This window comes from Actinomadura kijaniata NBRC 14229 (assembly GCF_001552175.1).
GTDB classification, from domain to species: Bacteria; Actinomycetota; Actinomycetes; order Streptosporangiales; family Streptosporangiaceae; genus Spirillospora; species Spirillospora kijaniata.
Map to the genome: position 1 here is coordinate 1 of NZ_BCQR01000068.1, position 55,599 is coordinate 55,599.

49 protein-coding genes are annotated in these 55,599 nt (G+C 74.6%); 23 read left to right on the plus strand and 26 right to left on the minus strand.

Features of this window, described 5'->3' with window-relative positions; all coding sequences use genetic code 11:
• From AKI01S_RS21810 to AKI01S_RS21820, 3 genes are all read right to left on the minus strand, one after another.
• Positions 1–1,070: hypothetical protein (locus tag AKI01S_RS21810; protein ID WP_157419999.1), on the minus strand; the 1,070-nt coding region annotated here is incomplete at its 3' end.
• Positions 1,067–4,366 carry an FtsX-like permease family protein gene (locus AKI01S_RS21815; RefSeq protein ID WP_067820928.1) on the minus strand — a complete coding sequence of 1,100 codons (3,300 nt, stop codon included), beginning with the start codon at positions 4,364–4,366 and terminating at the stop codon, positions 1,067–1,069. The genes AKI01S_RS21810 and AKI01S_RS21815, both read right to left, overlap by 4 nt.
• Before the next feature lie 66 nt (positions 4,367–4,432).
• Positions 4,433–7,630 carry an AfsR/SARP family transcriptional regulator gene (locus AKI01S_RS21820; RefSeq protein WP_067820932.1) on the minus strand — a complete coding sequence of 1,066 codons (3,198 nt, stop codon included), beginning with the start codon at positions 7,628–7,630 and terminating at the stop codon, positions 4,433–4,435.
• A 154-nt stretch (positions 7,631–7,784) separates the two neighbouring features.
• Between AKI01S_RS21820 and AKI01S_RS21825 the strand changes: the two genes are divergently transcribed.
• Positions 7,785–8,378: an NADPH-dependent FMN reductase gene (locus AKI01S_RS21825; RefSeq protein WP_067820934.1), complete on the plus strand. Its 594-nt coding sequence runs from the start codon at positions 7,785–7,787 to the stop codon at positions 8,376–8,378.
• 28 nt (positions 8,379–8,406) lie between these two features.
• A complete protein-coding gene (locus AKI01S_RS21830) occupies positions 8,407–8,964 on the plus strand; it encodes a dihydrofolate reductase family protein (RefSeq protein ID WP_067820937.1) in 558 nt (185 codons plus the stop codon).
• A gap of 54 nt (positions 8,965–9,018) precedes the next feature.
• Here the strand turns inward: AKI01S_RS21830 and AKI01S_RS21835 are convergent, their stop codons facing one another.
• Both AKI01S_RS21835 and AKI01S_RS50770 read right to left on the minus strand, forming a co-directional pair.
• Entirely contained in the window at positions 9,019–9,219 is a 201-nt protein-coding gene (locus tag AKI01S_RS21835; protein WP_067820940.1) for a DUF397 domain-containing protein, read from the minus strand.
• A gap of 163 nt (positions 9,220–9,382) precedes the next feature.
• Positions 9,383–9,556, minus strand: coding sequence for a hypothetical protein (locus AKI01S_RS50770; RefSeq protein ID WP_157420000.1), 174 nt, complete (start codon positions 9,554–9,556; stop codon positions 9,383–9,385).
• Between the two features lie 568 nt (positions 9,557–10,124).
• On the opposite strand from AKI01S_RS50770, the gene AKI01S_RS21845 reads away from it, so the two are divergent.
• The gene (locus AKI01S_RS21845) at positions 10,125–11,357 is read left to right on the plus strand and encodes a hypothetical protein (protein ID WP_084000018.1); all 1,233 of its coding nucleotides are present in this window, start codon (positions 10,125–10,127) and stop codon (positions 11,355–11,357) included.
• Here the strand turns inward: AKI01S_RS21845 and AKI01S_RS21850 are convergent.
• Both AKI01S_RS21850 and AKI01S_RS21855 read right to left on the minus strand, forming a co-directional pair.
• Positions 11,311–11,652 (minus strand): DUF6204 family protein, encoded by a 342-nt coding sequence (locus AKI01S_RS21850; RefSeq protein WP_067820946.1) that lies wholly within the window; start codon positions 11,650–11,652, stop codon positions 11,311–11,313. The two genes, AKI01S_RS21845 and AKI01S_RS21850, sit on opposite strands and share 47 nt — an antisense overlap.
• 2 nt (positions 11,653–11,654) lie before the next feature.
• The gene (locus AKI01S_RS21855) at positions 11,655–12,293 is read right to left on the minus strand and encodes a TetR/AcrR family transcriptional regulator (protein WP_067820949.1); all 639 of its coding nucleotides are present in this window, start codon (positions 12,291–12,293) and stop codon (positions 11,655–11,657) included.
• A gap of 73 nt (positions 12,294–12,366) precedes the next feature.
• On the opposite strand from AKI01S_RS21855, the gene AKI01S_RS21860 reads away from it, so the two are divergent.
• Positions 12,367–13,140, plus strand: coding sequence for an ABC transporter ATP-binding protein (locus AKI01S_RS21860; RefSeq protein ID WP_067820952.1), 774 nt, complete (start codon positions 12,367–12,369; stop codon positions 13,138–13,140).
• Between the two features lie 17 nt (positions 13,141–13,157).
• Complete coding sequence (locus AKI01S_RS21865) at positions 13,158–13,907, plus strand: ABC transporter permease (protein WP_067820955.1); 750 nt, start codon at positions 13,158–13,160, stop codon at positions 13,905–13,907.
• A gap of 49 nt (positions 13,908–13,956) precedes the next feature.
• On the opposite strand, the gene AKI01S_RS21870 is transcribed toward AKI01S_RS21865, so the two are convergent.
• On the minus strand, positions 13,957–14,838 hold the full coding sequence (locus AKI01S_RS21870) for a Sco1979 family transcriptional regulator (protein WP_067820958.1): 882 nt from the start codon (positions 14,836–14,838) through the stop codon (positions 13,957–13,959).
• A complete protein-coding gene (locus AKI01S_RS21875; RefSeq protein WP_067820961.1) occupies positions 14,835–15,650 on the minus strand; it encodes an SAM-dependent methyltransferase in 816 nt (271 codons plus the stop codon). Before AKI01S_RS21875 ends, AKI01S_RS21870 begins: the two co-directional genes overlap by 4 nt.
• A 154-nt stretch (positions 15,651–15,804) precedes the next feature.
• Between AKI01S_RS21875 and AKI01S_RS21880 the strand changes: the two genes are divergently transcribed.
• The 3 genes from AKI01S_RS21880 to AKI01S_RS21890 all read left to right on the plus strand — a co-directional run bounded on the left by AKI01S_RS21880 (position 15,805) and on the right by AKI01S_RS21890 (position 17,988).
• Positions 15,805–16,149, plus strand: a complete 345-nt coding sequence (locus AKI01S_RS21880; protein WP_067820964.1) for a YciI family protein — start codon at positions 15,805–15,807, stop codon at positions 16,147–16,149.
• A gap of 45 nt (positions 16,150–16,194) precedes the next feature.
• Positions 16,195–17,445, plus strand: coding sequence for an RNA polymerase sigma factor (locus AKI01S_RS21885; RefSeq protein WP_067820967.1), 1,251 nt, complete (start codon positions 16,195–16,197; stop codon positions 17,443–17,445).
• A gap of 99 nt (positions 17,446–17,544) precedes the next feature.
• The gene (locus AKI01S_RS21890; protein WP_067820970.1) at positions 17,545–17,988 is read left to right on the plus strand and encodes a DoxX family protein; all 444 of its coding nucleotides are present in this window, start codon (positions 17,545–17,547) and stop codon (positions 17,986–17,988) included.
• Positions 17,989–18,054: 66 nt separating this feature from the next.
• Here the strand turns inward: AKI01S_RS21890 and AKI01S_RS21895 are convergent, their stop codons facing one another.
• Together AKI01S_RS21895 and AKI01S_RS21900 are read right to left on the minus strand one after the other, a co-directional pair.
• Complete coding sequence (locus AKI01S_RS21895; RefSeq protein WP_067820973.1) at positions 18,055–18,999, minus strand: hypothetical protein; 945 nt, start codon at positions 18,997–18,999, stop codon at positions 18,055–18,057.
• Positions 19,000–19,005: 6 nt separating this feature from the next.
• A complete protein-coding gene (locus AKI01S_RS21900; RefSeq protein WP_067820976.1) occupies positions 19,006–20,235 on the minus strand; it encodes a hypothetical protein in 1,230 nt (409 codons plus the stop codon).
• A gap of 168 nt (positions 20,236–20,403) precedes the next feature.
• Here AKI01S_RS21900 and AKI01S_RS21905 point away from each other — a divergent pair, with 168 nt between their 5' ends.
• Positions 20,404–20,733, plus strand: a complete 330-nt coding sequence (locus tag AKI01S_RS21905; RefSeq protein WP_157420001.1) for a hypothetical protein — start codon at positions 20,404–20,406, stop codon at positions 20,731–20,733.
• A 123-nt stretch (positions 20,734–20,856) separates the two neighbouring features.
• Here the strand turns inward: AKI01S_RS21905 and AKI01S_RS21910 are convergent, their stop codons facing one another.
• Positions 20,857–21,417, minus strand: a complete 561-nt coding sequence (locus AKI01S_RS21910) for a TetR/AcrR family transcriptional regulator (protein ID WP_067820981.1) — start codon at positions 21,415–21,417, stop codon at positions 20,857–20,859.
• Between the two features lie 130 nt (positions 21,418–21,547).
• Between AKI01S_RS21910 and AKI01S_RS21915 the strand changes: the two genes are divergently transcribed.
• Positions 21,548–23,092: an MDR family MFS transporter gene (locus AKI01S_RS21915; RefSeq protein ID WP_067820983.1), complete on the plus strand. Its 1,545-nt coding sequence runs from the start codon at positions 21,548–21,550 to the stop codon at positions 23,090–23,092.
• On the opposite strand, the gene AKI01S_RS21920 is transcribed toward AKI01S_RS21915, so the two are convergent.
• A complete protein-coding gene (locus AKI01S_RS21920) occupies positions 23,089–24,507 on the minus strand; it encodes an amidase (RefSeq protein WP_067820986.1) in 1,419 nt (472 codons plus the stop codon). The two genes, AKI01S_RS21915 and AKI01S_RS21920, sit on opposite strands and share 4 nt — an antisense overlap.
• 85 nt (positions 24,508–24,592) lie before the next feature.
• Here AKI01S_RS21920 and AKI01S_RS21925 point away from each other — a divergent pair, with 85 nt between their 5' ends.
• Together AKI01S_RS21925 and AKI01S_RS21930 are read left to right on the plus strand one after the other, a co-directional pair.
• Positions 24,593–25,360, plus strand: coding sequence for an SDR family NAD(P)-dependent oxidoreductase (locus tag AKI01S_RS21925; RefSeq protein WP_067820989.1), 768 nt, complete (start codon positions 24,593–24,595; stop codon positions 25,358–25,360).
• Positions 25,361–25,721: 361 nt separating this feature from the next.
• A complete protein-coding gene (locus AKI01S_RS21930) occupies positions 25,722–26,201 on the plus strand; it encodes an RICIN domain-containing protein (RefSeq protein WP_157420002.1) in 480 nt (159 codons plus the stop codon).
• Between the two features lie 194 nt (positions 26,202–26,395).
• Here AKI01S_RS21930 and AKI01S_RS21935 read toward each other — a convergent pair whose 3' ends face one another.
• The 5 genes from AKI01S_RS21935 to AKI01S_RS21955 form a co-directional block, all read right to left on the minus strand.
• Complete coding sequence (locus AKI01S_RS21935; RefSeq protein WP_067820994.1) at positions 26,396–28,966, minus strand: DUF7824 domain-containing protein; 2,571 nt, start codon at positions 28,964–28,966, stop codon at positions 26,396–26,398.
• Complete coding sequence (locus tag AKI01S_RS21940) at positions 28,963–30,279, minus strand: hypothetical protein (protein ID WP_084000022.1); 1,317 nt, start codon at positions 30,277–30,279, stop codon at positions 28,963–28,965. The genes AKI01S_RS21935 and AKI01S_RS21940 overlap by 4 nt, the downstream gene beginning before the upstream one ends.
• A gap of 71 nt (positions 30,280–30,350) precedes the next feature.
• Positions 30,351–31,649 (minus strand): serine hydrolase domain-containing protein, encoded by a 1,299-nt coding sequence (locus AKI01S_RS21945; protein ID WP_218009768.1) that lies wholly within the window; start codon positions 31,647–31,649, stop codon positions 30,351–30,353.
• A gap of 161 nt (positions 31,650–31,810) precedes the next feature.
• Positions 31,811–32,740 carry a sigma-70 family RNA polymerase sigma factor gene (locus tag AKI01S_RS21950; protein ID WP_245681726.1) on the minus strand — a complete coding sequence of 310 codons (930 nt, stop codon included), beginning with the start codon at positions 32,738–32,740 and terminating at the stop codon, positions 31,811–31,813.
• Positions 32,741–32,780: 40 nt separating this feature from the next.
• Complete coding sequence (locus AKI01S_RS21955) at positions 32,781–32,996, minus strand: hypothetical protein (protein WP_067821002.1); 216 nt, start codon at positions 32,994–32,996, stop codon at positions 32,781–32,783.
• Between the two features lie 96 nt (positions 32,997–33,092).
• Between AKI01S_RS21955 and AKI01S_RS21960 the strand changes: the two genes are divergently transcribed.
• Both AKI01S_RS21960 and AKI01S_RS21965 read left to right on the plus strand, forming a co-directional pair.
• Positions 33,093–33,728, plus strand: a complete 636-nt coding sequence (locus tag AKI01S_RS21960; protein ID WP_067821005.1) for a TetR/AcrR family transcriptional regulator — start codon at positions 33,093–33,095, stop codon at positions 33,726–33,728.
• Positions 33,729–33,796: 68 nt separating this feature from the next.
• Positions 33,797–34,204 (plus strand): RidA family protein, encoded by a 408-nt coding sequence (locus AKI01S_RS21965; RefSeq protein ID WP_067821008.1) that lies wholly within the window; start codon positions 33,797–33,799, stop codon positions 34,202–34,204.
• Between the two features lie 48 nt (positions 34,205–34,252).
• Here the strand turns inward: AKI01S_RS21965 and AKI01S_RS21970 are convergent, their stop codons facing one another.
• Positions 34,253–37,648, minus strand: coding sequence for a pyruvate carboxylase (locus tag AKI01S_RS21970; protein ID WP_157420003.1), 3,396 nt, complete (start codon positions 37,646–37,648; stop codon positions 34,253–34,255).
• A 433-nt stretch (positions 37,649–38,081) separates the two neighbouring features.
• Between AKI01S_RS21970 and AKI01S_RS21975 the strand changes: the two genes are divergently transcribed.
• Entirely contained in the window at positions 38,082–41,555 is a 3,474-nt protein-coding gene (locus tag AKI01S_RS21975; protein ID WP_157420004.1) for an AAA family ATPase, read from the plus strand.
• 11 nt (positions 41,556–41,566) lie between these two features.
• Here the strand turns inward: AKI01S_RS21975 and AKI01S_RS21980 are convergent, their stop codons facing one another.
• On the minus strand, positions 41,567–42,649 hold the full coding sequence (locus tag AKI01S_RS21980; protein ID WP_067821017.1) for a hypothetical protein: 1,083 nt from the start codon (positions 42,647–42,649) through the stop codon (positions 41,567–41,569).
• 73 nt (positions 42,650–42,722) lie between these two features.
• Positions 42,723–43,232, minus strand: a complete 510-nt coding sequence (locus AKI01S_RS21985) for a hypothetical protein (RefSeq protein ID WP_157420005.1) — start codon at positions 43,230–43,232, stop codon at positions 42,723–42,725.
• A gap of 145 nt (positions 43,233–43,377) precedes the next feature.
• Between AKI01S_RS21985 and AKI01S_RS21990 the strand changes: the two genes are divergently transcribed.
• Positions 43,378–45,033: a PQQ-like beta-propeller repeat protein gene (locus tag AKI01S_RS21990; protein WP_067821023.1), complete on the plus strand. Its 1,656-nt coding sequence runs from the start codon at positions 43,378–43,380 to the stop codon at positions 45,031–45,033.
• An 11-nt stretch (positions 45,034–45,044) separates the two neighbouring features.
• Here the strand turns inward: AKI01S_RS21990 and AKI01S_RS21995 are convergent, their stop codons facing one another.
• The 3 genes from AKI01S_RS21995 to AKI01S_RS22005 are packed head-to-tail and all read right to left on the minus strand — an operon-like array spanning position 45,045 to position 46,838.
• Positions 45,045–45,749, minus strand: a complete 705-nt coding sequence (locus AKI01S_RS21995; protein WP_067821026.1) for a hypothetical protein — start codon at positions 45,747–45,749, stop codon at positions 45,045–45,047.
• Entirely contained in the window at positions 45,746–46,084 is a 339-nt protein-coding gene (locus tag AKI01S_RS22000; RefSeq protein WP_067821029.1) for a PadR family transcriptional regulator, read from the minus strand. Before AKI01S_RS22000 ends, AKI01S_RS21995 begins: the two co-directional genes overlap by 4 nt.
• Before the next feature lie 10 nt (positions 46,085–46,094).
• On the minus strand, positions 46,095–46,838 hold the full coding sequence (locus AKI01S_RS22005) for a CPBP family intramembrane glutamic endopeptidase (RefSeq protein ID WP_067821032.1): 744 nt from the start codon (positions 46,836–46,838) through the stop codon (positions 46,095–46,097).
• Positions 46,839–47,077: 239 nt separating this feature from the next.
• Between AKI01S_RS22005 and AKI01S_RS22010 the strand changes: the two genes are divergently transcribed.
• Positions 47,078–47,257, plus strand: coding sequence for a hypothetical protein (locus tag AKI01S_RS22010; RefSeq protein ID WP_067821035.1), 180 nt, complete (start codon positions 47,078–47,080; stop codon positions 47,255–47,257).
• A 202-nt stretch (positions 47,258–47,459) separates the two neighbouring features.
• On the plus strand, positions 47,460–49,226 hold the full coding sequence (locus tag AKI01S_RS54310; RefSeq protein WP_067821038.1) for a serine/threonine protein kinase: 1,767 nt from the start codon (positions 47,460–47,462) through the stop codon (positions 49,224–49,226).
• An 87-nt stretch (positions 49,227–49,313) separates the two neighbouring features.
• On the opposite strand, the gene AKI01S_RS22020 is transcribed toward AKI01S_RS54310, so the two are convergent.
• Positions 49,314–49,571 (minus strand): DUF397 domain-containing protein, encoded by a 258-nt coding sequence (locus AKI01S_RS22020; RefSeq protein WP_067821041.1) that lies wholly within the window; start codon positions 49,569–49,571, stop codon positions 49,314–49,316.
• Positions 49,571–50,437: a Sco1979 family transcriptional regulator gene (locus tag AKI01S_RS22025; protein ID WP_169813994.1), complete on the minus strand. Its 867-nt coding sequence runs from the start codon at positions 50,435–50,437 to the stop codon at positions 49,571–49,573. The genes AKI01S_RS22020 and AKI01S_RS22025 overlap by 1 nt, the downstream gene beginning before the upstream one ends.
• A gap of 318 nt (positions 50,438–50,755) precedes the next feature.
• Here AKI01S_RS22025 and AKI01S_RS22030 point away from each other — a divergent pair, with 318 nt between their 5' ends.
• From AKI01S_RS22030 to AKI01S_RS22050, 5 genes are all read left to right on the plus strand, one after another.
• Positions 50,756–51,313, plus strand: coding sequence for an ATP-binding protein (locus tag AKI01S_RS22030; protein WP_157420007.1), 558 nt, complete (start codon positions 50,756–50,758; stop codon positions 51,311–51,313).
• Between the two features lie 57 nt (positions 51,314–51,370).
• On the plus strand, positions 51,371–51,736 hold the full coding sequence (locus AKI01S_RS22035) for an STAS domain-containing protein (protein ID WP_067821044.1): 366 nt from the start codon (positions 51,371–51,373) through the stop codon (positions 51,734–51,736).
• A gap of 197 nt (positions 51,737–51,933) precedes the next feature.
• Positions 51,934–53,190 (plus strand): M16 family metallopeptidase, encoded by a 1,257-nt coding sequence (locus tag AKI01S_RS22040; RefSeq protein WP_067821048.1) that lies wholly within the window; start codon positions 51,934–51,936, stop codon positions 53,188–53,190.
• Positions 53,187–54,557 carry a M16 family metallopeptidase gene (locus tag AKI01S_RS22045; protein WP_067821052.1) on the plus strand — a complete coding sequence of 457 codons (1,371 nt, stop codon included), beginning with the start codon at positions 53,187–53,189 and terminating at the stop codon, positions 54,555–54,557. Before AKI01S_RS22040 ends, AKI01S_RS22045 begins: the two co-directional genes overlap by 4 nt.
• 199 nt (positions 54,558–54,756) lie before the next feature.
• A partial coding sequence (locus AKI01S_RS22050) for a sporulation protein (RefSeq protein WP_067821056.1) occupies positions 54,757–55,599 on the plus strand: 843 nt, incomplete at its 3' end.

Consider the following 55,599-nt stretch of genomic DNA (forward strand, 5'->3'; position numbering starts at 1 on the left):
GTGCGCGCCAGCTGGGGCAGGCTCGCGCCGCGCGCCCGCATCAGCGCCAGCGCGGGCCGCAGCCGCTCGGTGAACAGCCCGGCGGTCAGCAGCAGCGCCCCCGCCATGACCGCGACCAGTCCGCTGAACGCCAGCCCGAGCAGCACCTCGGCGGTGCGTGCGCGTGCGGTGTACCCGCCCAGCAGGGCGCCGAGGCCGCTGTCGAGCCGCCATGTGCCGCCGATCCCGGCGGCGGGCAGCCGCCCGCCGAGGGCCTGGAGGTCGGCCGGGACGCGGGCGGCGCGCTCGGCGGTGACGCGGTCGGCCACGACCGGGTACCGCCAGGTGTAGGTGAAGGCGCGCGTCCCATCCGCGGCCAGGCGCGCGAGCGCGGCCTCGTCGAACAGGACCTCCGCGGCCTCCCAGATCATGCCGGTCCGGTTGTCGGTGCGGCGCTCGGTCCGCAGCGCCATCCGGTGGGCCCGCCAGAACGGGTCGGCGGGGTCCGCCGCCTCGTACAGGCCGCTGATCCGCGCCTGGATCCGCGGCTCCTCCCCCGCGACCAGGGCGAAGCGGCTGCCCACGGTGTAGCCGAGCCGGTCGGCGACGGCCTTGGACAGGCCGATGGCGACCGTGCCGTCGTCCCCGGTGGCGGGGGCGGTCCCGGCGACGTAGCGGACGCGCGTCTCGACCTCCGGGGACCAGGTCGGGAGAAGCCTCGCGGAGTGCGGGGCCTTCGGGTCGGGCCTCGACTCGGCGAGGGCGACGACGGTCTCGGGCCGGTCCACGATGTCGCGGACGGCGGGCGGCATGAGGGTCCGCCAGACCCGGGTGCGCTGGTCGAGCGCGGCCCGGTCCAGGGCGAGGGCGCTCCTCTCGGAGGCGGGCACCCGCGCCGACAGCCGGATGTCGGAGTCGCCGCCGGCGGCCGCGGCCGCCGCCGCCCGGTCCAGGTTCGCGGCCGTCGCGGCCGGAAGGACCACCGTCAGCACCGCGGTGACCAGCGTCAGCGCCGCCAGCGCCAGCAGCGGGGCCGTCTGGGCGCGCAGCAGCCGGAGCCCCGGCCCGCCGGAGAGGGGTCCCATGGTCACCGGTCCTCCCCCGCGCGCAGGTCGCCGCCGAGCCCCCGGCGGCGCAGTGTCCGCAGCAGCACCGCCAGCACCAGCGCGAGGACCGCCGCGATCCCGGCGGCCATGCCCAGCACCGGGGGCCACGGCACGGCCGGTTCGGCGGCCGGGAACGCGGGCACCGCCTGCGCGGCCCGCACCGACTGCACGGTCTCGCCGACCACCAGCCACGCCACCAGCAGGCCGAGGCCGAGCCCGCCCAGCAGGCCCAGCGCGACCAGGAACGCCTGCTCGATCGCCAGCATCCCGGCGACCTTCCCGGGCGGCACACCGAGCGCCCGCAGCACCGTGAACTCGCGGGACCGCTCGTGGGCGGCGACGACGCCGTTGACGACGAACGCGATCACCGCGAACGCCAGCGCCGCGCCGAACCCGAGCACCAGCGCGCCCTGGAGCGCCGCGCCGAGCGGGGCGTCCAGCAGGGCGCGGCGCAGCGCGGGCCGGTCGCCCGCCACGGTCCCGAGGCCCGGTTCGGCCCGCACCTCCCGCACCGCCGGTCCGGTGCGGGCGCGGTCGGCCGCGGCCCACCACTCGCGGGGCTGGAGGCTCTCGGCGGGCGTGCCGTGGAACGCCAGGTGCCGTTCGGCGAGGGTCGGCAGGTCGAACAGCGCGGCGGGCCGGTCGGGCGGCAGCGTCGGCAGCGCCCGCGCGATCCCGACCACCTCGGCGCGCACGTCGCCGTCGGGGGCGCGCAGCACCAGGGTGCCGCCGACGCCGACCCGCGCGCGGGACGCCAGATCGTCGGTGATCACGGCGGGGACGGCGGGGCGGCGGTCGGGGGCGGCCGTGTGGTCGGGCGCGTTCGGGGCGCTCAGCAGCCCGTGGACCGCGGTGCGGAGCAGGCCCCGCCCCTCGGTGCGCGGCGCGGGCCCGATCCGCATCGTCAGCAGCGGGCGGTCGCCGGTCCCGGCCGTGCCGCCGCCGACCGTGCGGTTGTCCTCCAGGTCCTCGGTGGTGAGGAACGTGTCGACGCGGGCCCAGGAGGGGGCGGTCGCCGCGCCGGCGTCGCCGCGCGCCCTCTCCAGGGAGAGTTCGAGGCCGTCGGGCGGGGGGTTGCCGTCGTAGGGGAACGTCATGCCGCGCACTCCCAGCGGGTAGGTGATCCGCCCCTGGGGTCCGGCGAGCGCGGCGGTGTCGATCTCGACGGCGCGGGTGCGCCCGTCGGCGGTGAGCTCGGGCAGGTCGACGCGGTGGACCGCGCCGTTGCCGTCGGTGAGCGACACCGAGGTCAGGTACCTCCTGCCCGCCGCCCCGCTCCCGGTCGCCGTCAGCCGCAGGTCCAGCGTCAGCTTGCGGGGTGTTCCGGGGACGGTGGCGGCCGGGAGCGCCGGGCGTCGCGCCGCGAGGTCCCGCAGCGCCAGCTCGCGGCGCAGGTCGGGGCGGGCGCGCAGCAGCGGCTGGAGCCGCGCGGCGTCGGCCGCGATCATCGTCGTGGGCACCTGGCCGTAGGTCGCGTCCTGCCGCCGCACCCCGGCCACGCCCGTGACGCCGGGCAGCGCCGCGTACCGGCCGCCCTGCCCCATCGGCGCGACCGTCCGCGTGTCGTCGGCCGACAGCAGCCGCAGGTCCGTGCCGCTCTGGAAGTCGGCCTGCTCGACCTGCGCGACCCGCCAGGTCGCCATCGTCGTCACCGACAGCACGCCCACCGCCGTCGCCATGACCAGCAGCAGCGCCGGGCCCGCGTACCGCAGCGGGCGGCGGCTGACCTGCCGGACGCTGAGCGAGGCGGCCAGGCCCCGGCGGCGGCGCGTGAGGTGTTCGGCGGCGCGGGTGGCGGGCGGCAGCAGCCGCAGCAGCAGCATCCCGCCGGCCAGCAGCGCCAGCGCCGGGCCGGACACGATGAACGGGTCGACGCCCGCCGTCCCCCCGGCGCCGTAGCGGGTGAGCTGCCAGACGCCCAGCGCCGCGACCAGCAGCAGCGCCAGGTCGGCGCCGCCCCGCCGCAGCGCCGGGCCCCGCGTCCCGCCGATCCCGGCCTGCGTCTCGGCGAACGTGCGCATCGCGCCGCGCAGCGTCGGCACGGTCAGCAGCAGCGCGCACGCGAGCGCCGCGGCGGCCGACACGCCCCACAGCGGCGCGAGCGCCCCGGCGTCCAGGGTCAGCCCGGCCGCCCGCACGGCCGGGGCCTGTCCCGCCAGCCGCAGCAGCGGCGCGGCCAGCAGCGGGCTGAGCACCGCGCCCGGCAGCACGATCACCAGCCACTCGGCCAGGGTCAGCCCGGCGAGCTGGCCCAGCGACGCGCCGCGCATGCGCAGCAGCGCCACCTCGGCGCGGCGCTGGTCGGCCAGCAGCCGCGCCACCAGCGCCAGCGCGTACCCGGCGAGCAGCACGAGCTGGATGACCGGCATCAGCATCGTGGAGCGGGTCGTGGTGACCGCCGTCTCCAGCTGGCGGAGCAGCGCGGGCAGCTCGGTCGCGGTGGTGAACGTCGTCCCCGTCTCCCGGCCGAGCCGCTGGAACACCGGGCCGGAACCGTCCAGCCGGGCGCGCAGCGCGGTCAGCCCGGCGGTGTCCACCCTCCCCAGTCCGGGCAGGACGGTCCAGCGGACCTCGACGCCGCCGCCCATCAGCCGGGACGCGAACGTCTCGGGCCGCACCACCAGCGGCCCGTAGGTGGTGTAGTCGAGGCGGGTGACGCCCTTGGCGACCAGCGGGTCCCCCTGCCAGAGGGGGTCGTCGGCGCGCAGCGGCGCGAACAGGCCCACGATCCGGACCCGCACCACCGCGTCCTCGTCGACGCGGCCGCGCATCGTCAGCGTCCGGCCGACCTCGACGCGCATCGCCCGCGCGGCCGGGGCCGGGAGCACCGCCTGGACCTCCCCGGCCGTGTCCCCGGCCGGGGCGGCGTCGGGCCAGCGTCCCGCGACGAGCCGGACGTGCCGTTCCAGGGAGGTGTAGGCGGCGAACACCGCCAGCTCGGGACGCTCGCGCTCCTCCTGGCCGGGCAGGGTGTAGGAGTCGCTGTAGGCGCTGGACTCCAGGTTCAGGGGGAGGTCGCCGTAGATCTGGCGGAGCCCTCCGACCAGACGTTCCCGCGCGGCGTCGTACTGCCCGGCGGGAACGCGGGCGGCGATCCGGGTCCCGGCCGCCTCGAACGGGGCGGCGCCGAGGGTGCGCCGGACGCCCTCGCGGGTGACGGAGCCGGTGTAACCCGCCATGGCGGCCAGCACGGTGATCGCGAACAGCACGGTCGCGGAGGCCGCGACGACGACGGCGGGCGCCCCGGTCATCCGTCTGGCCACCAGCCCGGGATGCCACATGGGGACAAATCCTGGATCAGCGTGATCCGCGGTACAAGATCCTTTAAGGATTCGTTACCGCTCCGGTCAACCCAGGGCGGCGAGGTGTTCGGCCGCCGACAGGGCCGCGCCGCGCGCGGCCTCGGCGGCGAACGCGGCCTCGTCCAGCGTCTCCCGGACGCGGGCGGTGGCGCGGTCGACGTCCTCGCGTTCGGCGGGGCCGGGCGGGATGCCCGCCTCGGTGCGGACGCGTTCGGCCGCGCCGAGCAGGCGGGCGGCGTGCGCGTGGTCCCCGGCCAGGCTCACCGCGCCCGCCAGGCCCTCCAGCGCGAACGCCTCGTCGCGCGGGGCCGCCAGCTTGATCGCCACCGCCAGGGCGTCGCGCTGGTACGCCAGCGCCGTGGCCGCGTCGCCGCGCAGCTCGGCGATGTGCCCGAGGCCGACCAGGATCAGCCCCAGGAACAGCGGCGGCGGCTCGTCGCCGTCCAGGGGCGGCAGCAGCTTCAGCATCGTGCGGAAGCGGTCCTCGGCCCGGGCCAGCTCGCCCCGGCGGCGCTCCACCAGGCCGAGGCCGAGTTCGGCGAACGTCATCGCGGCCAGGTTGCCCTGGTCGGCGGCCGTGCGGTGGGCGCGGTCGAGCAGCTCGGCGGCCCCGTCGTAGTCGGCGCGCAGCAGCGCGACCCAGCCGAGCCAGGCCAGCCGGATCGTGACCTGCGGCCACAGCCGCAGCTCCCCGGCCAGCCGCAGCCCCTCCTCGCCGAGGCGCTGGGCGCGGTCGTAGTCGCCGGTCAGCTCGGCGTGCCCGGCCAGCCACTCGGACGCGTGGAGGCGGCCCCAGCGGTCGCCGAGCCGGGTGAACAGGCGCAGCGCGCGGTCGGCGTCGCGCTCCAGCGCGGCGGGGTTGCCGCGCGCGTGGCCGTGCTTGGCGCGCAGGGTGAGGGCGGCGGCGGTCCCCCACTCGTCGCCCGCCTCCTCCAGCGTCGCCAGCACCGGGGCGAGGTCGGCGGCACCGTCGTCCACGTCGTCGAGCTCCGAGCCCGCGTCCAGCAGGAACCAGCGGGCGCGGGCGCGCGCCACCGGGTCCTCGACGGCGTCCAGGGCCGCCAGCGCGGCGGCGCGGCGGGCGGGCCAGTCGTCGCGGTCGCCCTGCAGGACGGTCAGCGCGGTGCGGTGGACGAGGGCGAGGGCGCGTCCGGACGGCGGCCCGGCGTCCAGGTCCAGCGCGGCGGTCAGCGAACGGCGAGCCTCCGACCAGCGACCCCGCAGGAACCAGTACCAGGTCAGGGCGTTGGCCAGGCGCAGCGCGGCGTCGGCGTCCCGGTCGGCGACGGCGCCGTCGAGGGCGGCGCGCAGGTTCGCCGCCTCGGTGTCCAGCTTGTCCAGCCACCGGGCCTGGTCGTGTCCGTGCAGGTGGGGCGCGGCGCGTTCGGCGAGGGCGAGGAAGTGGGCGCGGTGCCGGGCGCGGACGGTCGCGTGCTCGCCCGCCTCGTGCAGCCGGTCGGCGCAGTAGGCGGCGACCGACTCCAGGAGCCGGTAGCGCGGCTCGTCGCCGGGGCGTTCGGCCATGACGACCAGGGAGCGGTCGACCAGCCGGACCAGGATGTCGAACACGTCCTCGTCCAGGTCGGCGCAGACCGCCTCGGCGGCGTCGGGGTCGCAGCCGTCGGCGTGCGCCGACAGGCGGCGCAGCACGGCGCGCTCGGGCTCGGCCAGCAGGTCCCAGCTCCAGTCGATCATCGCCATGAGGGTCTGCTGGCGGGGCGGCGCGCCCCGGTGGCCGGTCGCCAGCAGGCGGAACCGGTCGTCCAGCCGCTCCACCAGGCCGCGCACGCCGAGCGCGCGGACGCGGGTGGCGGCCAGTTCGAGGGCGAGCGGGATGCCGTCCAGGCGGCGGCACAGCGTCGCCACGTCGGGCGCGGTGGTCGCGTCCAGCCGGAACGAGCGGGAGGCGGCCCGGGCGCGGGCGGTGAACAGGCGGACGGCGGCGGCGTCGGCGAGCGCCCCGGGATCGGCGTCGCGGGAGGGGACCTCCAGCGGCGGGACGTTCCAGACGGTCTCGCCGGGCAGGTTGAGGGGTTCGCGGCTGGTCGCCAGCACGCACAGGCGGCGCGCGCCGGACCGGATCCGCGCGACGATGTCGGCGACCGCGTCGATGACGTGCTCGCAGTTGTCGACCAGCAGCAGCGCGCGGCGGTCGCGCAGCGCGTCGGCCAGGTGCGCCAGCGGGTCGCCGGGCTCGGCCTCGCGCACGTCGAGCGCCGCCATGATCCCGTCGATCAGCTCGGGTCCGGCGGTACGGTCGAACGCCGTCAGGTCCACCTGCCAGATCCCGTCGGGGAACCGGTCGGCCAGGCCCTCGGCGACCGCGAGCGACAGCCGGGTCTTGCCGACGCCGCCGGGTCCGGTGAGGGTGACCAGGCCCCCTTCGGCGAGCAGGCTCCGGATCTCGGCGACGGCGTCGTCGCGGCCGATCAGCTCGGTGGCCGGGACGGGGAGGGTGCCGCGCGGGCCGGTCTCGACGCGTTCCGGCGCGGACCGCCGCGGCTCGCTGTGGGTGAGGATCGACTGGCGGAGCGCGGCCAGCTCGGGGCTGGGGTCGAGGCCCAGCTCCTCGGCCAGCAGGGCGCGGAACTCCTCGTAGCTGTCCAGCGCCTCGCCCTGGCGGCCGGACCGGTACAGGGCGCGCATGTGGGCGGCGCGCAGGCGCTCGCGCAGCGGGCCGTCCGCCAGGACGTCCGCCAGCTCCGCCGGGAGCCCGTCGTGGCCGCCCAGTTCGAGGCGGGCCTCGGCGTACTCCTCCCAGACGGTGAGCCGCAGTTCGGTCAGGCGCGCGACGGCGGGCCGCGCGAACTCCTCGTCGGCGAAGTCGGCCAGCGCCGGGCCGTGCCACAGCTCCAGGGCGCGTCGCAGTCCGTCGGCGCGTTCGGCGACGGCCGCCGCGCGCCGCGCCGCCGCGACCGTCTCCTCGAACTCGCGGACGTCGAGCCGGGCCCCGTCGACGTTCAGCCGGTACCCGGCGGGCAGGGACTCGACCAGGACGCGCGCGCCGGGCTCGGCGTTCTCCAGGACGCGCCGCAGCTGGGAGACGCGGACCTGCAACGACGACGCCGCGTTGGCCGGGGCCGTCTCCCCCCACAGGTCGTCGATCAGCCGGTCGGCGGAGACGGGGCGGCCGTCGTTGACCAGCAGGTCGGCCAGCAGCGCGCGCACCTTCAGGCCGGGCACGGCCACCGGCGCGCCGTCGTCGGTCCGGACCGCGAGCGGGCCAAGCACCCCGAAACGCATGGGCGGCAGCCTATCCCCCACCAAACGCCCAGATCACCAACTCCCGGAAAGGGCTCGGGACGCCACGGTAAGGAACCGGTAAGCGCTCCCCGGCATCGTGGGGTCATCGCCACGAAGGCGGCGAGGAACAGGGACGACGGAGGGGGCGGACACGGTGACGGAACGCGTCAGGGTCGCGGTCATCATCGGCAGCACCCGGGAGGGCCGGTTCGGGCCCCGGGTGGCCGAGTGGTTCGCCGCCCACGCCCGGCGGCGGCCGGAACTGGACATCGATCTGGTGGACCTCGCCGCGACCGGGCTGCCCGAGGCCCTGACCGACCCGTACGCCGACACCGGCGCCCCGCCGCCCGGGCCGGTCCGGGCGCTGGCGCCCCGGCTCGCCGCCGCCGACGCGTTCGCGGTGGTCACCCCCGAGTACAACCGCTCGATCCCGGCCCCGCTGAAGACCGCGATCGACTGGTTCTACCGGGAGTGGCAGGCCAAGCCGGTCGCGGTCGTGGCCTACGGGCGCGACTCGGGCGGGGCCCTCGCGGCGGCGCACCTGCGGCAGGTGTTCGCCGAGGTGCACGCGGTGACCGTGCCCGACGCGGTGCTGCTGCCCCGGTACTGGGAGCTGTTCGCGCCCGACGGCTCGTGGCCCAAGCCGACCGCCGACCGCGAGGCGGCCCTGAAGACCACACTGGACCAGCTGATCTGGTGGGCGCACGCCCTGCGGGAAGCCCGCACCGCCCGTCCCTACACCGTCTGACCATCGACAACCGCTCACGGAGGATCCCATGCGCAAGATCATCAACTCGACGTACCTGTCCCTCGACGGCGTGATCGGCCGTCCGGAGGTGTGGACCACTCCGTACTTCGGCGAGGAGGCCGCCGCGTACGCCCAGGAGACGCTGTTCTCCTGCGACGCGATGATCGCGGGCCGGGTGACCTACGAGGCGTTCGCCGGGGTGTGGCCGTCGATGGAGGAGCAGACCGGCGAGTTCGGGGTGCGGATGAACACCCTGCCGAAGTACCTGGTGTCCACCACCGTCGACAAGGCCGGGTGGGGCGAGACCGAGATCATCTCCGCGAACGTCCCGGAGCGCGTCGCCGAGATCAAGAAGGGCGAGGGCGGCGACATCCTCCAGTACGGCTTCGGCCGGCTGTCGCGCACCCTGGTCGAGCACGGGCTGCTGGACGAGCTGCGGCTGTGGATCCACCCGGTGTTCGCGGGCACCGGCCCGGCCGAGGACATGATCGGGACGTCGGACTTCAAGGCGGCCTTCACGCTCGCGGACGTGAAGCCGTTCAAGTCGGGCGTCATCGTCGCGACCTACGTCCCGTCGGAGAAGTGAACGGTGCGGGCCCGCCCGAGGGGGGCGGGCCCGCACCCCGGTCTCACCCGGGCGTCACCCGGTGAGGCGGCGCAGCAGCGTCCGCCACTCGTCGGCGGTGCACGGCAGCGCCGGCCCGCCGGGGTCCCTGCTGTCGCGGAACGCGCGGCCCGGCCCCACCCGGGCGACCTCGACGCACTCTCCCCTCTCATGGGAGTAGCTGCTCTTACGCCAGACGGGGGAGGTGTCCCCGCGCCCTTCCCCTACGCTGATCATGCGGGTGGATCCCTTTCGCGAGAAGCGGGTCGGCTCGTGCGGTGGCGGTCGTTCCCGGTTGTCTGTGGTGGGCTCGGGGGGCCGCCGCCGTGTGCTTCGTTCCGGGTCGGACCCGGGCGCGGGCCCCGCGACGGACGCCGCGGGGCCCGCGCCGTTCACCGGGTCAGGTCGGTCGCCGTGGCATCCGGGCTCCTCTCCTGGTCGTGCCGAGCGCGGCCAGCGCCAGCACCGCCTGCGCCGCCATCAGCCCCGCCCCGGTCAGCACCACCCACAGCCGCGCCGCGCTCTCGGCGAGGGTGAGCACCGTCCAGGGCACTCCCCCGACGACCGCGAGCATGGCGGCGACCTGCGCGTACCGCGACCGGGGCAGGCCTCGTTCCCCGGCCTGGGCGGCGACCTCGGCCGGTTCGCCGTTCCACCGCGTCCATCACGCGAGCCGCCAGCTCGCGCCGGTGCTCCTCCTCGTCCCCGGGGGAACGCGGCGGCGCGTCCTCCCCGTCCAGTTGCGCGCTCAGCGCCTCCAGCGCCGACCACTGCTCGTCCTCCGACACCGCGACGGCGTACTCCTTGAGGAGCTCGCCGTCCCGCCGGACGGCGGCGAGCTCGTCCAGCGCCGTGTTGTAGGCGACCTTGCGGACATGGCCCCACGGGCTGCTGCGGATCTCCTCCCGGTGCTCCCGGACCCGCGTCCACGCCTGCTGCGCCACGTCCTCGGGGCTGACGCCCGAACCGGCCAGCAGCCTGCGCAGGAACAAGGTCCCCGGGACCGCGGCCCCTGTAGGGGTGCGCCTCGCCCGTTTCCGTCGCCGCTGATTAGACGCGGACGGCCTACAAATGCCCGTGGTTCGCCCGGTGCGTCCCGTCTACGGTGGGATCGGGCGGCACGTGACGGGGCGGAGGTGTCCATGTCGGTGGAGCGCGAGTGGCTGCGGGACTACATGGTCCTGGCGTTGCGGGTCGATCGCCTGCTGGGCGGGGGCGTGCTCGACTACCGGGGCCCGGCCGCCTGGAAGGAGCGGGTCGCCGCCGAGGAGCCGGTGCCCGCCGCGCGGCTGGCCGACGAGGCCGACCGGTTGCTGGCGGTCGTTCCGACGAACGGCGACGGGATGCTGGCCCCCGAGCGCGCCGACGCCCTGACCGGCCAGCTGCGGGCGATCCGGGCGGTGGCGCGGCGGGCGGCCGGCGAGGAGCGGCCGGTGGCCGAGTACGTGCGCGAGTGCCTCGGGATCGAGGTGCGGCGGCTGCCGGAGGAGGAGTTCGAGGAGGCGCACGAGGCGCTGGACGCGGCGCTGCCGAAGGGCGGGGGGTCGGTGGCCGACCGCCTGCACGCCTGGCGGCGTGCGCACCGCCTGCCCGACGGCGACCGGGACCGCCTTCCCGGGCTGGTGGAACGGGCGGCGCGGGAGACGCGGGACCGCACCCGCGCGTTCGTCGGGCTGCCCGCCGACGACACCGTGGACTGCCAGGTGGTTCCGCGGGCGCACTTCCTGGCGGCGGGGGCCTACCTCGGCGGCCGGCGCGGCACGATCTTCGTCAACGGCGGGCTGCCGTTCAACCTGGCGGACCTGCTGATGGTGGTCGCGCACGAGGGGTACCCCGGGCACATCGCCGAGGCGCTGCTCAAGGAGATCCACCTGGTGGAGGGGCGGGGGTGGGAGGAGCAGCGCACGCGGTTCCTGCTGTCACCGCAGTTCGTGCTGAGCGAGGGGATGGGCCTGCACGCGCACGCCATGGTCTTCGCCGGGGACGAGGGGCAGCGCTGGCTGCACGCGCATGTGCTGCCGCAGTTCGGCATCGCGCCGGACGGGAGCGACTTCGCCGCGATCCACGACGCGCGGGACGTGCTGTGGGGCGCGTGGGGCAACGCCGTGTTCCTGTCCGACGAGGGCCGCTCCGAGGAGGAGGTCGCCGCCTACCTCACGCGGTGGGGGCTGCTGGAGGAGCACGAGGTGGCGACGGTGCTGGCGCTGCTGGCCTCGCCGTTCCTGCGCCCCTACGTGTTCGGCTATTACCACGGCAGGCGCCTGCTCCAGGGTTGGCTGGCCGGTCCGGAGCGGAACGACCGCTACCGCCGCCTGCTGACCGAGCCGTTCACCCCGCGGCGGATCCTCGCCGAGCTCCCTTCCGCCGGATCCTGACGGCGCGCAGGTCGGTGACGGCCGTCCGCAGGATCTCGTGGGGATGACCGTGCCCCTCCAGGATCTCCATCGCCCGCAGCAGCGCGTCGTCCTCGTCGTCGTCCGGTCCGGCCGGGATCTGGACGCGGAAGCTGAACACCGACAGCGTCGCGTCGGGGCTGAACGTGCCCTCCTCGGTGAACGCCGTCTCGTGGGCGTCGGCGGCGCGCAGGACGGCGCGCGACTCCTCGGAGAGCTCGCCGAACCTGCCGCGCACGGTGACGCGGAACGCGGGAACGGTCGCGGGAACGGTCATCGTCATCCCTTCCGGACGGCGTAGGTCAGGGCGCGTTCGCCGAGCAGGGTCTCGGCCTCGTCCAGCAGGGTCAGCAGGGCCTCGGCCGTCGCGTCGGGGGTGTGCCCGGCCAGGGCGTGCCGGCCCGACTCGGCCAGCACGTGGGCGTGCAGCCAGCCGATCTGTCCCGCGACCAGGGCGGGCAGCGGGTCGTCGGGGTCCGCGCCGGTCTCCTTGGCCAGCTCGGCGGCGAGCGCGGCGACCATCTGGACGTGCAGGTCTTCCAGCCGGGCGACGAGCGTGGGCGCGGCGCGCACCATCTCCAGGAAGCGGCCGAAGCCCTCGGTCAGCCCGAGGTCGCGGTCCCGGCGGCGCAGCTCGTCGCGCAGCCGCCGCAGCACCGCCGCGAACGCCGACTCGCCGGGGTCGCGGTCCCGGACGATCGCGGCCAGCCGGTCCGGCGAGGCCTGGTCGGGCGGCAGGACCAGGTCCTCCTTGGCCTCGAAGTAGTTGTAGACGGTGTTGACCGAGACGTCGGCGGCCTCCGCGACCTCGGCGATCGTGACGTGGTCGAACCCGCGCTCGGCGAACAGCCGCGCCGCCGTCCCGGCGATGCGGCGCCGCGTCTGCCGCTTCTTGCGCTCCCGGAGTCCCTCGGTCATGGGCGAAGTCTAACCGCATTCCAAAGTTTAAGTCGATTGCAAGTTTTCAGTCCGTTGTGATTTCATCCCCGGCATGAACGACGACGTCATCAAGGTCCGGGGACTGACCCGGACGTTCCGGCTGCGAAGCGGGCCGGTGCACGCGGTGCGCGGCATCGACCTGTCCGTGCCGGAGGGCGAGATCCTCGGCCTCCTCGGCCCGAACGGCGCGGGCAAGACCACCACCCTGCGCATGCTCGCCACGCTGCTGCCGCCCACCGGCGGACGGGCCGAGATCGCGGGCCACGACCTGCGGCGGGACCCCGCCGGGGTGCGAAGGCGCATCGGCTACGTGGCGCAGTCGGGCGGGCTCGACCCGTCCTGCCCCGTGCGCGAGGAGCTGGTCACCCAGGGCCGCCTGCACCGGCTGCCGCGCGGCGAGGCCCGCGCCCGCGCGGCCGAGCTGGCCGCCGCGCTCGACCTGACCGGCCTGCTGGACCGCCCGACCGCCGCGCTGTCGGGCGGCCAGCGGCGGCGCGTCGAGATCGCGCTCGGCCTCGTCAACCGTCCCGCCGTGCTGTTCCTGGACGAGCCGACCACCGGCCTGGACCCCGGCGCCCGCGCCGAGATGTGGGACCTGGTGCGCCGGGCGCGGGCGGACTTCGGCACCACCGTCGTCCTGACCACCCACTACCTGGACGAGGCCGACGCGCTGGCCGACCGGATCGTGGTGGTGGACGCCGGGGCCGTGGTCGAGGAGGGGACGCCCGCCGACCTGAAGGCCCGGCACGGCGGCGGCAGCCTCCAGGACGCGTTCCTGGCGATCACGGGCCGGTCCGTTCCGGACACCGCGCCCGTCGCCGTCTGACAAGGGAGGGTCATTCCATGCTGGGTGACATCGGAGTCGTGTTCGGCCGTTACCTGCGCGCCACGCTGCGGTCGAAGACGAACCTGTTCTTCGGGATGCTGCAACCGCTGCTGTTCCTGGCCCTGTTCGGGCCGCTGCTGACCCGGCTCGACCTGGGAACGGCCGGGTCGTCGTGGCAGACGTTCGTGCCGGGCGTGCTGGTGCAGCTGGCCCTGCTCGGCGGGTCGTTCGTGGGGCTGGGCATCCTGATGGACCGCAACCTGGGGGTGGTCGACCGGATGCGGGCCACCCCGGTCGGCCCGGTCGCGCTGCTGCTGGGCCGGACGCTGCGGGACGTGGTCCAGCTCGTGGCGCAGTCGGTGCTGCTGGTGCTGCTGGCGCTGGCCTTCGGGTTCCGCGCGCCGGTGGCCGGGGTGCTGGCGGGGCTGGCGTTCGTGGCGGTGCTGTCCATGGCGCTGGCGGCGCTGTCGTACGGGCTGGCGATGAACGTCCGCACGTCCCCGGAGTTCGCCGCCGTCACCAACACCGCCGTCATGCCGCTGATGCTGGCGTCGGGCCTGCTGCTGCCGATGAGCCTCGCGCCGGGCTGGCTGGACGGGATGTCGCGCGCGGTGCCGTTCCGGTACACCGTGGACGCGGTGCGGGAGGTGTTCCTCGGCCACTACGCCAACGGCACCGTCGCCGCCGGCGCCGCGGTGACCGCCGGGCTGGCGGCGCTGTGCCTGGTGGCCGCCGCCCGGTTGTTCCGCCGCGCGGTCTCCCTCTGACGCCGGACGGTCCTGACACCGGGTGGTCCTGCCGCCGGGCGGCCCGGAGTCAGAGGTTGCGGATGATCCCGCGCAGGATGTCCAGGGTCTCCGTGGGCGGGCGGGCCTGGACGCCGAGGCGGTTCAGGACGTCGCGGTAGCGGGTGACCTCCAGCTGGCGGTCGGGGTAGGAGCCGCCCGCCAGGTGTTCGAGGTAGATGACGTCGGGCAGCTCACGCTCGGCGAACCGCAGCAGGGTGACCGGCCCCCGCACCAGCGCCTGGCCGCCGGCCGCCAGCGGCATCACCTGCACGGTGACGTTCGGGGCCTCGACGATGGCGGCCAGGTGCTCCAGCTGCTCGCGCATCGCGGCCGACCCGCCGATCATGCGCCGCAGCACCGCCTCGTCGATGACCGCCCACAGCCGCACCGGGTCGGGGCGGTGCAGGATCTCCTGGCGGCGCAGGACCAGCTCGACGCGGCGCTCCACGTCCTCGCGGGCGATCCCGTGGTGCCGGGCGCGGATCACCGCGGCGGCGTAGCCGGGGGCCTGGAGCAGGCCGGGGACGTGCTGGATGTCATGGGTGCGGATCACCGCCGCGCCCTGCTCCAGCCCCAGGTAGGGCTCGAACCAGGACGGGATGACGGCGGCGTAGGGATGCCACCAGCCGGGGAGGTTGGCCTGCTCGGCCAGTTGCAGCAGCGGCTCGCGGCGCTCGGGCTCGGTGACGCCGTACAGCGTGAGCAGGTCGGCGATGTCGCGTTCCTTGAACGAGACCCGCCCCAGCTCCATCCGGCTGATCTTCGAGTGGGAGCCGCGGATGTGGTAGCCGGCCTGCGCGGGCGTGATCCCGGCGGCCTCCCGGTGCCGGCGCAGCTGGGCCCCCACCAGCATGCGCAGCACGGTCGGCCCCGACGACCCGGGCACCGCCCTCGTCCGGACGCCGGTCATGCGCTCTTCCGTCCCACGGCACAGAACTCGTCCACCTCGGGCGGGTCCTCGAACGGGCTGGGCTCCGGCCGCCACCGCGACACCGGCACCACGCCCGGCTCCAGCGTCTCCAGCCCCTCGAAGTAGGCGGCGATCTGGTCGGGCGCGCGCAGGAAGTAGGGGGTGGTGCTGGCCTCGTTCCACAGCTTGATGGCGGTCTCGAAGCGTTCGCCGGTGACGACGTTGGTGCCGTCGGCGACCGCCAGGTGGCTCCCGGCGGGCAGTCCGGCGAGCAGCCGCCGCACGATCTCCTTCGCCTCGCCGTGGTCGGGGACGTGCCCGAGGATGTTCAGCAGCATCAGGCCGACCGGCCGCGACAGGTCCAGCGTGCGGCCCGCCTCGGCGAGGATCCTGTCGGTGTCGCGCAGGTCGGCGTCGACGTAGTCGGTCGCGCCCTGCGGCGTGCTGGTCAGCAGCGCGCGGGCGTGCGTGAGCACCAGCGGGTCGTTGTCGACGTACACGATCCGGGACTCGGGGGCGACGCGCTGGGCGACCTCGTGGGTGTTGTCGACGGTGGGCAGCCCGGTGCCGACGTCGAGGAACTGGCGGATGCCGCACTCCCCCGCCAGGTGCCGGACGGCCCGGGCCAGGAACAGCCGCGAGTACCGCGCGATGTCCACGATCTCCGGGTACACCTCGCGGAACCGGTCACCCGCGGCCTGGTCGACCGGGTAGTTGTCCTTGCCGCCGAGCCAGTAGTTCCAGATCCTCGCCGACTGCGGGATCGTGTCGTCGATCCGCGGCGGAACGGAACCCGGCGATGCGTCGGTCACGGGGAACGCCTCCTTGGGGGAACGGTGTGCACCGTCTGCACCCAATCTAATGTTGCCCCGAAAAACCTTTCCCGTCGTGTCGAACCGGGCTCGGGTCGATCGACGCGTGGATGAGAGGCCGGATCGGACCGGCCGTCGACGACAGGAGAACGCGATGCGTTTCATGATGATGACCACCGGTGGCGCCGACGCTCCCCTCACCCCCGTGCAGGAGCGGGAGATGGGCGCGTTCATCGAGGAGATGAGCCGGGCCGGGGTGCTGCTGGCCACCGGCGGGCTCGACCCGCGCGGCAAGCACATCAAGTCCGAGGGCGGCAAGGTCACGGTGACCGACGGGCCGTTCAGCGAGGCCAAGGAGGTCGTCGTCGGGTTCGCGCTGATCGAGGCGCGGTCCGAGGAGGAGGCGATCGAGCTGTCCAAGCGGTTCTGGCGGATCGTCGGGGACGGCGAGGGCGTCGTGCAGCGGGTGTTCGGGCCGGAGGACGCGCCCGGCGCCTGACCCCGGGATTGCGGCGGACCGGGCCGGGGTGCTCTGATCGGCCGCATGACGGATGTGGAGACGCGGCGCGCCATCGACGCGGTGTGGCGGCTGGAGGCCGCCCGGATCATCGCGGGCGTGGCGGGGCTGGTGCGCGATGTCGGCCTGGCCGAGGAGCTGGCGCAGGACGCGCTGGTCGCCGCGTTGGAGCAGTGGCCCGAGTCAGGCGTCCCGGACAACCCGGGCGCCTGGCTCATGGCCGTCGCGCGGCGGCGCGCGGTGGACCGGATCCGGCGCGAGCGCAACTACGCGGGCAAGCTCGCCGAGATCGGCCACCGGATGGAGGAGGTCGAGGACGCGGCGTTCGACGCCGTGCTGGAGGACCGCATCGAGGACGACGTCCTCCGGCTGATCTTCACCGCCTGCCACCCGGTGCTGCCGACGCCCGCGCGGGTGGCGCTGACGCTGCGGATGCTGGGCGGGCTGACCACCGAGGAGATCGCGCGGGCGTTCCTGGTGCCCGAGCCGACGGTGGCGCAGCGGATCGTGCGCGCGAAGAAGACCCTGGCCGAGGCGGGGGTGCCGTTCGAGGTGCCGGAGGGCCCGGAGCGGGCCGAGCGGTTGTCGTCGGTCCTGGAGGTCCTCTACCTGATCTTCAACGAGGGGTACGCGGCGACCTCCGGTGACGCGTGGGTGCGGACCGACCTGGCGCTGGAGGCGCTGCGGCTCGGGCGGCTGCTGGCCGGGCTCGCGCCCGGCGAGCCCGAGGTGCACGGCCTGGTGGCGCTGATGGAGATCCAGGCCTCGCGGTCGCGGGCGCGGACCGCCCCGGACGGGACGCCGGTGCCGCTGCTGGAGCAGAACCGGGGCCGGTGGGACCGGCTGCTGATCGACCGGGGCCTGGCGGCGCTGCTGCGTGCCCGGGACCTCGGGGGGGCGCCCGGCCCCTACGTGCTGCAGGCCGCCATCGCCGCGTGCCACGCGCGGGCCGCCTCCGCCGAGGAGACCGACTGGGGACTGATCTCCAAGCTGTACGACCTGCTGGCGCGGCGGCTCCCCACACCGGTCGTCGAGCTGAACCGGGCGGTGGCCGTGGGCTACGCGCGCGGCCCCGAAGCGGGACTGGAGATCGTGGACGCGCTCGCGTCCGAGAAGTCCATGGCGGACTACCACCTGCTGCCGAGCGTGCGCGGGGACCTGCTGGCACGGCTGGGGCGGACGGCGGAGGCACGGGCCGAGCTGGAGCGCGCGGCGTCCCTCACCAGGAACGCCGCCGAGCGCGCCGCCCTGGAGAAGAAGGCCGCTGACCTGGGATAACAAAAAACCTCAAGAAAAATCGGCGGGAATGTCGATCCGGGTGCGGACCGATCGACGCGTCAGTGAAGGCACCCGAGAGACACGCTCAAGGAGATCGACATGGCCGCCACGCAGACCGCCACCGCCCGCACCACCGCCCGCACCTCCACCCGCACCTCCACCCGCACCTCCACCCGCCGCAAGGTGCTGTGGACGCTCCAGATCCTGATCGCCGCGTTCCTGCTGTTCGCGTCGGCGATGCCGAAGTTCGCCGGGCAGGTCGACGCGATCGAGACGTTCGCCAAGCTGGGCTGGCCCGAGTGGACCCGGTACGCGGTCGGGGCCGTCGAGGCGGCGGGCGCGATCGGCCTGGTGATCCCGCGCCTGGCGGGCCTGGCCGCGGTCGGCCTGGTCGGGCTGATGGTCGGTGCGGTGCTGACCCAGGTTCTGGTGCTGGTCCCGGCGTGGGCGGCGTTCCCCGCCGCGCTGGGCGTGATCTTCGCGGTGATCGCGTACGACCGCCGGGAGGAGACGCGCTCGCTGCTGCGCTCGCCGAAGCGCTGAACCCGCGTTCCCCGAACGCCCCGCGCCCCGCGCGCGGGGCGTCCTCGCATGCCGGACGCCCGGCGGCTACCTTCGGGCGAACCGGGCCCGCAGCATGTCGCCGATCGGCTGCGGAAGCCCGGCGGTGACGGCCAGGAACTCCTCCAGCGCCTGGTCCGGGTGGTGCACGGCGGCGAACTCCAGGGCGACCGCGAGGTGGTAGCGGGGGCCGGCGTCCAGCTCGCCGTCGAGCCTTCGGCACACGGCGAGCAACCGCGCCACCTGCCGCTCGGGAACGTCGACGCCCTCCGCCCACGCCGACTGGAGCAGCACGCAGCCGACCTCCAGCCGGGACGGCGCGGGGGCGGCCTCAAGCCAGTCGAGCGTGACGTCCCCGACGAGGGGCTGCCTGCGGGCGAGGGCGGCGGCGGCGGAGAGCAGCTCGTCCGCGTCGTACTCGGGATGCGCTCGGGCGAACCGCTCGCACGCCTCCTCGACCAGCAGGGCGGCGGCGGTGCGAGTGAGCTCGGTGACCGGCTGGCGAAGGATGTCCAGCGCGCGCCACTCCGCATACGTCAGCAGCGCGTCGCCCTCGCGCAGCAACGCGCGGAGCCGGGCACGCCGCGACGGCGCGAGGGACTCGGTCACGGCATGGAACGCCGTCCCGCCACCGGCCCGGAAAAGCGCGCACGCCAGCGACCAGGCGGCCGGGCCGTCCAGTTCCAGCCGCGCGCAGGCCGCCGCGAGCCGTTCCGCCCCGGCCCCGCCGTCCCGGAACCAGAGCCCGCGCAGCAGCGCGCAGGCGATCTCGACCCGGACGGCCGACGGCGCCGCCTCCAGCCAGTCCAGGACCGCCTCCGCCGGGTCGCCGGAGCCGCCGGACATCATGATCCCGACCGCGACCAGCCGCCCGTCCCCGTAAGCGGGATCGTCCCGTTCCACGTGGTCGCAGAGGGCCCGGACGGTCCTGGCGGCGTCGGCCGGGCCGAGCGCGCGGAGCGCCGGCCAGTCGGCGGCCGTGTATCGCGGCATGGGACGCTACCTCGGAGTGACGACGATCTTCGATGTGTCGGTGCCGGTGGCGCCCAGCAGATCATGGGCCGCGCGCAGCTCCGGCTCGCCCAGTCGCCTGCCGTCCATCCGGGTGTTGGCGCGACTGTAGGACGAGTTGTTGTCCATCAGCCACCGCCCGGTCGGCTTGCCGTCCGGACCGATCTCGGCCTTCAGCTCCCCGCCGATCCGCGCCGGCGGCCGCATGCCCTCGGGCACCGGCTCGTGCTCGGACCCGGCCGCCAGGTCGCCGTGCTTCATCGCGTGGCCGGGCCGCTTGCCGTAGAGGTCCTTGTAGTCGGGGCTGGTCTCGGGCGCCAGCCTGATGTCGCCCTTCGCGTCGACGATCCACAGGTAGGTCTTCGACGGGTCGAGGCCGCCGACGTCGAGCGGGGCGCCGTGCCGGACGACCTGCGTACCGGGCGGCGAGACGTAGGGGACCTCGTACCCGCGGCCGAAGACGAACGCCGGGCTCGGCTCGCCGATCCGGCCCAGGATCTCCTGGAGCTTCCCGGGGGGCGGCTCGTCGGGTTTCTTGTCCTCGGGTTTCTTGTCCTCGGGCGGCTTGTCGCCCTTGGGCCTCCTGATCTTGGTGAGGCCCTTGCCGCCGAAGATCGTGCCGAGCACCGTCGGCACGGCGCGGGCGACCGCCCGCACCTTGTGGCCGTTGTTCCAGTCGTCCCGGATCTTCTTGGTGGACTCGTCCCAGATCCGCTTGCCCGTGTCGACCGGATTGGTGGTGACCAGGTCCTTCAGGCTGCCCCAGTTGCTCTTGAACCCCTCGTGGCTGCAGATGTGGACCAGGCAGCCGGTGAAGGTCGCGCCGTCCCAGACGTCGGTGAGCACGTCCCCGGTGCCGAGCCGGAGCCCGTCGACGGTGGCGCACGCCCAGTCCGCCCAGTCCCAGCAGTTGCCGTCGTCCTTCTTCTCGTCCTTCTTCTCGTCCCCGCGGTCCCTCTTCCCAGGTTCGGAGGCGCGGGCCGAGGGGGTGGGAGCCGCCGTGGCCGGCGCGCCCCGCCCGCCGTCCCGGCAGTCCCCTGCCCCGATCACCTGGCAGACGGCGTCCTTGATCCCGTCGACGAGCTGGGCGGGCACGCTGCTGAGGGAGACAGCGGCCACCACGCCCGCGATGAGCAGGACGACCGCGAGGTAGGACGGGGCCCCTTCACCGCGATCCAGGACCAGCCGGCGTCGCGGACCTCCCGCATCATGTGCCACACTGCCGGACGGTAATGATCATTTCTTCCCGCGGGACAGGGTCTGCGGACCCAACGTGGGGCCCAGGCCCTGGGGCTTCCCGCGCGGGCCCGCCAGGGTCCACGCCGACGAACTGGGGGGAAGATGTACGCGCAGCCGATGATGCCGCGGTCGGTACGGATCGCGAGGGTGCTGCTCTTCGTCGCCGCGGGACTCACCACGATGGCCGCGCTCGACGTCTGGATCGAGGTGGGCGGCGGCCGGGGGCTCGGCCTCGCGCTCGCCGTCATGCTGCCGGCCGCCGCGAGCCTGGCCGCCGGCCTGGCGGCCGGACGGTGGCCCACCCGCGGGCTGTGGTTCGGGCTCCTCGTCCTGGAGGTCCTCTACCTGTTCTGGCAGCTCGGCCGTATCGGCGACGGTGACGCCATGGGCGTGGCGGGCCTGGCCTTCCCCGTCGTCATCCTGATCCTGGTCTGCCGCTCGTCGGCGCGAGCCTACTTCCGCACGGCCGGTGCCTGAGCTTCGGCCATGAGCGCCGGGTCCGGCGCCGGCCCGGGGTGACGGCGGTCGCACGGGACGCCGCGCCGACCGTGGCGGGCGCCGTTTGGCAGCCGCCTCACAAGACGGCGGCGTTCCCCGAGGTCACTCGGGATCGGGCAGCCGCAGGATCTCGGCGGCCACTTTCAGCAGCGTGGCGCGGTTGGTCTCGGGGTCGCCCTCCAGGTGCTCCAGGGCGAAGGGCCCGAAGAAGACGGAGAACAGCGCGCTCACGGCGCGGATCCGGTCCTCGGTGGACGGGTCGGGCGCGGTGATCAGCCCCGTCAGGGCGATCATGTGCTCCCGGTTGCGCTGCTCGCCCCGGACCGTGCGCAGCGCCGCCTGGTTCTCCTGCAAGAAGCGGGCGACGGGGGCGAACTCCGCCACGATGACGCTGAGACGGCGCAGCAGCTCGCGCCGGACCTCGGGCGTGGAGGGCTGGGATCGCCCCCACTCGACCAGTTCGGCGAGGTTGCGGTCGACCCCCTCGCCGAGGCTGGCGACCAGCTCCTCCTTGGTCTTGAAGTGGTAGTAGAGGGCGGCCTTGGTGACGCCGAGCCGTTCGGCGATCTCCCGCAGGGAGGTCTGGTCGTAGCCGCGTTCCAGGAACAGCTCCAGGGCGGTCTGCCGGATGCGTTCGCGGGTGTCGCTGCGGCGTCTGGTCAACGGTCCTCCTCGGGGTTCCCACCGGAAAACTTACTTGACGCCCGGCTAGTTGGCCATCTAGCGTCCGAGTCGTCCCCCAACTAGCCGGGCGGCAAGTAAGTGAGCGGCCGCCCCTCCCCAAGGACGTTCCATGAGCGAACCCGCCGCGCCCCCACGGCCGCGCAACCTGTTCCTCGTGATCGGCGCGGTGCTGATCGCGATGGTGCTGGCCATGCTGGACAACCTGATCCTCAGCACCGCGATGCCGAGCATCGTCAGCGACCTCGGCGGGCTGGACCACCTGTCGTGGGTGGTCACCGCCTACATGCTGGCCACCGCCGTCTCGACCCCCGTGTGGGGCAAGGTCGGCGACATGTACGGCCACAAGGGCACGTTCATGACGGCGATCGTGGTCTTCCTCATCGGGTCGGCGCTGGCCGGGACGTCGCAGGACATGACGCAGCTGATCGCGTTCCGGGCCCTCCAGGGACTCGGCGGCGGCGGGCTGATGGTCGGCGCGATGGCGATCGTGTCCAGCCTGGTGTCCCCGCGCGAGCAGGGGAGGTTCCAGGGGATGATGTCGGCGGTCATGGGCGTGACGATGATCGGCGGCCCGCTGGCCGGCGGCGCGATCACCGACCATCTCGGCTGGCGCTGGTGCTTCTACGTCAACCTGCCGCTCGGCGTGCTCGCCCTGGTGATGATCGGCCTGGTGCTGCGGCTGCCCAGGGTCCGCTCCACGGCGCGGATCGACATCGCGGGCGTCGTGACGCTGGCGACCGCGATCACCTCGGTGGTGCTGGTGACGACGTGGGGTGGCAACGAGTACGGGTGGACCTCCCCGACGATCCTCGGGCTGGGGGCGCTGGCGGTCGCGGCGGGCGCGCTGTTCGTGCTGGCCGAACGCCGCGCCGCCGAGCCGCTGCTGCCCCTCGGCCTGTTCCGCACCGCGAACTTCTCGCTGGTCACGCTGATCGGCTTCGTGCTGGGCTTCGCGATGATCGGCGGGACGACGTTCCTGCCGCTGTTCCAGCAGAGCGTGCAGGGCGCGTCGGCGACCAACGCCGGGCTGCTCGGCCTGCCGATGTCGCTGGGCATGATCCTGGTGAACGCGGTCGTGGGCCCGCTGGTGACGCGGACCGGACGCTACAAGGCGGTCATCGTGGCCGGCGGCGCGCTGGTCGGCCTCGGCCTGGCGCTGCTGTCCACGATGGACGTCGGCACGTCGCCGGTGACGACCGGCGTGTACATGGCGGTGCTCGGCGTCGGCATGGGCTGCCTGATGCAGACGACGATGCTGGTGACGTTCCAGAGCGTCGAGCAGAAGGACATGGGCGTCGGGGCGTCCACGGCGACGCTGTCGCGGACCATCGGCGGGTCGATCGGCGTCGCGATCGTCGGAACGGCCTTCGCCGGGCAGGTCCGCGACGTCATGGCCGCGCGCGGGTTCGGGAAGCTGACCGAGGGGTCGGCGCAGCTCGACGAGGACGGGCTCAGCCGGCTGCCGCAGGCCATGCGGGACGCCTACGAGCACGCCGTCGCGGCCGGGACGCACCAGGCGTTCCTGCTGGCGGCGGGCGCGGGCCTGGTGGCGTTCCTGGCGGCGTGGTTCGTCCGCGAGGTGCCGCTGCGCGACACCGCGGCCGTGGCCGCCGCCCCCGACCCCGAATCCGAGCCGGCGAAGGCCCCGGCCTAACCGACGGCGTGGGGCGGGATCCGGTCCCGCCACGGGATCTCCTCCTCCAGGCGCGCGGCGAGCCCGAGGAGGAGGTCCTCGCGGTCGTGGGCGGCCACGAGCTGCACACCGATCGGAAGGCCGTCGGCGCTCCACCCCAGGGGAAGGCTGATCGCGGGATGGCCGGAGACGTTGAACGCCATCGTGAACGGCGAGTACCCGTCGAGCTTCACCAGCCAGTCGCGCATGGTCTGGCCCTCGGCGTCGTAGTCGAGCGTGCCGTGCGGGAGGGGCGGGCGGGCCGTGGTCGGGGTGACCAGGACGTCGTGGTCGAGGAAGAAGCGGGCGGCGGCGCGGGTCACCTCGTTCTGGGACCGGAAGCCGCGCAGCAGGTCCAGGGCCGTGGTCCGCTTGATCTGCGCGAGCAGGGAGCGGGTGGTGGCGGCGACCGTGTCGGGGTGCGGTTCGCGCGGGGCCAGCAGGAACGACGCCCCGTTCGCGACCGACTGGGTGAGCATGCCGTGCAGGACCGCTTCCCAGGAGAGGGCGGGACCGGCCTCGGTGACGTGGTGGCCCGCGGCCTCCAGGGCCCGGGCGGCGTGTTCGGCGACGGCGGCGACCTCGGGGGCGACGGGCGTCCCGGACCAGGCGCGCGTCATGACCGCGACCCGGAGCCGCCCCGGCCCGGTGACGATCTCCTCGGCGTAGGGGCGGCGCGGGGGTGGCGCGGCGCACTTGTCGCCGACGCCCGCGCCGTGCACCGCGTCCAGCAGCCGCGCGGCGTCGCGGACGGTCCTGGTCAGCGCGAACTCCCCGACCATCCCGAACATCGGCTCGCCCATGTCGGGCCCGCAGGGGATCCGGCCGCGGCTCGGCTTCAGCCCGACCAGCCCGCACGCGGCGGCCGGGACCCGCAGCGAGCCCGCGCCGTCCCCGCCGTGCGCGACCGGCACCGCGCGGGCCGCGACCAGCGCGGCGGCCCCGGAGCTGGAACCGCCCGGGTCGCGGCCGAGGTCCCACGGGTTGCGGGTGACGCCGTACTTGGGCGACTCGCTGACGAGGCTGAGCGCCAGTTCCGGGGCGGTGGTGAGCCCGAGCGTGACCAGCCCGGCCGCGCGGAACCGGCGCATCAGGTCCCGGTCGTACGGCGCGACGATCCCGAGCCCGTCCAGCGCGCGGCTGCCCGCGAAGAACGGCACGCCCTCCGCCATGGGCCCGATGTCCTTGATGAGGAACGGCACCCCGGCGAACGGCCCGGCGGCGTCGTGGGCGAGCGCGGGCTCGAACGGCGGCAGCGCGAGGGCGTTCAGCTCGGCGTCGGCCCGGTCCAGCGCGGCGCGGGCGGCGTCCTCGACCTCGGCGGCCGTGACCTCCCCCTTGGCCAGCAGTTCCCGCAGCCCGGTGGCGTCGTGGCGGACGTACTCGCTGATCTCCATGGCGGTCCTCCCCGTCGTCCGGCAGTCTCTCCCCGGCCCGCCCGAGATCGCCATCGCTTTTTCCGGCCGCCCTAGCCTGGGTGGCATGACGGTTTCGTACGTGGTGACAGGTGGCGGCAGGGGAATCGGACGGGCGGTCGTCGAGCGCCTGGCGGCGCGCGGCGCGGTGGTCGCGATCGAACGCGACCCCGAGGCGCTGGACTGGGCGGACGGGCACCCCGACGTCGTCGCGGTCATCGGCGACGCGACGGCGGAGGACACCGCCGAACGCGCCGCCGACCTGGCCGAGGAGCGCGGGCCGCTGCGCGGCTGGGTGAACAACGCGGCGGTCTTCCGCGACGTCTCGGTGCACACCAGCCCGCCGTCGGAGGTGCTGTCCCTGATCAACGTCAACCTCGCCGCGCCGCTCACCGGCTGCACCACGGCGGTGCGCCGGTTCCTGGCGGCGGGCACGCCGGGCGCGATCGTGAACGTCACCTCCCACCAGGCCCGGCGCGCGGTCCCCGGCTGCACCCCCTACGTGACGGCGAAGGCGGCGATCGAGGGGCTGACCCGCGCGCTGGCCGTCGAGTACGGCCCGCGGGGCGTCCGCGTGAACGCCGTGGCCCCCGGCTCGGTCCGCACCGAGCGCTACGAGGAGCTCCTCGACCGGCTGGGCCCGGCGGAGGCCGGGCGGATCGAGCGCGAGATGGCCCGGCTCCACCCGCTGGGACGCGTGGCGCTGGCCACGGAGGTCGCCGCGACGATCGCCCACCTGCTGTCGGACGAGGCGAGCTTCATCAACGGCGCGACGGTCCCGGTGGACGGCGGCCGCTCGATCCTGGCCCAGGACCCCGAGGCCCACGACGTCTGACCGCCGCGAAGGGACACCTGCCGCGGGGCCGCGCGGTCGAGGGCCGGTCGCACACGTCGCGGACACCGGGCGGAGCCACCGGATCCGGCGGACGGTCCGGGCACGGTCTCCGCCGCCCTCTGTTATTACTGACCGCATCCGGTCGCGCACCCAGTGTTGCGAGCGACCGTTTCGTGTGCACGTTCCGTTACCGCGCCTGGCCACGGCCGGAACCCGCAGCGAAGGCCCCGTTCCGTGATCTGCTTCGGACGGCAGACCCTCGATTTATGGCCTTGTCATCACTTTCATGACTTCGAGTGAAGGCATAGGTTTCTGTCACGCGACCGGACGAGTCCGGATGCCGCACGACGAGGAGGGCGGAATGGCGCAGCAGGGTCCGTTCATGTTCATCCACGAGGTCACCGGCACCTATCTGGAGACCGACAACTACCACGACGGGGTCGGGGAGGCCATCCAGACCTGGAACCTCGACCCGCTGATGACCAACAAGGGGATGCTCGGCCACCTGTGGTACCTGGAGGAGCTCGCCGGCGACATCTTCCTGATCAGGAGCTACGAGAACGGCCGGTGCCTGACCGCCTCGGCGTACAAGGCGTCCGACTACCCCCGCCTCCAGGACCCGGCCAAGGACGACCCCAAGCAGCGCTGGCACCTGCGCCGGGGCCTGTACGGCGACCGGTCCGACAGCTACGCCGTCATCCCGGAGATCTATCCGGGCTACGCGCTGGCCCCGCTCGGCAACTCGCCGCTGAACAACGTCTACGTCGTCCCGGTCCGCATGTGGGGCGACACCCCCTCGCTGAACCATTACTGGAAGCGGGTCCGCCCGTCCGAAGACTGATCTCCGCCCTCCCCCTCTCCTTCTTTATCGAAGGGGCCGTACGACAATTCCCCGGAAATCATTTCCCGCTGCGGTGTCAGCCGCGATCGCCATGCCGGGAATCGCGCCGTCAGAAGGGGGAAGGGGCCCGCCCGGCACCGGCCCGGATGGGGTGTGGTGCCGGGCGGGCCCCTGCGCGGGGGCCGGGTGTGATGTCACGGACCGTGATCCGCGGGGGTCGGCCGGGGACTGGTCAGGTACTCGTTCAGGGCGCGGGCCTCCCGGAGGGCGTCCGAGTTCCCCTTCCGGGACGCCAGGGCCGCCAGCTCCGGGATCTCCGCGCGGGCCTCGCACCAGCGGGCCGTGCGCAGGCCCAGGGCGAGCAGCGGGGTGTGGGAGGCGGCGACGCGTTCGTGCGGAGCCGGGAGCAGGTCCGGGAGGGCGGCGGCGACCGTCTCCCAGACGGCCTGGTAGCCGCCCGCCTCGGCCAGGTCCTCCAGAGCGCGCGTCAGGCGGCTCATCCGGACGTCGCCGTTGCGGGCCCGCCGCGCCAGGGCCCGGCCCAGGAGCGCGGTGGGCAGTTCGCCGCGCGCGGCCAGGTAGGTCAGCGTCTCCCGGGCGGAACGGTCGCCCCGGTTCAGCAGGGTGACCAGGTCCCATGCGAGGACCTTGGCGAACGGCCCGTCGGATGAGGCCACCGCCGTCAGATCCGCGATCGCGGTGGGAAACGAGTCCAGGTGCGGAATCAGGTAGGCGGCGACGATGTCGGGGTGGGAGGGCAGCAGGTAGGGCCAGGACTCCATGCCCCACATGTTCGAGTGCCACGCGTAGCGGCCGCCGTCTCCGCGCAGCAGGCTGTTGAGGATGCCGTCGACCAGCGGCAGTCCCGTGGCGGGGGTGCGGAGTGCGATCTCCACGTGCCGGTCGCGCCGCCGTGTCCCGACCCTCGGCTGCGGCGGTCCATCCTGCGCCAGCCACCGGGCGGTGGTCCGGGCTGCGGCGGAGATCAGCTTCTCCGCGCGCCGGACGGCCTCGGCGGGCACGGCGGCGGGGAGGCGGAGAAGAGCCTGCTGGAGATCGGCCTCGCCCGGTTCCGCGCCCGCCGCCTCGTACCGTTCCAGGCGCTCGACCAGGGCCAGCGGGTCGATGTGGCCGGTCGGCTCGGTGGGCGTGGCCAGCAGGACCGGCGGGATCACTCCCCGGCCCAGCGGCGGCAGCAGTTCCGCGCAGCGGTGCAGGAGCAGCAGGTGCAGCGGGGCCGCCTCGCCCGGCCGGGGCAGGCGGGCGAGGGGATCGGCGGGAACGGGTCGGGTTCCGGCCAGAAAACCGACGATCGCCTTCAGCCAAGCGTAGGGGTACGACCACGTCGCAAGCCGGCTCAGGTACGCGTGGTCGTCGAGGTACGTCCGCGCGGCGAGGGCCTCGCGGAGGCCGTCGCGGTCCGTGCGGGCCAGGTGAAGGAGGCTCACCAGAAGGTGTTCGGTCCGCAGCCAGCTCGGGTCGGCCGCCTCGACAAGGTCGGCCGCCTCCTCAGCGCTGAGCAAACGGGTGAAGTCGGTCGGCTGTGCCCAGGTCACCGTGGTGGGGCGGGGCGCGGTGTCCGGGGTGAGGGGCGGCGGGGCCGGGTCGGGGTGGGTCGGCTCGCCGCCGAAGCGGGCCGCGACCTTCTGCCCCAGGTCGAACGGGAGCAGCCCCGTCGCCTCGCGGATCGGCGCCGGGTCGGTGACGGGGAGTCTGAGGGCGAGCGAGACGGCGCGCCTGCGGACCGTGGGCGAGTCGTGGGCGAACGTCTGGGCCAGGGCCGGGGCGCACTCGTCGGCCAGCGCCGGGTGGCGTTCGACGATCTCGGCCAGCCAGCTCAGCCCCTTGCCGACCAGGCCCGCCTCGGGGCGGAACAGCAGGGCGTCGAGGGCCTCGGTGAGGTCGAGCGGGTCCGGGACGTCGGGGTCGTCCAGTTCGCGGAGCAGCCGGAGGGCCAGCTCGGCGACCGGCACCGGGGCAGCCGGGAGCAGGCGCAGGTAGTCGCGGGCGCGGGCGGCGGTCCCGGCGCGGCGGGCCGCGGGGTCGGCCGCCTCCAGCTCGGCGTGCAGGGTGGCGAAGAAACGCAGCTCGCGGGCGTCCCCGCCGCGCAGGAAACGGCTGACGCAGCCGTCGAGCAGCGTGCGGCGGTCGACGCGTCCCTCGGCGGCGAACCGCTTGAGCTCGCGGACCCAGTACGGGCCGGAAGCCGCCCAGGAGGGGCTCTCCATCGCGGCGCCCACACCGTCCACCTCGAACAGGCGCGGCAGGAGGTGCGGCAGGAGGGGGTCGTCGGCGCTCGGCCCGCCGTCCCGCGCCCACCCGATGACCAGGGGGTCGTGGTCGGGGGGCGTGACGCCGGTCTGGCGCAGCAGCGCCAGCGCCAGGTCGAGGCCGGGCAGGCCGGGGAGGCTGAGCCGCAGGGTGAGGCGTCCGGCGAGGTCGGCGAGCCAGTCGGCGGGGCGGGTCCGCAGGACGCGCACGAGCCGGTCGGTGTCCTGGTGGACGGTCCAGCTCATGTTGAACTGGCGGCGGCCCAGCCACGTCGCGACGCCCGCCGCGCCGCCGATCGTGCCCGCCCCGGCCGCCCGGAACGCCGGAACGTACTCGTCGAACCAGGTGGCCCGGGCGAGGACCGTCCGGAGGTGGCCGGGAAGCTCCGTGGCGACCGCGCGGCGGTCCTCCTCCGGCAGGCCGACGACGATGGCCGCGACGCCGTCGGCCGACTTGGCCTCGATCTGCTTGCGAACGTCGTCCCAGGCGGTCACCGGGTCCGTCCTCTCAGGGCACGCGGGGCGGGGACGGCGGGGCGGGCGGGCCCGCCGGTGTGCGCGGCGGCCATCCGGGCGGCGAGGACGTGCTTGCAGGGGCCGCGCGAGCCGCGGTGATCGAACCACCAGTCGCAGGTGCACTCCCCGGTGGTGACGTGCACGCGTTTGGTGGTGCCGTTGGACGTCACCCGGGCCTCGTCTCCGTGGACGCGGACGGACCCGGAACGGACCAGCGCCCGCGCCGCCGCCAGCCGGGGGCTGGGCACGGGGTCGTAGGGCAGCTCGCGGTGGAAGTGGCTGGCCTCGGCCAGGTCGTAGCCGACGCGTCCCGCCGTGCCGAGCCAGGTCAGGGCCGTGCGCACGCGGGAGGCGGACAGGCCCGAGCGGTCCGCCAGGTCGCCGACCTCGATCGTCGGGTCGAACTCCAGCAGCGCGCCGACCAGGTCGGCGTCGGCCGCGCCGTCCGCCTCGGCGAGCCGGGACAGCGTCGCGCCCTCGCCGGAGAAGCCGCGCGCCGGGCGCGGGGAGACGACCAGGGTGTAGCGCATGCCGGGAAGCTCCAGCTCCCAGGCGGTCGAGCCGCCGCCCCGGCCCGCGTAGACCCGCAGGGAACGGGCGAAGCGCAGCAGCGGGTGCAGCGTGGCCAGCCGGCCCGGGCCCTGGAGTTCGACGCCGTGCTCGGGGATCTCGGCGCGCGCGTTCGCGGCGCGGGGCAGGGAGCGCAGCAGGCGGGCGGCGTGCAGGCGTGGCAGCTCCGCCACCGGGTCGAGCCGGGAGGCGATCACCTGGACCTCGCCGAAGCCGCGGATCCAGCGTTCGGGCAGCGGGACCTTCTTCTCCACGACCGCGCCGTCCAGCGTCGTGACGGTCAGCTCGTCGGGGCCGACGCCCAGGTGGAGGGGGTCGTGGCGGCCGACGCGGGCCAGCGCCTCGCGGAGCGGGCCGTTGACGTCGACGTTGGTGGTGCCGCGCGCGAGCACCTCGCCGTCCAGGCCGCCCGCGAGGACGTCGAGCCGCGCGTACACGCCACCGCAGGAGGAGAACGACTCCAGCCGCAGCCGGTCGCCGTTGCAGGTCACCACCGGGTCGCGCATCCCGCCGCCCTCGCGGGGGCGGTGGTAGCGCGCCTTGGCGACGTCGGCGAGGGCCAGCAGGCCGGTGGCGGCGACGGCGGGCTCGGTCACGACGCCGCTGAAGAACCGCGGGTGCGCGAGCGGGCCCGCGGTGGACTGGCCGCCGGAGGTCTCCAGGGCGAGAAGGCCGTCGGTGAGGGACGAGGGGGCCGCGTAGGCGTACGTCACGCTCGACATGCCCGGGACGGTAGTTCCGGGGACCGACAGTTTCCCGCCGCCTCCCGCCGCGGCCGGGTCAGCGCACCGGGTCAGCGCACCGGGTCCAGGTGCACCAGGGGCATCGGCTGGCTGCCGGGGCCGTCCGGGAGGGTGTCCGGGCCGCCGCAGAGGGCCTGCTCGACGTGGGCGCGCAGGGCGTTGTCGATCGGGTGGACGACGGGGCGACCCGCGCCGTCGAGCCGCTGGTAGCCGGTGAGGTTCCAGCCGACCGCGAGCTGGCGTTCGCCGTCGGGGCCGCTCAGGACGCGGGTCCCGGCGCCGAACACCGCGCCGTCGTGACCCCAGAACGTCCCGCACGACAGGTCGAACGCCGCCAGCCCGAGCCCGTACCGGAACGCGGTCGTGCCGTCGGTCGCCGGAACGGTCCGCCGCATCTCCGCCAGGCTCCGCGCGTCGAGCAGCCTTCCCCGGAACAGGGCGCGCTGGAAGCGGGTCAGGTCGTCCATGGTGGAGGCGAGCGCCCCGGCCGTCCAGGCATAGGACATGTCGTAGTCGCTGTAGTCGCGGGGCGGGGTGAGGCCGCCGTACAGCCCTTCGTAGGCGCGGGCGTGCGGCGACCTCAGCCGCGGCTGCCGGGGGAACGCGGTGTGCCGCAGCCCGGCGCGGCGGATCACGTCGCGGGTGATGACGTCCTCGGCGCGTTCGCCGGTGACCTTCTCCAGGACGCGGCCCGCGATGAGGGTGTTGGTGGTCGAGTAGGACCAGCGCTCGCCGGGGACGCCGGTCGGGGGCGCGGACACGCCGTGGTCGATCAGCCGGTCGACGTCGGCGCGGCGGCGGCGGCCCGCGTCCAGGCTCGCCGGGGAGCGTTCGGTCAGGGACGGGAACGTGGCGTGCCGGTGGTCGGCGACGCCGCTGGTGTGGTCGAGCAGCATGCGGACGGTGACGCGCTGGCCCCGGTCGTCGGGGAACAGGTCGGGCAGGTGGGCGGCGACCGGGTCGTCCAGCCGCAGGCGGCCCCGCTCGGCCTGCCGCAGGACGGCGACGGCGGTGAACATGGCGGTGACGTCGCCGACCCGGTGGGTCAGGCCGGGCTCGACGGGGCGGCGGGTGCGCACGTCGGCGACGCCGGACGCGCCCTGCCAGCGTTCACCGCCCGCGCGGACCGTGGAGTACAGGCCGTACATCCCGGTCGCCCGCGTCGCCTCCAGGGTGGCGCGCAGCCGGCCCGGGTCGAGGGTCGCGGGGCGTTCGGCGGCCGGGGCGGCGGCCGGGGTCGGGCCGGGCAGGTGGGCGCGCGCGGCCGGGCCACCGAGCGGGGCCGTCACGAGGGCCGTCACGAGAGTGGCCGCGAGCGCCAGTCGTCCCGGCGTCCCGAACCGGCTCATCCGCATTCCACCGCTCCCCTGCCGCGCCCCACCGGCCGCCCGCGTGCGGCCGTCCGATCGACGGCGCGTCCTCGACCAGCATTGTCCACGGTGCCGGGTGTGTTCGACACACGATCGACATGACTGTGTCCTCCTCGTATATCCGGGGTGTCGGGGGGTGGTCAGCCGAGCAGCCCGGCCAGGGCGCGGCGGCCGGCGGGCCGGCGCAGCTTGGCCATGCCCTTGGCCTCGATCTGGCGGATGCGCTCGCGGGTGACGCCGAACCTGCGGCCGACCTCGTCCAACGTCTTCGGCTCGCCGCCGGCCAGCCCGAACCGCAGCGCGATCACGTCCGCCTCGCGCTCGGTGAGGGTGGCGTCCATCACCCGGTCGAGCTCGGCGCGCAGCAGGGACGCCGCGACGACGTCGGAGGGGTCGGGGGCGTCGGTGTCCTCGATGAGGTCGCCGAGCTCGCCGCCGTCGGCGTCGTCGCCGATCCGGGCGTGCAGCGACACCGGCTCGGCGGACTGGCGGCGCAGCCGCTCGATCTTGGCGGGGGGCAGTTCGAGCGCGGCGGCCAGCTCGGCGGTGGTGGGCTCGCGGTCCAGCTCCAGCACCAGTTCCCGCCGCGTCCGGTTCATGCGGTTGACGACCTCCACCACGTGCGACGGCAGCCGGACGACGCGGCTCTGGTCGGCCAGGGCGCGGCCCAGGGACTGCTTGATCCACCAGACGGCGTAGGTGGAGAACTTCAGGCCGCGCCGGTACTCGAACTTCTCCACCGCGCGGATCAGGCCGAGGTTGCCCTCCTGCACCAGGTCGGTCAGCGGCAGCCCGCGCCCGGCGTACCGCTTGGCGAGCGAGACGACCAGGCGGAGGTTGGCCTCCACCATGTGCGCCTTGGCGCGGTGGCCGTCGGCGGCGATCCACTCCAGGTCGGCGCGGTCCTCGTCGGCGAGCCCGGCTCCGCCGTCGAGGCGCTCCCGGGCCAGCAGGCCCGCCTCGATGCGCTTGGCGAGCTCCACCTCCTGCTCGGCGGTCAGCAGCGGGGTGCGGCCGATGCGGGCCAGGTAGTCCTTCATCGTGTCGGCGGAGGCGAGGACGTTGGTCAAGTGGGGTCCTTTCGTGGAGGGCGGGGGTGGCGGGGGCGGATCAGCCGCGGCCGGGGACGCGGCGGGGGCGGACGGTGCGCGGCGGCGGAACGTCCCGGCGCGAGCGCCGCGTGTCCCGCTCGGCGCGGTGCGGCCCGGCGCCTGGGAAGGCGGTGGGGCGGGCGGCACGGTCGAGGATCGCGCGGAGGTCGGCGTTCAGGGGGGCTCCTTCGGAGGGGGACGAGTGGAGGACGCGGGAGGAGGGGCGAGGGTTCACAGGGGCTCCTTCGTTCGGCGTGATGACCTAAACTTAGGACGGACCTAGAAGTATGTCAACAACAAATTTAGGTCGAATCTGTGGCACACTGGTCCCATGACCGAGACGAAGATGGGGCTGCGGGAGCTGAAGAAGGCCCAGACCAGGGAGAACATCTCCCACAACGCGACCCGGCTGTTCCTGGAGCGCGGGTTCGACAACGTGACGATCGCCGACGTCGCGGCGGCCGCGCAGGTGGCCAAGATGACCGTGACGAACTACTTCCCACGCAAGGAGGACCTGGCCCTCGACCTGCACGACGTGTTCGTGGGCATGCTCGCGCGAACCGTGCGGGAGCGGGAGCCCGGCGAGTCGGCGCTGGCGGCGCTGCGGCGGGCGTTCCTGGCGGCGGTGGCGGCGCACGACGCGGTGATCGGGTTCTCCGGGGAGCCGTTCGCCCGGATGATCACCGAGAGCCCGGCGCTGGTGGCGCGGCTGCGCGAGTTCCACGACGAGCGCGAGGCGGTCCTGGCGGAGGCCCTGGCCGAGGAGACCGGCGCGGGCCCCGAGGACATGCGGCCGAAGGTGGCGGCGGCCCTGCTGGGCGGCGTCCACCAGGTGCTGTTCGAGGAGACCCTGCGCCGCACGATCGCGGGCCGGACGCACGAGGAGATCGCCGCGGCGCTGGCGCCGGCGGCCGAGGAGGCGTTCGGGCTGCTGGAACCGTCCCTGGGCGGCTACGCGATCCGCTGAGGGCACCATCGGACCGGCCGCCTCGTTGTCCCGGAAGATCATCGAACCGGGAACCGAACGGAGCGCGCATGAGCACCGGTGTCCGCCTGATCCGCCACCCCGACCTGGCTCCGTCCGTCGAGTACGCCTACGCCTCGACCGTCGACGCCCCGGTCCGCTCGGTCTGGGTGGCGGGCGCGTGCCCGCTGGACGCCGACGGCCGGACGGTCGCGCCCGGCGACTACGCCGCGCAGGCCCGCCAGGTGATGGAGAACCTCCGGGTCGCGCTGGAGGGGGCGGGCGCGGCGCTGACCGACGTCGTCAAGACCACCGTGTACGTCGCCTCGTCCCGTCAGGCGGACCTGGTGGAGGCGTGGAAGGTCTACCGCGAGCACATGGGCGGGCACGACGTTCCCAGCACGCTGCTGGGCGTGACCGTGCTGGGCTACGCCGACCAGCTCGTGGAGGTGGAGGCCGTGGCGGTGCTGCCCGCCTGACGGGGCGGTCCGCCTGACGGGGCGCGGCCCCGTCAGGCGGACCGGGCGTCAGCCGAGGACCAGCAGCAGATCGCCCGCCTGGACCTGGCTCGCGGGCGGGACCGCCAGCCGGGTCACCGTGCCCGCGGCCGGGGCCGTGATCGCGGCCTCCATCTTCATCGCCTCGATCGTGGCGACCACGTCCCCGGCCGCCACCGTGTCGCCCTTCGCCACGCGCAGCGTGACCGAGCCGTCGAACGGCGCGGCGACGTGGCCGGGATCGCCGGGGTCGGCGCGCTCGACCGGCGGCGCGTCGGACACCACCGAACGGTCGCGGACCGACAGGGTGCGCAGCTGGCCGTTGACGGTGCAGATCACCTGGCGGACGCCCGCCTCGTCGACGTCGCCGACCGCCTCCAGGGCGGCCAGCACGCGCACGCCCGGCTCCAGGTCGAACGCCACCTCCCGCCCGTTCCGCAGCCCGTACAGGAACGCGCCGGTCGGCAGCAGCGACAGGTCACCGTAGGCGGCGCGGGCCTCGCGGTACTCCTTGGCCGGGCCGGGGAACAGCAGCCGGTCGAGCGTCTCGCGGACGGCCGGGCCCGCCAGCGCCTTCTCCTCCTCGCCGGTCAGCTCGGCGCGCGGCGGGGTGTGGCTCCGGGTGCCGAGCGCGCGCGACCGGAACGGCTCGGGCCACCCGCCCGGCGGGTCGCCCAGCTCGCCCGCCAGGAACCCGATCACGCTGTCGGGGATGTCGTAGCGCTCGGGCTCGGCCGCGAACGCCTCGGGGTCGGCCCCGGCCGCGACCAGGTGCAGCGCCAGGTCGCCGACGACCTTGCTGGACGGCGTCACCTTCACCAGGCGGCCCAGGATCCGGTCGGCGGCGGCGTACAGGCGTTCGATCTCCTCGAACCGGTCGCCGAGGCCGAGCGCGACGGCCTGCTGGCGCAGGTTGGACAGCTGGCCGCCGGGGATCTCGTGCTCGTAGACGCGGCCGGTCGGCGACGGCAGGCCCATCTCGAACGGCGCGTAGAGCCTGCGCACCGCCTCCCAGTACGGCTCCATCGCCGTCAGCGCGTCCAGGTCGAGGCCGGTGGCGCGGTCGGTGTGGTCGGTGTGCGCGACGATCGCCTGCAACGGAGGCTGGCTGGTCGTCCCCGACAGCGGGGCCGCCGCGCCGTCCACCGCGTCCACGCCCGCCTCGACCGCCGCCAGGTAGGTGGCGAGCTGGCCGCCCGCGGTGTCGTGGGTGTGCAGGTGCACGGGGAGGTCGAAGCGTTCGCGGAGCGCGGTGACCAGCGTGCGGGCGGCCGGGGCGCGCAGCAGGCCCGCCATGTCCTTGACGCACAGGATGTGCACGCCCGCCTCGACCAGCTCCTCGGCCAGGCGCAGGTAGTAGTCGAGCGTGTAGAGCCCCTCGGCCGGGTCCGACAGATCGCCGGTGTAGCAGAGGGTGCCCTCCACCAGCGCGTGGGTCTGGAGGACCGCGTCGATGGCGGGGCGCATGCGCTCGACGTCGTTCAGCGCGTCGAACACCCGGAAGATGTCCACGCCCGTGCGCGCCGCCTCGGTGACGAACGCTCGCGCCACCGAGTCCGGGTACGGCGTGTACCCGACGGTGTTGCGGCCGCGCAGCAGCATCTGGAGGCACATGTTGGGCGCGGCCTCGCGGATCGCGGCCAGGCGGTCCCACGGCGACTCGCCGAGGAAGCGCAGCGCGACGTCGTAGGTGGCCCCGCCCCACGCCTCCAGCGACAGCAGTTCCGGGGTCGTCCTCGCCAGGTGGGGGGCGGCCTTGACCAGGTCGTAGGTGCGGACGCGGGTGGCCAGCAGCGACTGGTGCGCGTCGCGGAACGTGGTGTCGGTGACCGCCAGGGCCCGCTGCGCGCGCAGCCGTTCGGCGAACGCCCTCGGCCCCAGCTCCAGCAGCAGGTCCCGCGAGCCCCGCGGAAGCGGCCCGTCCGGCAGCGGCGGCAGCTTCACCGCCGGGTCCAGGTCGGTGGGCGCCTCGCCGTGCGGTTTGTTGACGGTGACGTCGGCCAGGTACCGCACCAGCCGCGTCGCCCGGTCCCCCGAGGAGCGCGCCGTCAGCAGCTCGGGATGGTCGGCGATGTAGGAGGTCGTCACGCCGCCCGCGCGGAAGTCCGGCTCGTCCAGCAGGGCCTGGAGGAACGGGATGTTCGTCGCCACGCCCCGGATGCGGAACTCCGCCACCGCCCGCCGCGACCGGCGCACCGCCTCCTCGAACGTCCGCCCCCGGCAGGACAGCTTCACCAGCAGCGAGTCGAAGTGCGGCGACACCACCGCGCCCGCGTGCGCCGTCCCGGTGTCCAGCCGCACGCCCGCGCCGCCCGGCGACCGGTAGGCGGAGATCTTGCCGGTGTCGGGCCGGAAGTCGTTGGCCGGGTCCTCGGTGGTGATCCGGCACTGCACCGCGAAGCCCGAGACGGTCACAGTACTCATTACGCCGCCCGAACCCACCTCCTGCGCGATTCCCAGGTCGGCCAGGGTCTCGCCGCCCGCGATCCGCAACTGCGCCTGCACCAGGTCGACGCCGGTGACCTCCTCGGTCACGGTGTGCTCGACCTGGATGCGCGGGTTCATCTCGATGAACACGTGCCGCCCCCGGTCGTCCACCAGGAACTCCACGGTCCCGGCGTTGACGTAGCCGATCTCGCGGGCGAACGCGACGGCGTCGGCGCACAGGCGCTCCACCACGGCCGGGTCCAGCCGGGGCGCGGGCGCGACCTCCACGACCTTCTGGTGGCGGCGCTGCACCGAGCAGTCGCGCTCGCGCAGGTGGACGGTGTGGCCGGCGGCGTCGGCCAGGACCTGCACCTCGATGTGGCGGGGCCGGTCCACCGCCTGCTCCAGGAACACCGTCGGGTCGCCGAACGCGCTGGCCGCCTCGCGCCGCGCCGTCGCGACCGCCTCGACCAGGTCCTCGCGGCGGTCCACGCGCCGCAGCCCGCGCCCGCCGCCGCCGGCGGCGGCCTTCACGAACAGCGGGAACCCGACCTCGTCGGCGGCGGCCAGGGCCCCGTCCTCGGAGTCGAGGGTCGCCGACCCCAGCACCGGCAGGCCCGCGCGCCGCGCCGCCGCCACCGCCTCGATCTTGTTCCCGGCCAGGCGCAGCACGGCGGCCGGCGGCCCGACGAACGTCAGCCCGGCGCGTTCGCACGCCTCGGCCAGCTCCGGGCTCTCCGACAGGAACCCGTAGCCCGGGTAGACGGCGTCCGCGCCGACCCGCAGCGCGGTGGCGACGATGCCGTCCACGTCCAGGTAGGCGCGGACCGGGTGGCCGTGTTCGCCGATCTCGTACGCCTCGTCGGCCTTCTGCCGGTGCAGCGAGAAGCGGTCCTCGTGGGCGTAGACGGCGACGCTGGGGATGCCCAGCTCGTAGGCGGCGCGGAAGGCGCGGACGGCGATCTCCCCGCGGTTCGCGACGAGCACTTTGGTGATCAAGATGCGGCTCCGGGAGTGGTGGATGGTCATGGGCGCGCACACGGACGGCCTCCCGGGCTCGCCGTCGAGCGCGTCCGACCTCCCGCACGGGCGTCGTCCTCGTTCGGTACCTACCCCGGCGGGCGGGCGGCGCCCGGCCACCGGACCGGAGAAAAACCGTCGCGATCACCAGAACGGAAGGATCTCCCGAAAATTTCACCTGGCGAAAGCCGGACCGGCCGTCCGCGCCCCGGCCGCCGGCCCTTGATCGACATCTCTCTCAGCGAACGCGGTCGCGCCACCCGAGGGGCGCGTGGGGCCATGGAAACCAGGGTGAGAGGCGTGTTCCGGCGACGCGCCGGATGTCGTGGGCGTCTGCCGTGGACGGCCTGTCGACTCTCCGGACGCCATAGGCTGTTCGCTCCTGGTTCTAGGGGGATTGGAGGGGATCGCGGTGCGGCTGCCGGAACACCTGGAATTGCTGGTCACCGACGAGCCCTACTTCGATCTCTACGCCCACGGCCCCTGGCGGATCCCCGACGGGCTGTACGACGAGATCCGCGCCCGCATCGACAAGCTGATCACCGATCCGCGGGCCTCGGAGCTGACCACCGACGCGCACCCCCTGCTCAGCTCGCCCGCCAACCTGGTGCTGGGCGACCTGACGCTGGTCGTCGACTTCCTGTACGGGGGCTCGGCGCTGTACTCGGGGTCGCACTCGCTGCTGTACTACCAGTTCTTCAACCGCTACCTGCGCGAGCCGGAGGACCCGGTGCGCCCGGCGGGCAGCTGGGGCGTGGCGACCGGCGCGTTCCGGCCGCTGGAGTGGCTGGAGGAGGCCCCCGACAAGGAGCTGGCCCTCGCCCTGGCCCGCGAGTCGCTGGACGTGCTGGAGGGGCTGGAGCCGTTCGAGCGCCGCCGCCAGGCCCTGATCAGGCTGTACGACGACCCGCCGCCGGACCTGGACATCGACGCCCCGCTGGAGGACCAGCGCCGGACGTGGCTGGCGCACGCCTCCGACGAGATCGTCGCCGACCTGCCCGAGCTGGCGGGCCCGATCGGCTACCTGGAGTGGATCGTCGGGGGGCTGCTGCCGGTCCACGAGCGCCTGGCCGCGACCGCCCGCAACGACGAGAGCGTTCCCGAGCTGCTGGTCCACCTGGTCGCGCAGGCGGGGCTGGAGCACGTCCCGGCCGAGCTGGGCGTGGTGCTCGGCGAGGACCGCTACGGCGACCTGCTGGAGCGGTTCGACGCCGAGCGGCAGTCGTTCAACGCCGACACCTGGTACAACCGCACCCGCAGCTGGCTGTCGCGCGCCCTGGTCGCGGGCGAGGCCGACGCCTGCCGCGGCTGGCTGGACATGGCGGCCCGGTTCACCGGGGCGTTGCAGGGGCTGCCGCACGACGCCCGCTCGCCCGAGCTGGACTGGATCCCGGTCGCGGCGTTCCAGACGGACCTGCGGCGGCTGTTCACCCCCCGCCGCGCGATCGTCAACCCGCTCGCCGCCGACGTCGCCAAGGCCGCGCCCCGCACCCGCAGGCCCCGCGCCGTCGAGCCGGGCGCGGGCATCGTCGGCCAGCCCGAGGTGACCGCCGCGCTCCAGCGGATCGCCGCCGACCAGAGCCGCCCCGTCCGGCTGATGATCGTCGGGCCGGACGGCACCGGCAAGCGCGACGCCGCCCAGCAGATCGCCCAGCTGCTGGAGGAACGCCTGATCAGCTCGCCGCCGCTGTGGCTGTCGGCCGACTTCTTCGCGGGCAAGGACATCGCCGCCGCCACCCTGCACCTGTACAACGACGCCCGCGACTCGGCGGGCAGCCGCCTGCTGGTCATCGACGGGCTGGACGAGCTGGCCCGCGACCCGCGCGGCGGCGAGGCCGTCCTGGAGGAGCTGCACCGCGCGCTCGACGTCCAGGACACCCTGCACGTGGTGGCGCTGTGCGAGCCGGGCGGCGACGAACGGGTCCGCGAGGTCAACCCGGCCCTGATGCTGCGGCTGGAGGTGGCGCACACCCGGCCGTTCACCGCCGAGGGCCACGCCGAGCTGTTCGCCCGCGCGCTGCGCGACCGCGGCGCGCGCGCCCACAAGCACGCCCTCACGGCCGCCGGGAAGCTGCTGGCCACCGCGCCCGCCGTCCGCAACCTCCGCAACGCCCGCCTGGCGCACCTGCTCGCCGAGCAGGTCGTGGAGACGGTCCGCGAACGCACCGAGCCCGGCTCCGAGCTGGTCGTCAAGCGCGCCGACATCCCCGCGACGTTCGACGTGGCCGGCGCGCCCGGCGACCCGATGGCGGACCTGTCGGCGCTCACCGGCCTGCACACCGTCAAGCAGGAGATCGAGCTGGTCGTCGCCGCCGCCCGCGCCGAGAAGATGCGCCGCGACGCCGGGCTGGCCACGGTCTCCCCCAGCCGCCACCTGATCTTCACCGGCAACCCCGGCACCGGCAAGACCGAGGTCGCGCGCCTGCTCGCGCGCTTCTACAAGGGCCTCGGCGTGCTGTCCTCCGGCCACCTGGTGGAGGTGTCGCGCAGCCACCTGGTCGGCCAGTACCTCGGCGAGACGGCCGCCAAGACCCGCGCGGTGGTCCGCCGCGCCGTGGGCGGCGTGCTGTTCATCGACGAGGCGTACGCGCTCGCCCAGTCCGACCTGGACGAGGACTACGGCGCCGAGGCCATCGCCGAGCTGGTCAAGCTGATGGAGGACCACCGCGACGACCTCGTGGTGATCGCCGCCGGCTACGACAAGGAGATGCGCCGCTTCATCACCGCCAACCCCGGCCTGGCCTCCCGGTTCCCGACCACGATCCGCTTCCCCGACTACACCGACGCCGAGCTCATCGAGATCTTCGCGTCGATGACGGCGAAGACGGGCCTGGCCCCCGACGACGCCGCGCGCGCCAAGCTCTCGGACCTGCTGCGCCGGGCCCCGCGCGGGCGTGCGTTCGGCAACGCCCGCCTGATGCGCAACCTGGCCGAACGCGCCACCGCCCTCCAGGCCCGCCGCCTGTCGGCGGTCAAGAAGCCGTCGGAGGCGGAGCTGACGACCCTGGCGGCCCCCGACATCCCCGACTCGCTGACCGGCGCGATCCGCACGGCGGTGCCCACCGACCCGATCACGACGCTGGACGCGCTGGTCGGCCTGCGCGAGATCAAGGCGGAGGTCCACCGCCTGGTCGCCGAGGCCCGCACCGCCGAGCTGCGCCGCACGGCGGGCCAGCCCGCCGTCTCCCCGACCCGCCACATGGTGTTCACCGGCGCCCCCGGCACGGCCAAGACCACGGTCGCCCGCCTCATCGCCGCCGTCTACGCCGACCTCGGCCTGCTGTCCTCCGGCCACCTGGTCGAGGTGGGCCGCGCCGACCTGGTGGGCCCCTACCTCGGCCAGACGGCCCCCAAGGTCCAGGCGGTCGTCGAGCAGGCGATCGGCGGGGTGCTGTTCATCGACGAGGCCTACTCCCTGATGGGCGACGCCTACGGCCAGGAGGCCGTCGCGACCCTGGTGAAGCTGATGGAGGAGTACCGGGGCGACCTGCTGGTGATCGCGGCGGGCTACGAACGCGAGATGGCGGCGTTCCTGTCGGCCAACCCGGGCCTGGAGTCCCGCTTCCCCAAGCGCCTGCGGTTCCCCGACTACTCCGACGCCGAACTCGTCGAGATCTTCAGCCATCTGGCGACCTCCGAGGGCTTCACCCTCGCCCCCGACCTGTCCCCGGCCCTGCGCGCCCTGCTGCGCACCACGAGCCGCGGCCCGACGTTCGGCAACGGCCGCCTGATGCGCAACCTCCTGGACACCACCATCGCGACCCAGGCCCAGCGCCTGACCCGCCCCGACACGAACCCGACCCCGGACGAGGTCATGACCCTGACCGCCGAGGACCTCCCCCGCACCCTCGACAAGGCCACCCGCTCCCCGGGCCACTACCTGTAGGGAAGCGCCTCTCAGGAGGCGCGGGCGCGGATCTCGTTGACGAGTTTCTGCATCGTCTTCCTCTCGCCGGGTGGGCCGGTGAGCTGCACGTCCACGGCCGTGTCGGGCTTGGCGCCCCTCGCCGAGGGGAAGACGTGGCTCATCGCGACGCGGATCGCCTGTTCGCCGTCGAGCTCGCCCTCGACCTCGGCGTACATCGTGGTGTCGTCGATCCGCTTCCAGTCCTCGTCGTCGATCACGATGTCCTTGCGCAGGGTCCTGCGCTGCTTCTCGTCGCAGGGGCCGGGGCACTTGCGGACGGCGACCATGCCGCCGGCGCCCCGGCCGGTCGGCGGGAACGTGCCGCCCTCGTCGCGGCAGATCCAGCGGGAGTCGTACGGTTTCCGGTCGCTGCGCATGCACCCCCAGGTCCCGGGCGCGTCGAACTCGAAGGGGAACCCGCCCAGTTTCATGCGGTACTTCTTCTCGCCCTCCCCGTAGGTGGGGCCGGCGACGGGGCCGGGCGGGCCGTCCTTCGCCGGGGTGGGCGAGGGCGCGGAGGAGGACGGCGGGGACGGCGGGGACGACGGCGCGGTCGGCAGCGCGACCGGTCCCCCGCCGGACACGATGCTCCGCGCCGCGAACACGCCCAGCAGGAACAGGGCCACGACCCCCACCACGGTCACGCCGACGACGGCGGGCGCGGGCATGCCCCGCGGCGCTTCGGGCGGGGGGTGGAACGGCGGCGGCACGAGCCCCCGGTCGGGGCCGCCCGACCAGTGCGGCGCGAACGCCGGGCCCGCCCCGGGCGCGTTCGGCGAGGTCAGGGTCGCGGCGGCGAGCAGCTTCAGCAGCGGTTCGACGGACGCGCCGGGGTCGTGGCGCACGGCGGCCCAGGCGACCGGGGCGTTCGGCGCGGAGCCGAGGAGGTCCAGCCTCGCGGACTCGGCGGCGAAGCGTTCGCGGACGGCCGGGTCGTTCGCGGCGGCGGCGCCCAGCACGGCGATCGCGACCGGCGCGCCGGTCCCGTCCGCGCCGAGGAACACCACCCCGGCCTCGCGTTCGGCCAGCCGCGCCCTGACCTGGAACGTCCCCAGCAGTCTCGGATCCGTCACCCGCAACGGCTCTTCGCCAGGCTCCACCCGTCGCCTCCCTCCGTCGGATACTTGAACGAGCGGGACGTCCCGATCACTCCCCCAGTTCCGTCAGGGCGGCGCGGAGAACGCGGACGACGTCGCGCTCGGCGGAGCGGCCGGTCAGCTCGACCGTGACGAGGTGGTCGCGGGCCATGCCCGCCCCGTGGGCCGTCCCCTTCTCCGTCCAGGTGTGGGCGTCGAGGCCGGGAACGGCGCGGACGGCGTGGGCGCGGCCGTCCTCGGCGTACCGCTGGGGGTAGACGCGGCGCTGGTACCCGACGGGCTGCGGGTCGACCTCGACCGTGAGGCGCCTGCCGCGCTGCCAGAGGCAGCCCTCGCCGTGCGCCGACCGGTCGCGGGGACGGGCGCCGGGGACGAGGCGTTCGGCCAGGTCGGCGGGGACGAGCGAGCACGGCGGGACCCGGGGCGGCAGGGGCGGCGGCAACCGGCAGCCGCAGGCCCGCCCGTCGGGGAGGGCGAGGAACAGGAGAGGGGCCAGGACCGCGGTCAGCGCCGCGGCCGCCCCCATCCCCTTCCGCCTGGCGGATGCCGTGTTCACCATGGGCGCGCTCCGGGGGGGTGGGGCTGGGTCGCCGGGTTGGACGGGCGGGGCGGGGCTTTCCGTTCCGGTCCGGCAGGAAACGGTTAGTCTCAAGCAGACGCATCAGGCTCACCCCCGCGCGTTCCTCACGGATCGGGAGGCCGCCATGCCGCGTCGGCGCAGCATCGCCGCCATCGCCGTCGTCACGGCGACCGCGCTCGTCCTCCCTTCCTGTAGCGCCGTGTCGCGGCGACCGCGCACGGTCAGCGCCGACCACCTCACGACGTCCCTCCCGCTCTCCGTGCCCGTCGACCGGGGACCCGCTCCCGGCGGCCTGCGGCTGGTCGGCTCCGTGGACACGCCGGTGGAGGGGAGCACGCCGGTCGGCGCCGGGCACAGCGTCGTGGACGGGCAGCTGTTCGTGGCCACGCCCCGGGGGCTGGTCGCGCACGACGCCGGGACCGGCTCCGAACGCTGGCACTACCGCGAACCGGGCCGCGCCCTGGCCGCCTACGCCGTGACCGGGGGTGTCGCGCTGGTGATGACGGGCGTTCCGCGCACCGGGGTCACCGTCCCCGACCGGTGGACGGCGCTGGACGCGACGACCGGCGGGCTGCTGTGGGCGCGGGCCGTCCGGGGGGTGCCGCTGCCGCTGGCGTTCGACAGCCCGCGGGCGGGCATGGGCGGGGTCGTCCCCGTCGCGGTGGACGGTCGGGTGCGGGGAGTGGACGCGCGCACCGGCCGGGTCCGCTGGACGAGCGGCCCGGTGGGAACACCGGACTGCCGTTCCACCTACGCGGCGGGCGACGACGTCCTGACGCTGGTCACGGCCGTCTGCCGGAGGAGCGTGCGGTTCCTGGCGATCGACCCGGTGACCGGGCGGGAACGCTGGCGCCGCGCGATCCCCTCGAACGCCAACACGCTGCTGTCCTCTCCCGTGCGGCGCGGCCTCACCCTGCTCGGCGTCGGCGACGAGCGGCTGCTGGTCACCGCCGACGGACGGGAGCTGCTGCGCGCCGGCCGGTCCCGGTTCTGCGAGGACCGGTGCGAGATGGCGGTGGGCGACGGCCACGCCGTGCTGGCCGACTTCAAGCACCTGCACACCGTCGACCTGCGGACCGGGGAGCGGCGGACGCGGCCCACGAACAGCCCGTACTACGCGCTGACCGTGGCGGGCGGCAGGTTCTACGGGCTGCGCAGGACCCTGGCGGCCCCGCTGCTGCCCGCCGTGCTCGACGTGGTCGATCCGCGGGACGGCGCGGTGACCGCGACGCCGATGCCGTTCACCATGGGGCCGGGCTCGCTGACGGACTCGCAGGTCGAGGCGGTGTGGGTGACGGGCGACCGGGTCTTCGTCACCGAGTTCTACCGGGACGGCGAGGCCGGTGAGAAGGGCCTGATGACCTCGGCCGTCGCGGCGGTCCCGCCGGGGAGGGGGCCGCCGGAGCTGGGCGGCGTCCCGCCGGGGGCGTGGCCGGACGCGTGCGGGCTCGCGCCCGGCCACCGGCGGGCCGGACCGGGCCTGGACGTGCGGCTGGGCGGGGAGACGCTGCGGCGCGTCCGGTGCTCGGTGCGCACCGCCGCCGACCCCCTGCCGATCCAGGTGACCGTGCTGTGGGTCGCCCGGTCGGCCGGGGAGGCCGACGACTTCCTGCCGGAGGGCGAGCAGGTCCCGGCGGTCGGCGACGAGGTCGTGGAGACCGACGAGCCGGACCGCAGGGTGGTCATGCGGTCCGGCCGGTACCTGGTCGCCTTCGACGCCCGGCTGCCGCGGAGCGCGCCGCTGGCCCGCGCGATCCACGACCGCCTGCGCGACCACTGACCGCGTCCGGGTCAGCGGCGGGCGCGCAGGTGCAGGAAGGCGAGGATGAGCACCGCCAGGGTCGCGCCGACGGCCATTCCCACGCCGAACCCCGCCGTCAGGTCGCTGGTGAGGACGAGCGCCACGATCACGAGCAGGTAGACCGCCGCGAAGGCGTAGAAGCGCCTGCTCCAGAACCAGCGGCGCGCCGGTGTCTCCGGGACGTCCGCCAGCGCGCCGAGCGGCCCCTCGGACGCGGCCAGGGGGCGCTTGAAGTAGGCGAAGTAGGTCCAGGTGCCGCACGGCTCCCAGCCGTCGGGGGCCAGGCGTTCGGCCAGGGCCCCGGCGCGGCCGGGCCGGACGGTCTCGCGGCGGTACTCCCAGCGCAGCGGGCTCTCGGCGTCGCGGTGGCTGACGAAGCGCCCCAGGCCGTCGATCCGCTCGACCTCCCAGCCCTGGCCGCCGTAGCGGTTGAGCAGGGCCACGTCCTGGAACGCGTCGGCGGTCCACACCCAGGTCTCGGCGGTCGGGTCGCTCTCCGGCCCGGGGCCGGGGTGGGCGTCGGGGGCGAGCCGGGCGGCGAGGTCGGCGGCGTCCCCGAGCTCCTCGCGCGGGTCGGCCCCGGACTCGGCGACGTGCCCGGCCAGCTCCTCGGCGGTGGCGGCGGCGCGGTCGGCGGGGACGCCCCGCTCGCGCAGCCGCGCGGTCAGGACCTCGAAGTACTCGTCGGTGGTCACCGGACGCCTCCCTTCGCCAGGACGGAACGGACCGACCCGTCGAAGGCGAGCCACAGGGAGCCCTGCTCGGCGAGGGTGTCGCGGCCCCGCTGGGTCAGGCTGTAGTAGCGGCGGCCGGGGCCGCGGTCGGCGGCGCGGAACTCGGCGGCGACCAGGCCCGCCTCCTCCAGCCGGTTCAGCACCGGGTAGAGGGTACCGCCCTTGATCTCCCCCAGCCCGGCCCCGGCGAGGGACTTGGCGATCTCGTACCCGTAGTTCTCACCCTCGGTGAGGCTGGCGAGGACCAGCAGGTCGAGCACGCCCTTGAGCCAGCTTGAACGGCGGTCGGCAGCCATGCGGGAGACCCTAGCCGCTCTGCGCGACCGGCCGGGGCCCGGCGGCGGGCGCGGGGGTCAGGACCAGGCCGCGCACGTCGATCAGGATGTGCACCAGGACCGGCAGCAGCAGGCTGCCGGTGCTCAGGTACATGGCGGTCAGCGCGTAGCCGGGCAGCAGGGTCATCAGCATGTTGCGCCACCCCTGGTAGGCGTGGGCGACCGCGAACAGGGCGAGCGCGATCCCGGCGGCGACCTGGACGGACACGCCCAGCACGCCGACGAACAACGCGATCAGCACGCCCCGGTAGACGAACTCCTCGCAGATCCCGGCGGTGACGGACATGGCGAGGCCGAGGCGGCGTTCGCGGGCGTCGCGGGGCAGCAGCTCCGCGACCCCCTCGGTGCCGGGCACGGCCCTGCCCCTGGCGGCCATCCGGCGGCCGACCAGCACCATCAGCGGCAGGACGATCGCGAGGCCGACGAGCATTCCGGCGATCCGCGCCGGGTCGCCGGGCCACGTCAGCCCGATGTCGCCGGGCGCGACGCCGGGCGAGACGACGACGGTGAGCGCGCCGAGCGCGGCCAGGCTCCAGGAGGTGGCGATCCAGAGACGGTAGAGGCGCACCAGGGCGCGCGGGTCGCGGTCCCGGTCCCGCCGCAGCCGCGCGTAGGACCGCCGGCCGAGCAGCGCATCGCCGACCGTGACCTGGGCCAGCAGGGGCACGGCGAGGGCCAGCCCGAGCGTGGAGAACTCGGGGTCGATGTGCAGCATGCCGCCTCCTCGGGGCCGGGGGTTCCTGAGCTACCTAGACGCTAGAGCAAGCTATGTAGAAATACAACCTAGGTAGCGATGGCGGCTCCGGGGCCGGAGGGCGCTGGGCGGTTCATCCAAGTTGACCGAGAAAAAGAACGTTCGCTCGGAATAACGCGCGGACTCTTGCAGTTGCAACGAAATGTGCAACCCGCACCTCAGTGGGAAGCATGTCCACCACCGATCCCAGGAGGTACCTGATGCCGAGCAGCATCCCCCGTCCCCGCCCGCACACCGGGCACGGACTCGTGCGGACCCGTTCGCTGCGCGCCCTGGCCGTGGCGGCCCGTCTGGAACGCCACCACGCCCCGGAGGGCCCGCCGGGTGCCGACGGCCGGGCGGAGCACCGCCCCGCGCGGCGGACCCCCGACCCGGCCTGACCCCCGACCACGCCACCGGTGGCCCCGCGACTCGGCTTCCGGGCGGCATCAACGCATGACAGGCACCGGTGTGACGACGGGCGGGTGCGGAACCGGAGTTCCGCACCCGCCCGTCGGCCGTCACGGCCCCCTGAAAGGACTACCCTTCCCCGACCAATAGTCTGGAAAACCTCAGAGGTGTAGGCGACGGGAAGGCACCGGTGTGACCGACAGGACGATGCCGGACGCTCACCCCCTGCGGTCGGGCGATCCGACGCGGCTGGGCGCGTACGAGATCCTGGGACGGCTCGGCGAGGGCGGCCAGGGATCGGTCTTCCTGGGACGGCGCGCGGCCGCCGCCGGCGGGACCGGCGGCGGGCCCGTGCGGGTCGAGTATGTCGCGATCAAGCTGCTGCACGCCGGGCTGACCGGGGACGACGCGGCGCGCGCCCGGTTCGTCCGGGAGCTGGAGGTCGCCAAGCGGGTCGCCCGGTTCTGCACCGCGCAGGTGCTGGACGCCGACGTCGAGGGCGACCAGCCCTACATCGTCGGCGAGTACGTGCCGGGACAGTCGCTGTTCCGGCTGGTGCAGACCGAGGGGCCGCGCACCGCCGGGGCCCTGGAGCGCCTGGCGATCAGCACGCTGACCGCGTTGATCGCGATCCACCAGGCCGGGATCGTGCACCGCGACTTCAAGCCGCACAACGTGATGATGGGCCCGGACGGCCCCCGCGTGATCGACTTCGGGGTGGCGCGGGCGCTGAACGCCGTCGGCGAGACCCAGAACGTCGGCACCCCCGCCTACATGTCGCCCGAGCACTTCACCGGCGGCGAGGTCGGCCCGGCCTCCGACATGTTCGCCTGGGGCACCACGATGGTGTTCGCGGCGAACGGGTGGCCCGCGTTCGGCAACGACGACATGGCCGCCGTCATGCACCGCATCCTCGCCGGCGAGCCGAACCTCGGCGACCTGCCCAGCCCGCTGCGCGAGGTCGTGCTGGCGTGCCTGGCCAAGGAGCCCACCCAGCGGCCCAGCGCCCGCGGGGCGCAGGAGATGCTGGTCAACGCCGCCACCGGCACGTCCCCGGCCGACGGCCCGGGCCCGCTGCCGGGGCCTCCGCCGCCGTTCCCCGGCCCGTTCCCGGGCGTGTCCGCCCCCGAGGCCACCCCGCTGGACGCGCCCACGCCGATCGGGCCCGCACCGATCGGGCCCGCACCGATCGGGCCCGCACCGATCGGGCCCGCACCGGTCGGGCCCGCACCGGTCGGCGCGTTCGCCGGTCCCGAGGCCGTGCACGGCACGACCGCCCCGCAGCCCCCGGGACCGGTGCCGGCCGCCCCGCCCCGGCGGCGCGGTCGCCTCGTGCCCGTCGCGGCCGCCGTCGCCGTCACGGCGGTGCTGGTCGGCGGCTCGGTGTGGGCGGCGACCGGCCGCTCCGACGACACCCCCGACCGGCAGCGGACCACCGCCGCCGACCAGAACGGCGACGTCCCCGGCGGCGGCACGCTGCCGGGCGGCGGCCCGCAGCCGTCCAGGTCGCGCGGCAAGGGCGACGGCAAGGACACCGGGAACGGGTCGGAGAAGCCGAAGGGCGAGGAGTCCGGGAAGCCCCGGAAGAAGCCGGACGGCGAGGGTTCCCGGCCTTCGGGGTCCCCCAAGCCGCCCGCCGAGCAGCAGCCGAACAAGTACACGCCGCAGCAGGCGTGCGGCGGCGGCTACGGGGTGCTGCGCTCGATGCCCGTGTCGGGCGGCACCGCGTACCTGCTGTACAACAACACCAAGGGCTCCAACTGCGCCGTCACGATGAAGACCCGCGACGCGGGCAGGCGGACCCCCGTGTCGGTGTGGATCCAGAAGCAGGGCGGCGGCCAGGTCACCGACAGCGGCTCGTTCGAGTGGTACGCGGGCCCGGTGTACGTGTCGGCCCGCAAGGTCTGCGTCCGCTTCGGCGGCAACGGCCGCACCTCGGCCTGGGGCAACTGCGGCTGAGCCCCGGCCGGCGGGGTGATGCCGCGGGCGAGCCCCACCGGGCGGGTCGCGAAGCGATGCCGTGCCCGCCGGGGCGGGGAACGCGGCTCAGTTGTCGGCCGCTATCAGGTGGTCGAAGTCGCCCTCCTTCGCACCCAGGATCAGGGCCTCGATCTCGTGGCGGGTGTAGATGAGGGCGGGGCCCTCGGGGAAACGGGAGTTGCGCATCGCGACGCGGCCGCCGGGGAGTTCGGCGATCTCGACGCAGTTGCCCTGGGAGTTGCTGCGGTTGGACTTCAGCCACCGGGCACCGTGCAGCCGGGTCGCCGGAATCCCGTTGTACGCCGTGAAGTCGGTCTTGAGCATCATGTCTTCCTGAGCAGTTCACCGAGAAACTCGACGGTGCGTTCGGGAGTCTCGCTGTCGACGCACAGGCGCTCCATGGCCTGCAGGTAGGTGTCGACGTCGTCGCGTTTGTCGAGGTACATCGCGCCGGTGAGGTTCTCGACGTAGACCACGTCGGGCAGGTCCTGTTCCGGGAAGCGCAGGATCGTGAACGCGCCGCCCTCGGCCGAGTGCCCGCCGAAGCGGAACGGCATGACCTGGATGGTCACGTTCGGGAGCCGCGCCATCTTGATCAGGTGCTCGAACTGGCCCCGCATCACCTCGGGTCCGCCGATCGACCGCCGCAGCGCCCCCTCGTCCAGCACCGCCCACAACCGCGGCGCGCCGGGCCCGGTCAACCGCTCCTGCCGCTGCATGCGCAGCTCCAGCCGCTGGTCGATCTCGTGGTCGGGCGCGCCGGCGTTGCCGAGCCGGAACACGGCGCGGGCGTACTCACGGGACTGCAACAGGCCGGGAACGAACTGGAGTTCGTAGGTGCGGATCAGCGCGGCCGACTCCTCCAGGCCCACATAGGTCTGGAACCAGGAGGGCAGCACGTCGCTGTAGCGGTGCCACCAGCCGGGCGTGTTGGCCTCGCGGGCGAGCTCCAGCAGGGCGGCGCGTTCCTCGACGTCGGTGACGCCGTAGAGGGTCAGCAGATCATCGACGTCGCGTTCCTTGAACGAGACGCGCCCCAGTTCCAGGCGGCTGATCTTCGACTCGGACGCGCGGATGACATAGCCCGCGTCCTGCCGGGTCACACCCTTGGCCTCCCGCAGGCGGCGCAACTGTGATCCGAGCAGGATGCGGCGAACCGTCGAACCGCTTCCCGGCGCCCCTGAAGTCACGCCTCACCTCCCGGCCTCGTGCGGACAGCGAACCTAGTGTGTCAACGGCCCCCTTGTCACCGGGGGTGCTCGCCTCCGTTCACCGAGAGTGGGCCCGCGGTACGACCGGCGACCACACTGTGGATAATCAGATGCACGTGCATTGGGTCTTGCATTCGCACGCTACGATGCGCAGGATAACGCACGAGACTTCAGAGCCACGGCTGCACGACCAGATCACTCTGCGGGGGCCCGGGAATGACGTCACGCCACGCGCACGACGACACGCGTTGGATCGTGCGTCCCTGCACGCGGCCGGCCGAGACACAGGACCCGATCGTGCCTTCCACGCCCGTTCCCGAGTCGGACTGCCTGCCGCCCCGGCTGGACCACGCCCTGAGCGCACTGGTGGCGACGGGCGGCCCGGCCGCCTCGTTCACCGTCCGCCCCGACCCCGAGTCCGTCACCGCCGCCCGCCACTTCGCGCTGTCGCGGCTGGCCGACTGGAACCTGGCGGCGCTCGGCGACGAGGTCGGCCTGGTGGTCTCCGAGCTGGTCACCAACGCCCTGCGGCACAGCGGCGGCCCGCCGTCCGCCACGACCCCGCGCTGGAGCTCCCGGGACGGGCACTGCCTGGACGACTACGGCGACCGCGTCTACGGCGACCCGCTCGCCTCGACCCCGCCGCCGATCCATCTGCGCCTGATCCACGAGGGCCGCTGGCTGCTGTGCGGGATCATGGACGCCAGCCCGCTGGGCCCCCGCCGCAAGGAACCCGACTACATCGCCGAGACGGGACGCGGCCTGCACCTGGTGGACTCGTTCAGCACCCGCTGGGGCTGGCGGGCGCTGCCGACCGGCAAGGTGGTCTGGGCACTGTTCCGCTCCGAGGGGTAAGCCCTCTTTGGGGGGGTATAGGGGAAATTCCACCACGACCACCGATCGGGAGCAGCAGTGGAATTCGCCGTCGAACACCAGGACGTCAAGGGCCTGACCGTCGTCAAGATCACTGGCGAGATCGACGTGTTCACCAGCCCCCGCCTGCGGGAGCTGCTGCTGGACATCATCGAGAACGGCTCCCTGCACCTGGTCATCGACCTCGGCGAGGTCACCTTCCTCGACTCCACGGGCCTCGGCGTCCTGGTCGGCATCTACCACCGCCTGCGCGCCCGCGACGGCTCCATGTCGTTCGTGGGGGTCAACGAACGCGTCCGCCGGGTCTTCCACGTCACCCAGCTGACGAAGATCTTCGTGCTGCACCCGACGATGGACGACGCGGTCGCGGCCCACGAGGAGGCCACCTCCCAGTCCCCGTCCTGAGCCCCGCCCCGGGCCCCGTCCGGGCCCCGCGCTGAGCTCTCCGCGAACCCGCCCCCCGCACGGCTTTCGGAGCCGCGGGACGTGCGACCGGGTTCGTAAACTACGGTGGTCAGAGAGATCAAGCCCGCCGCTGGGCGTTTCGCCACCGCGAGCGGTGCTGTCCGTCAACCGAACCACCCACCGGACGGGAGCGCTCCGTGGCAGAACAGCCGCTGCATGAGCACACGCTCGGCAATGGGCTGCGCGTGGTGGTCTGCGAAGACCACGTCGTGCCGCTGGCCGCCGTGAACATCTGGTACGGCGTGGGCTCGCGGCATGAGCGGGCCGGACGTACCGGACTGGCGCACCTTTTCGAGCACCTGATGTTCCAGGGCTCGGCGAACGTCGCCGAGGGCGAGCACGCGGCCCTGCTGGAGAGCGCGGGCGCGACGTTCAACGCCAGCACCTCCTTCGAACGCACCAACTACTACGAGACCGTCCCGGTCAGCCACCTGGAGCTCGCGCTCTGGCTGGAGGCCGACCGGATGGGCACCCTGCCCGCCGCGCTCACCCAGGCCAACCTGGACAACCAGCGCGACGTCGTGAAGAACGAACGCCGCCAGCGCTACGACAACCAGCCCTACGGCACCGCGTTCGAGCGCCTGTGCCGCCTGACGTTCCCGGCGGGCCACCCGTACGCGCACACCCCCATCGGGTCGATGGAGGACCTGGACGCGACCACGCTGGAGGACTGCGCCGACTTCTTCGCCACCTGGTACGCACCGGGCAACGCGGTCCTGTCGGTCGTCGGCGACGTCGACCCCGAGCAGACCATCGCGGCCGTCGAGCGGTACTTCGGCGGGCTGCCGACCGGCCCCACCCCGCCGCCCGCGCGCGAGGGGGACCTCGGCCCGCTGTCGGAGGTCCGCAACGAGGACGTGGCCGAGGACGTCCCCTCGCCCGCCTACTTCGCGATGTTCCCGCTGCCCTCCGACGGCGGCTCCGACATCGAGGCGGCCGAGCTGGCCGTGGAGATCCTGGGCGGTGGCTCGGGCTCGCGGCTGTACGACCGGATGGTGCGCCGCGACCAGATCGCCACCGAGGTGTGGGCGGGCGTGACGCGGCTGGCCGGCGGCCCGTCGCTGGCGATCGTCGACGCGATCGGCCCGGACCCCGAGAAGATCGCGGCGGTGCTGGACGAGGAGCTGGCGCGGTTCGCCGCCGACGGCCCCGACGCCGACGAGACCGCCCGCGCCACCGCGCAGGCCGAGCGGGGCTTCCTGGAGCAGACCGAGACGGTCACCGGGCTGGCCAACGCCCTGTCGCAGAACGCCACGCAGTTCGGCGACCCGGCGCGCGTGTTCACCGCGCCGAGCCGGGCCGCCTCGGTCACCGCCGACCAGATCAAGGACATGGCGGGCCGGTTCCTGGCTCCGGGCGCCCGCACCGCGCTGACCTACGGGGGTGCCCGATGAGCAACCAGATCACGATGCCGCCGCGTCCGGTGCCCGGCCCGGTTCCGGCCTGGTCGTTCCCGTCCGCGACGTCCGGGCTGGTCCCCGGCGGCCCCGCGACGCTCCGCTGTGACCTGCCGGGACGCCGCCTGGCGTCGGTCCGGCTGGTCCTCGACGCGGGCGCGGGCCGCGACACCCGCGGCAAGGAGGGACTGGCGACGCTGACCGCCCGCGCCCTGCTGGAGGGCACCGAGGCGGGCGGCGGGACGGCCCTGACGGCGGCGTTCGAACGCCTCGGCGCGAGCCTGTACGCCTCGGCGGACCTGACCGCGCTGCGCATCGCGCTGGACGTCCCGGTGACGCGGCTGTCCCCGGCGCTGGAACTGCTGTCCACCGTGGTCCGCGAGGCCGCGCTCGCCGACGCCGACGTGGCCCGCCTGGTCCGCGAACGCCTGGAGGAGATCGCCCAGGAGGACGCCGACCCCGGCACCCGCGCCATGCGCGAGCTGCGCGCGGTGATCTTCCCGGAGGGGGCGCGGGCCCACCGCCCGACCGGCGGCTCCCCCGCGTCCGTCACCGCGATCACCGGCGAGGACGTGCGCGCGTTCTACGCCTCGGTCGACCCGGCCGAGGCGTTCGCCGTGGCGGCGGGCGACCTGACCGGCACGCCCGTCGACAGTGCGCTGGCCTCGGCGCTGTCGGGGTGGACGGGCTCCGGCCCGGCGCTGCCCCCCGCCGACCGCGTGATGCCGGTGAACGGCCCGCGGATCGTCGTGGTGGACCGGCCCGGCTCGGTGCAGACGTACCTGAGCATCGCGCACGGCGTGCCGGACCGCTCGCACGGCGACTGGCCGCTGCTGTCGGTCGCCTCGCACGTGCTGGGCGGCGGCCTCAACTCGCGCCTCAACGCGGTGCTGCGCGAGGAGAAGGGCTACACCTACGGCGTGCGGACCGGGCTGCTGCGGCTGCGACACTGCGGGCTGATGATCACGCAGGGGTCGGTGCACACGGAGGTCACCGGCGACGCGGTGGCCGACGCGCTGCACGGCCTGCGCAGTGTGGTCGCCGACGGCATCGCCGAGGACGAGTGCGCCTCGTCGGTGCGGGCGCTGGCGGACCGGGCCCCCGCCGAGTACGAGACCTCGCGTTCGGTCGCGGCCGAGTTGGCCGACGCCGCCGCGAACGGGCTGGGCACCGACTACCCGAGCCGGCACCTGGCGGCGGTGCGGGCGGCGACGCCGGAGACGGTCGCGCGCGCCTACCGCCGGCACGTGGACCCCGAGGCCCTGACGGTGGTCGCGGTGGGCGACGCCGCCCAGATCCGCGAACCGCTGGAGAAGCTGGGCTACGCCCCGGTGACGGTGACCGCCACCGAACCGGCCCGGTGACCCGCTGACCCACGATGCCCTCGGGGCGTGCCGCCGAACGCGCGTTCGGCGGCACCCCCGGCCGCGGGCGCGGGATTTTCTCCACGGATGTCCCGTTGCGGTTGAACGGATGGCATGGTGGTGTGCGTCTGACTGTGCAGCGGGGGTCGCCCCGCGGTCGCGGAGAGCGGAAGGGGTACGGCCGGTGTCCTATGGGCAGATGGCAGGCGGGTACGGCGGAGGGGGCGCCCCCTCCGTCGAGACCATCCTGAACGAACCGCACTGCCGGCCCGGCGGAGTCGTGGCCGGAAAGGTCCACCTGCGCGGCGGAACGCGGGCCGTGGACATCCGGCACGTCACGCTCGCGCTGATGCCGCGGATGCAGAACGGCTACGGCGGCGAGACCGCCGGCCCGGAGGTGTACCGGGGGGCGCTGACCCGGGCGTTCCGCCTGGAGGCGGGGCAGGCGCGCGACCTGGCGTTCTCGATCCCGCTGCCGTACGAGCTCCCGTTCACGACCGTGCTGGGCCGGGAGCTGCCCGGGTTCACGATCGGGCTGTGTACCGAGGTGGACGTCAAGGGCGAGCCGGACCCCGGCGACGTCGACCCGATCTCGGTGGAGCCGCTCCAGTCGCAGCAGTGGGTGCTGGCCGCCATCGCCCGCCTCGGCTTCAAGATCAAGAACGTGACGTTCCAGCAGTCGAAGCTGCGCGGGCTGCCGCAGCAGCTGCCGTTCCACCAGGAGATCCACCTTTCCCCGCCGCCACAGTTCCAGGGCCGGCTGGCGCAGGTCGGCCTCACCTTCGTGGCGAGCCCGCGGACGATGGGCTTCAAGCTGCGCGCCGAGGGGCGCACCGGGGACGAGGACGCGTTCGGGGCGTTCTCGGTGCCGCATCCGGAGGCCGCCGAGACCGACTGGAACGCCAAGATCAGCCAGTGGCTGGAGAAGGCGGTGCTGCTGCCGCACGGCTCCTCCGGGGGGCCGGCGCACGGGACGCCCGCGTTCGGGGCGCAGGCCCCGCTGCCGCCGCCCGGCGCGCAGACGCCGCTGCCGCCGCCCGGC

What these genes read in the sequence shown, in the direction of transcription:
- AKI01S_RS21850 (WP_067820946.1), bottom strand. Translation starts at nt 11,652, where the DNA reads ATGACCGTTCCCGCGACCGTTCCCGCGTTCCGCGTCACCGTGCGCGGC.
- AKI01S_RS21920 (WP_067820986.1), bottom strand. Translation starts at nt 24,507, where the DNA reads ATGGAGATCAGCGAGTACGTCCGCCACGACGCCACCGGGCTGCGGGAA.
- AKI01S_RS21860 (WP_067820952.1), top strand. Translation starts at nt 12,367, where the DNA reads ATGAACGACGACGTCATCAAGGTCCGGGGACTGACCCGGACGTTCCGG.
- AKI01S_RS22020 (WP_067821041.1), bottom strand. Translation starts at nt 49,571, where the DNA reads ATGCTCAAGACCGACTTCACGGCGTACAACGGGATTCCGGCGACCCGG.
- AKI01S_RS22045 (WP_067821052.1), top strand. Translation starts at nt 53,187, where the DNA reads ATGAGCAACCAGATCACGATGCCGCCGCGTCCGGTGCCCGGCCCGGTT.
- AKI01S_RS21965 (WP_067821008.1), top strand. Translation starts at nt 33,797, where the DNA reads ATGAGCACCGGTGTCCGCCTGATCCGCCACCCCGACCTGGCTCCGTCC.
- AKI01S_RS21945 (WP_218009768.1), bottom strand. Translation starts at nt 31,649, where the DNA reads ATGAGCCGGTTCGGGACGCCGGGACGACTGGCGCTCGCGGCCACTCTC.
- AKI01S_RS21890 (WP_067820970.1), top strand. Translation starts at nt 17,545, where the DNA reads ATGGCCGCCACGCAGACCGCCACCGCCCGCACCACCGCCCGCACCTCC.
- AKI01S_RS21930 (WP_157420002.1), top strand. Translation starts at nt 25,722, where the DNA reads ATGGCGCAGCAGGGTCCGTTCATGTTCATCCACGAGGTCACCGGCACC.
- AKI01S_RS21865 (WP_067820955.1), top strand. Translation starts at nt 13,158, where the DNA reads ATGCTGGGTGACATCGGAGTCGTGTTCGGCCGTTACCTGCGCGCCACG.
- AKI01S_RS21830 (WP_067820937.1), top strand. Translation starts at nt 8,407, where the DNA reads ATGCGCAAGATCATCAACTCGACGTACCTGTCCCTCGACGGCGTGATC.
- AKI01S_RS21845 (WP_084000018.1), top strand. Translation starts at nt 10,125, where the DNA reads ATGTCGGTGGAGCGCGAGTGGCTGCGGGACTACATGGTCCTGGCGTTG.
- AKI01S_RS21820 (WP_067820932.1), bottom strand. Translation starts at nt 7,630, where the DNA reads ATGCGTTTCGGGGTGCTTGGCCCGCTCGCGGTCCGGACCGACGACGGC.
- AKI01S_RS21925 (WP_067820989.1), top strand. Translation starts at nt 24,593, where the DNA reads ATGACGGTTTCGTACGTGGTGACAGGTGGCGGCAGGGGAATCGGACGG.
- AKI01S_RS21880 (WP_067820964.1), top strand. Translation starts at nt 15,805, where the DNA reads ATGCGTTTCATGATGATGACCACCGGTGGCGCCGACGCTCCCCTCACC.
- AKI01S_RS21835 (WP_067820940.1), bottom strand. Translation starts at nt 9,219, where the DNA reads ATGATCAGCGTAGGGGAAGGGCGCGGGGACACCTCCCCCGTCTGGCGT.
- AKI01S_RS21870 (WP_067820958.1), bottom strand. Translation starts at nt 14,838, where the DNA reads ATGACCGGCGTCCGGACGAGGGCGGTGCCCGGGTCGTCGGGGCCGACC.
- AKI01S_RS22000 (WP_067821029.1), bottom strand. Translation starts at nt 46,084, where the DNA reads ATGGCTGCCGACCGCCGTTCAAGCTGGCTCAAGGGCGTGCTCGACCTG.
- AKI01S_RS21940 (WP_084000022.1), bottom strand. Translation starts at nt 30,279, where the DNA reads ATGTCGAGCGTGACGTACGCCTACGCGGCCCCCTCGTCCCTCACCGAC.
- AKI01S_RS21885 (WP_067820967.1), top strand. Translation starts at nt 16,195, where the DNA reads ATGACGGATGTGGAGACGCGGCGCGCCATCGACGCGGTGTGGCGGCTG.
- AKI01S_RS21815 (WP_067820928.1), bottom strand. Translation starts at nt 4,366, where the DNA reads ATGTGGCATCCCGGGCTGGTGGCCAGACGGATGACCGGGGCGCCCGCC.
- AKI01S_RS22010 (WP_067821035.1), top strand. Translation starts at nt 47,078, where the DNA reads ATGCCGAGCAGCATCCCCCGTCCCCGCCCGCACACCGGGCACGGACTC.
- AKI01S_RS21915 (WP_067820983.1), top strand. Translation starts at nt 21,548, where the DNA reads ATGAGCGAACCCGCCGCGCCCCCACGGCCGCGCAACCTGTTCCTCGTG.
- AKI01S_RS21960 (WP_067821005.1), top strand. Translation starts at nt 33,093, where the DNA reads ATGACCGAGACGAAGATGGGGCTGCGGGAGCTGAAGAAGGCCCAGACC.
- AKI01S_RS21855 (WP_067820949.1), bottom strand. Translation starts at nt 12,293, where the DNA reads ATGACCGAGGGACTCCGGGAGCGCAAGAAGCGGCAGACGCGGCGCCGC.
- AKI01S_RS21985 (WP_157420005.1), bottom strand. Translation starts at nt 43,232, where the DNA reads ATGGTGAACACGGCATCCGCCAGGCGGAAGGGGATGGGGGCGGCCGCG.
- AKI01S_RS22005 (WP_067821032.1), bottom strand. Translation starts at nt 46,838, where the DNA reads ATGCTGCACATCGACCCCGAGTTCTCCACGCTCGGGCTGGCCCTCGCC.
- AKI01S_RS21895 (WP_067820973.1), bottom strand. Translation starts at nt 18,999, where the DNA reads ATGCCGCGATACACGGCCGCCGACTGGCCGGCGCTCCGCGCGCTCGGC.
- AKI01S_RS21990 (WP_067821023.1), top strand. Translation starts at nt 43,378, where the DNA reads ATGCCGCGTCGGCGCAGCATCGCCGCCATCGCCGTCGTCACGGCGACC.
- AKI01S_RS50770 (WP_157420000.1), bottom strand. Translation starts at nt 9,556, where the DNA reads ATGCTCGCGGTCGTCGGGGGAGTGCCCTGGACGGTGCTCACCCTCGCC.